At 73.3% G+C, this 56270-nt stretch carries 54 protein-coding genes and 1 riboswitch (2 of these 55 only partly in view); of the genes, 34 read left to right on the top strand and 20 right to left on the bottom strand.

Annotated elements, in window-relative coordinates; all coding sequences use genetic code 11:
• Together BLW47_RS14465 and BLW47_RS14460 are read left to right on the top strand one after the other, a co-directional pair.
• Positions 1–915: the 3' portion of an MFS transporter gene (locus BLW47_RS14465; RefSeq protein WP_245736637.1), read on the top strand. The gene continues 384 nt to the left of window position 1, outside the view; the window shows 915 of its 1299 coding nt (coding positions 385–1299); its start codon lies off the left edge, out of view; its stop codon occupies positions 913–915.
• Between the two features lie 90 nt (positions 916–1005).
• Entirely contained in the window at positions 1006–3099 is a 2094-nt protein-coding gene (locus BLW47_RS14460) for an RNB domain-containing ribonuclease (RefSeq protein ID WP_175543630.1), read from the top strand.
• A 34-nt stretch (positions 3100–3133) separates the two neighbouring features.
• On the opposite strand, the gene BLW47_RS14455 is transcribed toward BLW47_RS14460, so the two are convergent.
• Positions 3134–3874, bottom strand: coding sequence for a Clp protease N-terminal domain-containing protein (locus BLW47_RS14455; protein WP_091556537.1), 741 nt, complete (start codon positions 3872–3874; stop codon positions 3134–3136).
• Between the two features lie 140 nt (positions 3875–4014).
• Here BLW47_RS14455 and BLW47_RS14450 point away from each other — a divergent pair, with 140 nt between their 5' ends.
• Positions 4015–5055 carry an alpha/beta hydrolase gene (locus tag BLW47_RS14450; protein WP_091556535.1) on the top strand — a complete coding sequence of 347 codons (1041 nt, stop codon included), beginning with the start codon at positions 4015–4017 and terminating at the stop codon, positions 5053–5055.
• A gap of 19 nt (positions 5056–5074) precedes the next feature.
• Here BLW47_RS14450 and BLW47_RS14445 read toward each other — a convergent pair whose 3' ends face one another.
• Positions 5075–6271 carry a glycoside hydrolase family 3 protein gene (locus BLW47_RS14445; RefSeq protein WP_245736636.1) on the bottom strand — a complete coding sequence of 399 codons (1197 nt, stop codon included), beginning with the start codon at positions 6269–6271 and terminating at the stop codon, positions 5075–5077.
• Positions 6272–6402: 131 nt separating this feature from the next.
• Between BLW47_RS14445 and BLW47_RS14440 the strand changes: the two genes are divergently transcribed.
• Positions 6403–7278: an alpha/beta fold hydrolase gene (locus tag BLW47_RS14440; protein WP_091556533.1), complete on the top strand. Its 876-nt coding sequence runs from the start codon at positions 6403–6405 to the stop codon at positions 7276–7278.
• Positions 7279–7336: 58 nt separating this feature from the next.
• Here BLW47_RS14440 and BLW47_RS14435 read toward each other — a convergent pair whose 3' ends face one another.
• Positions 7337–8191, bottom strand: coding sequence for an alpha/beta fold hydrolase (locus tag BLW47_RS14435; RefSeq protein ID WP_091556531.1), 855 nt, complete (start codon positions 8189–8191; stop codon positions 7337–7339).
• Between the two features lie 471 nt (positions 8192–8662).
• Positions 8663–8804: riboswitch (cyclic di-AMP (ydaO/yuaA leader) on the top strand.
• Between the two features lie 401 nt (positions 8805–9205).
• Here BLW47_RS14435 and BLW47_RS14430 point away from each other — a divergent pair.
• Together BLW47_RS14430 and pabB are read left to right on the top strand one after the other, a co-directional pair.
• Positions 9206–10000, top strand: coding sequence for a C39 family peptidase (locus BLW47_RS14430; RefSeq protein ID WP_245736635.1), 795 nt, complete (start codon positions 9206–9208; stop codon positions 9998–10000).
• 154 nt (positions 10001–10154) lie between these two features.
• Complete coding sequence (gene pabB / locus BLW47_RS14425; protein ID WP_091556529.1) at positions 10155–12320, top strand: aminodeoxychorismate synthase component I; 2166 nt, start codon at positions 10155–10157, stop codon at positions 12318–12320.
• A 100-nt stretch (positions 12321–12420) separates the two neighbouring features.
• Here pabB and BLW47_RS14420 read toward each other — a convergent pair whose 3' ends face one another.
• Positions 12421–12849 (bottom strand): DUF6401 family natural product biosynthesis protein, encoded by a 429-nt coding sequence (locus BLW47_RS14420; RefSeq protein ID WP_091556527.1) that lies wholly within the window; start codon positions 12847–12849, stop codon positions 12421–12423.
• Between the two features lie 129 nt (positions 12850–12978).
• Between BLW47_RS14420 and BLW47_RS14415 the strand changes: the two genes are divergently transcribed.
• Positions 12979–13227, top strand: coding sequence for an SCO4848 family membrane protein (locus BLW47_RS14415; protein WP_091556525.1), 249 nt, complete (start codon positions 12979–12981; stop codon positions 13225–13227).
• Positions 13228–13275: 48 nt separating this feature from the next.
• Here BLW47_RS14415 and BLW47_RS14410 read toward each other — a convergent pair whose 3' ends face one another.
• Both BLW47_RS14410 and BLW47_RS14405 read right to left on the bottom strand, forming a co-directional pair.
• Positions 13276–14595 carry a GNAT family N-acetyltransferase gene (locus BLW47_RS14410; RefSeq protein ID WP_091556523.1) on the bottom strand — a complete coding sequence of 440 codons (1320 nt, stop codon included), beginning with the start codon at positions 14593–14595 and terminating at the stop codon, positions 13276–13278.
• A gap of 440 nt (positions 14596–15035) precedes the next feature.
• Positions 15036–15449, bottom strand: a complete 414-nt coding sequence (locus BLW47_RS14405; protein ID WP_139307296.1) for a hypothetical protein — start codon at positions 15447–15449, stop codon at positions 15036–15038.
• 103 nt (positions 15450–15552) lie between these two features.
• On the opposite strand from BLW47_RS14405, the gene BLW47_RS14400 reads away from it, so the two are divergent.
• From BLW47_RS14400 to BLW47_RS14395, 3 genes are all read left to right on the top strand, one after another.
• Positions 15553–15960: a DUF2267 domain-containing protein gene (locus tag BLW47_RS14400; protein ID WP_091556519.1), complete on the top strand. Its 408-nt coding sequence runs from the start codon at positions 15553–15555 to the stop codon at positions 15958–15960.
• Positions 15961–16045: 85 nt separating this feature from the next.
• Positions 16046–16168, top strand: coding sequence for a hypothetical protein (locus BLW47_RS25805; RefSeq protein ID WP_281247266.1), 123 nt, complete (start codon positions 16046–16048; stop codon positions 16166–16168).
• Positions 16169–16330: 162 nt separating this feature from the next.
• Positions 16331–17008 (top strand): HAD family hydrolase, encoded by a 678-nt coding sequence (locus BLW47_RS14395; RefSeq protein ID WP_091556817.1) that lies wholly within the window; start codon positions 16331–16333, stop codon positions 17006–17008.
• 65 nt (positions 17009–17073) lie between these two features.
• On the opposite strand, the gene BLW47_RS14390 is transcribed toward BLW47_RS14395, so the two are convergent.
• From BLW47_RS14390 to BLW47_RS14370, 5 genes are all read right to left on the bottom strand, one after another.
• Positions 17074–19623: an ABC transporter permease gene (locus BLW47_RS14390; protein ID WP_091556517.1), complete on the bottom strand. Its 2550-nt coding sequence runs from the start codon at positions 19621–19623 to the stop codon at positions 17074–17076.
• Entirely contained in the window at positions 19623–20390 is a 768-nt protein-coding gene (locus BLW47_RS14385) for an ABC transporter ATP-binding protein (protein WP_091556516.1), read from the bottom strand. The genes BLW47_RS14390 and BLW47_RS14385 overlap by 1 nt, the downstream gene beginning before the upstream one ends.
• A gap of 371 nt (positions 20391–20761) precedes the next feature.
• Positions 20762–21478: a response regulator gene (locus BLW47_RS14380; RefSeq protein WP_091556513.1), complete on the bottom strand. Its 717-nt coding sequence runs from the start codon at positions 21476–21478 to the stop codon at positions 20762–20764.
• On the bottom strand, positions 21475–22713 hold the full coding sequence (locus tag BLW47_RS14375; RefSeq protein ID WP_091556815.1) for a sensor histidine kinase: 1239 nt from the start codon (positions 22711–22713) through the stop codon (positions 21475–21477). The genes BLW47_RS14380 and BLW47_RS14375 overlap by 4 nt, the downstream gene beginning before the upstream one ends.
• Positions 22714–22790: 77 nt before the next feature.
• A complete protein-coding gene (locus BLW47_RS14370) occupies positions 22791–23798 on the bottom strand; it encodes a RecB family exonuclease (protein ID WP_091556511.1) in 1008 nt (335 codons plus the stop codon).
• A 101-nt stretch (positions 23799–23899) separates the two neighbouring features.
• Here BLW47_RS14370 and BLW47_RS14365 point away from each other — a divergent pair, with 101 nt between their 5' ends.
• The 3 genes from BLW47_RS14365 to BLW47_RS14355 are packed head-to-tail and all read left to right on the top strand — an operon-like array spanning position 23900 to position 26623.
• Positions 23900–25054, top strand: coding sequence for a site-2 protease family protein (locus BLW47_RS14365; RefSeq protein ID WP_091556509.1), 1155 nt, complete (start codon positions 23900–23902; stop codon positions 25052–25054).
• Positions 25051–26028: a tRNA (adenine-N1)-methyltransferase gene (locus tag BLW47_RS14360; RefSeq protein ID WP_091556507.1), complete on the top strand. Its 978-nt coding sequence runs from the start codon at positions 25051–25053 to the stop codon at positions 26026–26028. The genes BLW47_RS14365 and BLW47_RS14360 overlap by 4 nt, the downstream gene beginning before the upstream one ends.
• Positions 26029–26050: 22 nt before the next feature.
• Entirely contained in the window at positions 26051–26623 is a 573-nt protein-coding gene (locus tag BLW47_RS14355; protein ID WP_091556505.1) for a hypothetical protein, read from the top strand.
• A gap of 40 nt (positions 26624–26663) precedes the next feature.
• On the opposite strand, the gene BLW47_RS14350 is transcribed toward BLW47_RS14355, so the two are convergent.
• Entirely contained in the window at positions 26664–26957 is a 294-nt protein-coding gene (locus tag BLW47_RS14350; protein WP_245736633.1) for a ferredoxin, read from the bottom strand.
• A gap of 174 nt (positions 26958–27131) precedes the next feature.
• Between BLW47_RS14350 and arc the strand changes: the two genes are divergently transcribed.
• From arc to prcA, 5 genes are all read left to right on the top strand, one after another.
• Positions 27132–28913 (top strand): proteasome ATPase, encoded by a 1782-nt coding sequence (gene arc, locus BLW47_RS14345; protein WP_091556501.1) that lies wholly within the window; start codon positions 27132–27134, stop codon positions 28911–28913.
• Positions 28914–29106: 193 nt separating this feature from the next.
• The gene (gene dop, locus BLW47_RS14340) at positions 29107–30624 is read left to right on the top strand and encodes a depupylase/deamidase Dop (RefSeq protein ID WP_091556498.1); all 1518 of its coding nucleotides are present in this window, start codon (positions 29107–29109) and stop codon (positions 30622–30624) included.
• Between the two features lie 117 nt (positions 30625–30741).
• Entirely contained in the window at positions 30742–30957 is a 216-nt protein-coding gene (locus tag BLW47_RS14335; RefSeq protein ID WP_091556497.1) for a ubiquitin-like protein Pup, read from the top strand.
• A 164-nt stretch (positions 30958–31121) separates the two neighbouring features.
• Positions 31122–31961 (top strand): proteasome subunit beta, encoded by an 840-nt coding sequence (prcB, locus tag BLW47_RS14325; RefSeq protein WP_091556495.1) that lies wholly within the window; start codon positions 31122–31124, stop codon positions 31959–31961.
• A 56-nt stretch (positions 31962–32017) separates the two neighbouring features.
• Positions 32018–32851 carry a proteasome subunit alpha gene (gene prcA, locus BLW47_RS14320; protein WP_091556493.1) on the top strand — a complete coding sequence of 278 codons (834 nt, stop codon included), beginning with the start codon at positions 32018–32020 and terminating at the stop codon, positions 32849–32851.
• Between the two features lie 54 nt (positions 32852–32905).
• Here the strand turns inward: prcA and rfbB are convergent, their stop codons facing one another.
• Entirely contained in the window at positions 32906–33895 is a 990-nt protein-coding gene (gene rfbB, locus BLW47_RS14315; protein WP_091556491.1) for a dTDP-glucose 4,6-dehydratase, read from the bottom strand.
• Positions 33896–34007: 112 nt separating this feature from the next.
• On the opposite strand from rfbB, the gene pafA reads away from it, so the two are divergent.
• Both pafA and BLW47_RS14305 read left to right on the top strand, forming a co-directional pair.
• Positions 34008–35366: a Pup--protein ligase gene (gene pafA / locus BLW47_RS14310; protein WP_091556488.1), complete on the top strand. Its 1359-nt coding sequence runs from the start codon at positions 34008–34010 to the stop codon at positions 35364–35366.
• Between the two features lie 27 nt (positions 35367–35393).
• Positions 35394–35585: a hypothetical protein gene (locus BLW47_RS14305; RefSeq protein WP_091556487.1), complete on the top strand. Its 192-nt coding sequence runs from the start codon at positions 35394–35396 to the stop codon at positions 35583–35585.
• Positions 35586–35613: 28 nt separating this feature from the next.
• On the opposite strand, the gene BLW47_RS14300 is transcribed toward BLW47_RS14305, so the two are convergent.
• The gene (locus BLW47_RS14300) at positions 35614–36705 is read right to left on the bottom strand and encodes a DUF3866 family protein (RefSeq protein ID WP_091556812.1); all 1092 of its coding nucleotides are present in this window, start codon (positions 36703–36705) and stop codon (positions 35614–35616) included.
• A gap of 52 nt (positions 36706–36757) precedes the next feature.
• The gene (locus BLW47_RS14295; protein ID WP_091556486.1) at positions 36758–37711 is read right to left on the bottom strand and encodes a cation diffusion facilitator family transporter; all 954 of its coding nucleotides are present in this window, start codon (positions 37709–37711) and stop codon (positions 36758–36760) included.
• A 102-nt stretch (positions 37712–37813) separates the two neighbouring features.
• Here BLW47_RS14295 and BLW47_RS14290 point away from each other — a divergent pair, with 102 nt between their 5' ends.
• From BLW47_RS14290 to BLW47_RS14265, 6 genes are all read left to right on the top strand, one after another.
• Entirely contained in the window at positions 37814–38812 is a 999-nt protein-coding gene (locus BLW47_RS14290) for a helix-turn-helix transcriptional regulator (RefSeq protein ID WP_091556485.1), read from the top strand.
• Positions 38809–39834 (top strand): helix-turn-helix transcriptional regulator, encoded by a 1026-nt coding sequence (locus BLW47_RS14285; protein ID WP_091556484.1) that lies wholly within the window; start codon positions 38809–38811, stop codon positions 39832–39834. The genes BLW47_RS14290 and BLW47_RS14285 overlap by 4 nt, the downstream gene beginning before the upstream one ends.
• A 10-nt stretch (positions 39835–39844) precedes the next feature.
• Positions 39845–40087 carry a hypothetical protein gene (locus BLW47_RS14280; protein ID WP_091556483.1) on the top strand — a complete coding sequence of 81 codons (243 nt, stop codon included), beginning with the start codon at positions 39845–39847 and terminating at the stop codon, positions 40085–40087.
• A gap of 225 nt (positions 40088–40312) precedes the next feature.
• Entirely contained in the window at positions 40313–40585 is a 273-nt protein-coding gene (gene tatA / locus BLW47_RS14275; RefSeq protein ID WP_091556482.1) for a Sec-independent protein translocase subunit TatA, read from the top strand.
• A gap of 18 nt (positions 40586–40603) precedes the next feature.
• Positions 40604–41539, top strand: coding sequence for a twin-arginine translocase subunit TatC (gene tatC / locus BLW47_RS14270; RefSeq protein WP_091556481.1), 936 nt, complete (start codon positions 40604–40606; stop codon positions 41537–41539).
• Positions 41540–41652: 113 nt separating this feature from the next.
• On the top strand, positions 41653–42552 hold the full coding sequence (locus tag BLW47_RS14265) for a diacylglycerol kinase (RefSeq protein ID WP_091556809.1): 900 nt from the start codon (positions 41653–41655) through the stop codon (positions 42550–42552).
• An 89-nt stretch (positions 42553–42641) separates the two neighbouring features.
• Here BLW47_RS14265 and BLW47_RS14260 read toward each other — a convergent pair whose 3' ends face one another.
• Together BLW47_RS14260 and BLW47_RS14255 are read right to left on the bottom strand one after the other, a co-directional pair.
• Complete coding sequence (locus tag BLW47_RS14260; RefSeq protein ID WP_091556480.1) at positions 42642–43241, bottom strand: pentapeptide repeat-containing protein; 600 nt, start codon at positions 43239–43241, stop codon at positions 42642–42644.
• Positions 43238–44011, bottom strand: coding sequence for an HAD family hydrolase (locus BLW47_RS14255; RefSeq protein WP_091556807.1), 774 nt, complete (start codon positions 44009–44011; stop codon positions 43238–43240). The genes BLW47_RS14260 and BLW47_RS14255 overlap by 4 nt, the downstream gene beginning before the upstream one ends.
• An 86-nt stretch (positions 44012–44097) precedes the next feature.
• Between BLW47_RS14255 and BLW47_RS14250 the strand changes: the two genes are divergently transcribed.
• On the top strand, positions 44098–46908 hold the full coding sequence (locus tag BLW47_RS14250) for a DEAD/DEAH box helicase (RefSeq protein WP_091556478.1): 2811 nt from the start codon (positions 44098–44100) through the stop codon (positions 46906–46908).
• Between the two features lie 10 nt (positions 46909–46918).
• Here the strand turns inward: BLW47_RS14250 and BLW47_RS14245 are convergent, their stop codons facing one another.
• The gene (locus tag BLW47_RS14245) at positions 46919–47833 is read right to left on the bottom strand and encodes a 5'-3' exonuclease (RefSeq protein WP_091556476.1); all 915 of its coding nucleotides are present in this window, start codon (positions 47831–47833) and stop codon (positions 46919–46921) included.
• A gap of 99 nt (positions 47834–47932) precedes the next feature.
• On the opposite strand from BLW47_RS14245, the gene BLW47_RS14240 reads away from it, so the two are divergent.
• From BLW47_RS14240 to BLW47_RS14225, 4 genes are all read left to right on the top strand, one after another.
• Positions 47933–49012 (top strand): DUF4037 domain-containing protein, encoded by a 1080-nt coding sequence (locus tag BLW47_RS14240; RefSeq protein WP_091556474.1) that lies wholly within the window; start codon positions 47933–47935, stop codon positions 49010–49012.
• Between the two features lie 59 nt (positions 49013–49071).
• A complete protein-coding gene (locus BLW47_RS14235; protein ID WP_091556472.1) occupies positions 49072–50190 on the top strand; it encodes a M24 family metallopeptidase in 1119 nt (372 codons plus the stop codon).
• A complete protein-coding gene (locus BLW47_RS14230) occupies positions 50187–51329 on the top strand; it encodes an acyl-CoA dehydrogenase family protein (protein WP_091556469.1) in 1143 nt (380 codons plus the stop codon). The genes BLW47_RS14235 and BLW47_RS14230 overlap by 4 nt, the downstream gene beginning before the upstream one ends.
• A 133-nt stretch (positions 51330–51462) precedes the next feature.
• Positions 51463–51924, top strand: a complete 462-nt coding sequence (locus BLW47_RS14225) for an Lrp/AsnC family transcriptional regulator (RefSeq protein WP_091556467.1) — start codon at positions 51463–51465, stop codon at positions 51922–51924.
• On the opposite strand, the gene BLW47_RS14220 is transcribed toward BLW47_RS14225, so the two are convergent.
• Positions 51899–52465, bottom strand: a complete 567-nt coding sequence (locus tag BLW47_RS14220) for a histidine phosphatase family protein (RefSeq protein WP_091556465.1) — start codon at positions 52463–52465, stop codon at positions 51899–51901. The genes BLW47_RS14225 and BLW47_RS14220 overlap by 26 nt on opposite strands.
• A 284-nt stretch (positions 52466–52749) precedes the next feature.
• Here BLW47_RS14220 and BLW47_RS14215 point away from each other — a divergent pair, with 284 nt between their 5' ends.
• Positions 52750–52944 carry a CsbD family protein gene (locus BLW47_RS14215; RefSeq protein WP_091556462.1) on the top strand — a complete coding sequence of 65 codons (195 nt, stop codon included), beginning with the start codon at positions 52750–52752 and terminating at the stop codon, positions 52942–52944.
• Positions 52945–53012: 68 nt separating this feature from the next.
• Here the strand turns inward: BLW47_RS14215 and BLW47_RS14210 are convergent, their stop codons facing one another.
• Positions 53013–54437 carry a KamA family radical SAM protein gene (locus BLW47_RS14210; RefSeq protein WP_425435397.1) on the bottom strand — a complete coding sequence of 475 codons (1425 nt, stop codon included), beginning with the start codon at positions 54435–54437 and terminating at the stop codon, positions 53013–53015.
• A 146-nt stretch (positions 54438–54583) separates the two neighbouring features.
• On the opposite strand from BLW47_RS14210, the gene kdd reads away from it, so the two are divergent.
• Both kdd and BLW47_RS14200 read left to right on the top strand, forming a co-directional pair.
• A complete protein-coding gene (kdd, locus tag BLW47_RS14205; RefSeq protein WP_091556459.1) occupies positions 54584–55624 on the top strand; it encodes an L-erythro-3,5-diaminohexanoate dehydrogenase in 1041 nt (346 codons plus the stop codon).
• Positions 55625–55628: 4 nt separating this feature from the next.
• Positions 55629–56270, top strand: partial view of an amidohydrolase gene (locus BLW47_RS14200; protein WP_091556457.1) — the start only. 924 nt of this gene lie beyond the right edge of the window; only the first 642 of its 1566 coding nucleotides appear in the window; the start codon lies at positions 55629–55631; the stop codon falls past the right edge of the window.

Genomic DNA, 56270 nt, shown 5'->3' with positions numbered 1-56270 from the left:
CTGATGTCGCTCGAACACGGTGAGCCGGACAAGCGGGGGCTCAACGCGAGCTGGCCGCAGGTCGGCGTGCCGGCCGGTCTGCTGCTCGCCAACGGCGTCATGGCGCTCATGTCGGGGGTCACGTCGGAGGCGTCGTTCCTGTCGTGGGGCTGGCGCGTGCCGTTCCTGCTCAGCGGGGTCTTGATCATGGTCGGGCTCTGGATCCGGCTGTCCATCGCGGAGAGCCCGTTGTTCGAGGCGATCCACCACGGCCGTACGAAGGCGCGCACGCCCGTCCTCGACGTGCTCCGGCTCTACCCCCGGTCGATCCTGATCGCGATGGGTTCGCGGATCGGCACCGACGTGGCGTTCTACACGTTCGTGCTGTTCATCGTCACCTACGTCACGCAGGTGCTGGAGCTGCCGCGGACCACGGCGCTCAACGCCGTGCTCGTCGCGGCGGGGCTCCAGCTGTTCTTCGTCCCGTACTTCGGGCGGTTGTCCGACCGGCTGGGGCGCCGCCCGGTCTACCTGTTCGGCGCCATCGGCGCGCTGATCTGGATCTTCGCCTTCTTCCCGCTGCTGAACACGCGCCACACGCTGTTGATCGTGCTCGCCGCCGTGGTCTCGCTCTTCTTCCACGCCGCGATGTACGGGCCCCAGGCCGCGTTCATCTCCGAGTTGTTCAGCACGCGGTTGCGCTACAGCGGCGCCTCGCTGGGATATCAGATCGCCGGCGTGCTGGGCGGCGCCCTCGCGCCGATCATCTCGATCGCGTTGCTCGATCGGTTCTCGACGTGGGTGGCGGTGGCGCTCTACGTCGGCGCCATGCTTCTGATCACTGTGGGGGCGGTGTTCGCCGCGGAGGAGACCTCCACGGTCGACCTGCATGCGGAGAAGCCGGAGGAGCGGGCGACCCCGGACGCGGCGGTGTGATCTGCCGGCGTCCGTGCGGGCGCACGGAGATAAGCGCCCGCGCGGTTTCGGCCCCCGGCGCGGCCCGCTCGGGGGACGATGGCGGCTGGGATGACAGCTACCACGACGCGCCGCCGACGGCGCCCCGCCGCGATTACAGAAACGGCCGCCCGCACCCGAGCGGCCGCGACGCCACAACCACCGACCGAACCGGCCGCGCCGGACGACGCGGCCGCGGCCGCGTCATCGGACGGCCGGGCCGCGGAGCCGACCGACGAGACGCCGGTCTACGCCGCGTCCGGCGCCTTCCGGCCGCACGTCCGCGGCTTCGGCTTCGTCGACCTGTCCGACGCGGCCGACATCGATTCGTGTTTCGTCCCGCCGCCGCTGGCCGAGGGGCTGCTGGAGGGCGACACCGTCGCGGTGAGCTTCACGATCGACGACGAGGGGCGGGCGACCGCGTCCGAGGCCTCCGTGCTCGCGCGTTCCCGGACGACCCTGTTCGGTGTCGTCGAGCGGGGCGAGAGCGGCCTGGTGCTGCGCGTCGACCCGCACCTCGGGCACGGCCGTTGGGCGGTGAAGGGACGCCCGCGGGAGGGCCAGGCCGTGCGCGTCACCGTGACCGGTGACCGGCAGGCGACGATCGAGCAGCGGTGGGCGGACCCGACGAGCGCCGACGCGCTGCTGGAGCGGATTCGGGTCCGGCACCTCATCCCGACCGACTTCCCGACGGAGGTGCTCGCCGAGGTGGGTCAGCGGGGCGCGCGGCGCGGCCGGCGCGGCAGGCCCCCGCAGCCGTCGCGCCGCGACCTGCGCGATCTGATCACGGTGACGATCGACGCGCCCGGCAGCCGGGACCTCGACGACGCGCTCAGCGTCTGGCCGGCCGATCCGGACGGCGGGCTGCGGGTCGCCGTGCACATCGCCGACGTGGCCACGCAGGTGTGGCCGGGCACCGCCCTCGATGCCGAGGCGCGGCGCGCCGCGACCAGCGTCTACCTGCCCGGTTGGTCACGACCGATGGTCCCCCCGGCGCTCAGTGAGGACGCCCTGTCGCTGCTGCCGGGCGTCGACCGCGACGCGATCACCGTGGAGCTGCGGATCGCGCCGGGCGGCGAGGTGACCGCCGCCGACGTGTACGCCACCCGCATCCGGTCCGACGCGCGCCTGTCGTACGAGACGGCCGCGGACGTGCTGTGCGGACGCGGCGCCGCCGACGTGCCGGAGGAGGTGCTCACGGCGCTGCGGTGGCTGCGGACCGCGGCGGCGCGGCTCGGGGTGCAGCGGATGCGCCGCGGCGGCATCGAGGCGCGCCGGGTGGAGCCGGAGCTGACCGTGCGGGTGGTGGACGGCCGGGCGCAGCAGGTCGAGGCGGAGCCGTCCAACCCCGCCCACCTGCTGGTCGAGCGGTTCATGGTGGCCGCGAACGAGGCGGTCGCGGCGTGGCTGATCGCCCGCGGCCTGCCCGGGGTGTTCCGGGTGCACCCGCCGCCCGACCCCGAGGCCGCCCCGGCGCTGGAGACGTTCTGCGCCGCGGCCGGCTTCCACCCCGGCTTCGGCGCCACGCTGTCCCCACTGGGGTTGGCCGCGCTCGCCAGCCAGCTCGAACTCGCCGCCGACGAGACCGCCGCGGCCGTCTGGGACGTGCTGCTCGGTTACCTGGGCCGCTCCCAGTACACCCCCGACGCCGGCCCGCACTTCGGCCTCGCCTCCGAGGGCTACCTGCACTTCACCAGCCCGATCCGCCGCTACGCCGACCTGACCGTGCACCGGATCATCCACGCGTTCCTCGCCGGGGAACGCGACGCCGCCGCCTATCCCGACCCCGACGAGCTGGCCCGGCTGTGTGCGCACATCAACACCGCCACCGGGGTGGCCGGTCGCGCCGAGGGGCAGATGCGCAAGGCGCTGTGGTTGGTGACGCTCGCGCGGCAGGCCGCGCAGGACGGGCCGGCGACGGTGACCGGCCGGGTCAGCGGGCTGAACGCGAAGGGCCTGTTCGTCACGCTGGACGCCTCCCGGGTCACCGGGTTCCTGCCCGCGCGCGCCCTGCCCGGTCGCGGCTGGGCCCCCACCCCGGACGCCCTCGCGCTCGCCGATCGCGCCGGTCACCGCATCGGATTCGGGGAGGCCGTCGAGGCGTTCATCGACAGCGCGGACCCGGAGTCGGGCCAGTTGCAACTGCGGCCCGTACGTCGCGACTGACCGGCGGATCGGCGGGGAGCACAGCGGTCGGCGGTCACCCCTGCTGCGCGTCGCCGGCGACCGCGGCCAGCGCCGCCGTGACGGTGGCCTCGGTGGCCGCCTTGTCGAGGCCGAGGTCGGCGAGCACGCCGGCGCCGTTTTCGAGCTCCAGCAGGGCGAGCAGGATGTGCTCGGTCCCGATGTGGGGGTGGCCCAGCCGCAGCGCCTCCCGGAACGTCAGCTCCAGCGCCTTCTTGGCCTGCGCGTCGAACGGGACGAGTTCGGGCACCCGGTCGAGCGCCGGCGGCAGGGTCGCGGCGACGGTCCGACGTACGGTCTCGAACGTCACGCCCTGCGCGGTGATCGCCCGTGCGGCCAGTCCCTCCGGTTCGGCCAGCAGTCCCAGGACGAGGTGAGGGGGCAGGATCTGATCGTTGCCGGCGGCCCGGGCCTCGTTCTGTGCCGAGACGACCACGTTCCGGGCGCGCAGGGTGAAGCGGCTGAAGCCCTGGCTGGGGTCCAGGTCGGCCGGCTCGCCCGGGTCCCTCGGCACGAACCGCTTCTGCGCGGCCTGCTTGGTGACGCCCATGCTCTTGCCGATCTCCGTCCAGGAGGCGCCGGAGCGGCGGGCCTGGTCCACGAAGTGTCCGATCAGGTGGTCGGCCACGTCGCCGAGGTGCTCGGCCGCGATGACCGCGTCGGACAGTTGATCGAGCGGGTTGGCGTGCACCGTGGTGATGGCCGCGATGAGGTCGTCGAGTCGGATCGGGTTCGTCGTCTGGATGGGATTCGTCATGCGTCAACCGTAAGTTGACGGCCGGCACGAGTCAACCACTAGTTGACGATCCGGCGATGCGGCCCGCCGGCGTTACCCCCAGGCAAATCGGGGCACCCTGCGCTGTCGGCGCTACCGCGACGCGGGAAGGAGGAGCCGCCATGGCTCAGGCCATCACCGGCGTGGTGTTGGAACCGGCCGCGCAGCGGGTCGTCGAGGCGACCGCGAACCCGCCGTACCTGTTCCAACTCCCCGTCGAGCAGGGCCGGGCGAAGTTCGACGAGCTGCAGTCCGGCGGCGCCGCGCGGCCGGACGCGGACGTCCAGGACATCATCGTGGGCACGCCGACGGGGCCGGTGCCGGTGCGGATCGTCCGGCCGTGCGTGGAGCCGGACGGCGCTCGCGGCGGGACGCTGCGGCAACGGGTCCGGGCGATGGCGCAGGACGTGAGCGCACGCCCGGCGCGGATGCACGGCACGTCGCCGGTGACCCTCTACCTGCACGGCGCCGGCTGGGTCTTCGGCGGGACGACGACCCACGACCGGCTCATCCGGGAACTCGCGGTCCGGTCCGGCACCGCGGTGGTGTTCCCCGTCTACAGCCGTGCGCCCGAGGCGCGTTATCCGGCCGCGCTGCACGAGTGCTACGCGGTCGCCGAGTGGATCGTCGAGCACGGGCCCGAGTTCGGACTCGACCCGGACCGGATGGCGGTGGCGGGCGACTCGGTCGGCGGTGCCCTCGCCACCGCGGTCGCGATGATGGCCCGCGAGCGGGGCGGCCCGCGGTTCCGGCAGCAGGTGCTGTTCTACCCGGTCACGGACGCCGGCTTCGACACCGGCTCCTACCGGGAGTTCGCCGAGGGCTACTACCTCGGCCGCGACCTCATGGCCTGGTTCTGGGAGCAGTACCTGCCGGACAAGGCGCAGCGCGCCGACCCGATGGTGTCGCCGCTGCGGGCCGGCCCGGACCAGCTCCGTGGGCTGCCGCCGGCGCTGATCACCACGAACGAGGCCGACGTGCTGCGTGACGAGGGGGAGGCGTACGCGGCGAAGCTCCGGCGCGCCGGCGTGCCCGTCACCCAGGTCCGCTACCAGGGGGCGATCCACGACCTCGTGATGCTCGACGCGTTGGCGGACACCTGCGCCGCCCGCGCCGCCACCGCGCAGGCGGCCCTGACGCTGCACACGGCGCTGCACGCCTGAGCGACCGATCGCGGTCGGCTCAGCGTGGCGGACGCAGCGCGTCGACGCGCGCGACGGACTCGTCGATGCGTGCCTCGGTGAGGCGGCCGGTCCGCACCAGGTCGACGACGGTGTCGAGCGTCTGGTCCACGACCCTCGTGTCGTACACCTGCTGGTTGGCGAAGACGAGCAGATCCATGCCGGCCTCGAGGCCCAACGCGACCGCCTGGTCGCGGCCGTACCGGCTGGTGATCGCCACCGCCTGCATGTCGTCGCTGACCACGGGCCCCTTCCAGCCGAGCTGCCCGCGCAGCAGGTCCGTCACGACCGCCGGTGACAGCGACGCCGGGCGGTGGGGATCGAGTTGCTTGTTGAGCAGGTGGGCGGCCATGACCGAGTCGGTCGCCCCGTCGGCGATCAGCCTGCGGAACGGTTCGAGCTCGCGCGGGTTCCAGGTGCGGGTGACGTCGACGACCGCGAAGTCGGTGTTGCCGGTGGCGCTGCCGGAGCCGGGGAAGTGCTTGAGCACCGTCTTCACGCCGGAGGACGGGTGCATCTGGATCTCCTCGGTGGCGTTCTTCACGACGACGTCGGGGTCGGCGGAGAACGCGCGTTCGAGCCTGCCGATCGCCGGGCTGTCCGGGTTCACGTTCATGTCGACCACCGGCGCGTAGTTGAGGTTCACCCCGATGGACGTCAGGCCCTGCACGATGGTCTGCGCCCAGGCCCGCGTGCGGGGAGTCGAGTTCGTGGCCCCGATCTGGGCCTGCGACTGCGTCGCCGGAAAACCGTTCTCCGGGTTGAGCCGCGCGACCCGGCCGCCCTCCTGATCGATCGAGACGATGAGCCGACCGGGCGAGGCGTCCCGCAGCGACGTCACCAGCGCGCGGGCCTGGTCCGGCGAGATGATGTTGCGTCGCTCGCGGGTCTGCAGGTCGCGGTCGAACAGGATCACCCCGCCGAGGCCCTCGCGGACCGCCTTCATGATCCAGTCGTCGGCGGCGAGCCGCTCGCCGCGGAAGCCGACCACCAGCAGGCTCGCGATCTTGCGTCGCAACGCGACCTCGTCGCGCGGCCCCGGCGACCCCGTCGGGCGCGCCGTGGCGGGTCGCGATTCCCCCGCCAGCTGCGGCGTGCGCTTCGGCCCGTCCGCGCCACACCCGCCCAGGCCGGCCGCGACCGCGGCCGCGCCGGCCCCGGTGAGCAGCAACCGGCGGGTCAGCTGAGGATCGGTCACCCGATCCACGCTACGGACGCGCGGGGCGGCGGGGACCCGATATCGACGCCGTCGCGTGCGGCGCTCGCCAGGTGTACGGGTACCGGCGTCGGGTAGCCGACGAACCACGTGTCGACACCGGGGGAGCGGCGATGGGCGGCGAGCGGGTTCCGAGCGGGTTCACCGAGCAGACGGCGCGGGTCGGCGACGTCACGCTCCACTACGTCCACGGCGGTCGGGGTAGGACGGTGGTGCTGCTGCACGGCTATCCGCAGACCTGGTACATGTGGCGCAAGGTGCTGCCGGAGCTCGCCGCGCACTACACGATCATCGCGCCCGACCTGCGCGGCTCGGGTGGCAGCGACGCGCCCGCCGAGGGCTACGACAAGAAGACGCTCGCCGGCGACGTCCACGGCCTGCTGACCCAGCTCGGGCTCGACCGCGACGTCAGCCTCGTCGGCCACGACATCGGCGCGATGGTCGCGTACGCCTATGCCGCCGCGCACGCCGGCGACGTGCGTCATCTCGTGCTCACCGAGGCGCCGATCCCGGACCAGAGCCTGTATCAGGCGCCGTCGCTGACTCCGAACGGGCCCGGCTGGTGGAACCTCGGCTTCTTCAGCGTGCCGAACGGCCTCCCCGAGTTCATCGTGGAGGGCCGGGAGGCGCTCTGGGTGGACCGGTTCACCGACTCGATGCTGGTGCAGAAGACCGGCATCCGGGCCGCCGACGTCGCCGAGTACGCCCGGCACCTCCGCGATTCCGCCCACCTGCGGGCGAGCTTCGCCTACTTCCGGGCGATGCCGCGGGACGTGGCCGACAACGCCGAGTACGGCGCGACGAAGTTGCCGATGCCGGTGCTCGCGCTCGGCGGACGCGCCAGCCTCGGGGACCGGGTCGCCGGGCAGGCCGCGCAGTACGCCACGACGGTCACCGGTGGGGTGATCGAGGAGTGTGGCCACTGGCTCTTCGAGGAACAGCCGGCCCAGCTCACCGAGCAGCTCCGGCAGTTCCTGCCGGCGGGCTGAGGCCGACGGGGCGGACGCCGCCCGCCGCGGCCCGGCCGGCGGGGGCGTCCCGGTCCCGCTAGCGGGCGCCCGCCATTGCCGGCGCCCCGATGAAGCTCAGCATCGCCTTGTTGACGTCGTCCGCGTGCGTCCACGGGATCGCGTGCGGCGCGCCCTGCAACGTGACCAGCTCGCTGTTGGGCAGCATCCCCTGCAGCCGCGGCGAGGTCGACGGGTACGGGATGACGCGGTCCGCGTCACCGTGGATGATCAACACGGGGACGTCCATCCGCGACACGTCGGCCCGGAAGTCCTCCATCCAGGCGTCGATGCAGGCGGCCGTGCCGATCGGCGAGGCGCCCCGGGCGATGTCCCGGTTGGCGCGGAACGCGTCGTCGCTGACCTGCTTGTCCTTGGTCTGCTCGTAGTTGAAGAAGTCATTGAAGAAGCTGGTCAGGAACGCGAACCGATCCATCTTGGCCTTCTGCTTGAAGCCTTCCAGCAGGTTCTTGTCGACGCCGTCGGGGTTGTCGTTGGTCTTCACCAACAGCGGCAGGAGTGGGCTGATCACGACGGCCTTGCTCACCCGGCCCGATCCGTACCGGCCGAGGTAGCGGGCGATCTCGCCGGTGCCCATCGAGTGGCCGACGAGCACCACGTCCCGCAGGTCGAGCTCGGTCATGATCGTGTTGAGGTCGGCGGCGAAGGTGTCGTAGTCGTACCCGGTGGCGGGTTGGCTGGATTTGCCGAAGCCCCGCCGGTCGTAGGTGATGGTCCGGAACCCCGCGGACAGCAGCGCCGGCACCTGCTTCTCCCACGCCGCGCCGCTGAGTGGATAACCGTGGATGAGCACCACGGGACGGCCCTGTCCGTGATCCTCGTAGTAGAGGTTGACCAGTGCGGAGTTCTCGGCCCCAACGGTCATGAAGTGCATCGCGTTCTCCCCTCCCAACGCGCACCGGACGTGCGCGGTCGCGGTCGGCTGAGATGGGAGGGTTCCCCCGACGCGCCGCACTATGCCGGCGCCGGCGCGGACCTCGACGCGGACGCGCCCGCCCGGCGGTCCGTGCCGCTGCGCGAGCGAATCGATGGCCGGAGTCATCGCCCGGTTCCGCGGAGGAACGCGCAATCGCCGTCCCGCCATGCATTCACCGACGACGATAAGATTTCTCGCCTGTGGCGGAATCCCGTATGCCACCTCTCCCGCTGTCGATCGCCGTTTCCGTCGCACCCGCACGCGCTGCGACGTTGGGTCCCCATCGGGTGGTTCCGGCAATTTTCGACAGCGCTGCGCCGGCCGTCCCGAGCGGGAATCGCCGCAGCTAGGGGGGCTTGGCAGGCGAATGGGCCCACCAGTAATGTCACCTCGTCCGACCCGGTCGTTGGTCATCGTCCGATGACGCTGGGCGCGGACCCGCTTAGTCGTGCTCGCACGAGCCGGGGACCCATTGCAATTGGGGTGAATCCGCGGGCCATTGGTCCGCGGTAGGGCGATCTTTCCCGCCCGAATCCGTCAGCTAACCCGGTCGGCGGTATCGGAAGGAGACGCAGAGCAGTGCAGCGCCGTCATGTGCCCCGGCACATTCCCCCCGTCCCCCCGCAGTGCGCTTCCCTCGGGCCACGCCTCCCGGTGCTAAGCCTCCCGGTGGTACGCCTCCCGCACAGCGGGTTCGTGACGCTGGATCACTAGCCACGCCACCGGTCCGACGCTCGTCCGGTCGCCCCGACGACCTTCCCCGGCCCGGCGCCGGCCAAACCCCGGCCCCGTTCCTCCCGGGAGCACCGACCGCTTCGCCGCCCTGAGCAGCCCGACCCGCGGGCCGCTCCGGTGACGCATACCCGTCGGCGCCCGACCAGACGACCGCGTCGCCCGTTGACCGCTGGCCCCCATCTCGCCGTTACCGATTGGGACGCCGACTGACAAGTCGGTGCAGCTTTGGAGCCCCGAGTGACCTCGCACCGTATCCGTAAGCCGTTCCGGCACGCCGCCCGCCGCCGTGCCCTCCCGGTCGCCGCGCTGTCGGCCGCCGTCCTCGCCGTCGCCGCGGCGGGCAGCATCGCCCTCAACCAGAATGCCGGCCCCGCCGCCGCCCACGACACCACGCAGGCCGCCACCATCGACATGGCGCTCGGTGTCGACCGTGCCGACCGCGCCGAGCGCGCGGACCGCGCCGACCGTCCGGATGCCACGCCCGCGCCCGACGCCACGCCCGCGAAGGAGGCGCCGAAGCCGCCGTCGCAGCGGGTGCTCGGCTACGACTTCCAGGAGCAGCCGAACTCCTACTGGTGCGGCCCGGCCGCGACCCGGATCGCCCTGACCGCGCGCGGGGTGACGCTCAGCCAGGACGAGCTCGCGACCCGGCTGCACACCGACTTCGGTGGAACGGACTCCGCGAACGACGTCACCCGGGTGCTGAACGAGGCGACCGGCACGACCTTCTACAAGACCCGTGAGATCCGCGGCGCGGCCACCCCCGCCGACATGGACCGGCTGCAGGCCGACGTGGTCAACGCGGTCAGCCAGGACCACGCGGTGGTGGCCAACATCGTCGGCGGCGTCACCACGATCGACGGCGTGTGGCGCGGCTACCCCGGCGGCCACTACGTGGCGATCGTCGGTTACAGCGATGACGGCCGGAGGGTGAAGGTCGCGGACCCGGCCGGTATCGGCGGCGACGGCACCTACTGGGTCACCACGATCAACATGGCGACTTGGATGTCCAGCCGCGGCTACTCCGCCTGATCCCCACCCCGTACCGCGAAAGGCCAGCTCGCCGAGCTGGCCTTTCGCGCATCCCGCGCCGGGGGCGTCCCCACCCCCGGTCGCGACCGGCGGGACGAGGGTCGGTCAGGATGAGCGCGGGTACGCCGACGGGGGAGGGCACACGGTTTTCCAGATGCGGACGCTGCTGATCGACAACTACGACTCGTTCACCTACAACCTCTACCAACTTCTCGGCGAGGTGAACGGGTCGCCCCCGATGGTGCTGCGCAACGACGCGGACTGGTCCGTCGTGCGCGCCGCCGACGTCGACGCCGTGGTGATCTCGCCGGGCCCCGGCCGCCCCGACCGACCGCGCGACTTCGGGATCAGCGCCCGGGCGATCGCCGAGCTCGGGCTGCCCGTGCTCGGCGTCTGCCTCGGGCACCAGGGCATCTGCCATCTGCTCGGCGGGGCCGTCGGACCGGCCCCCGAGCCGGTGCACGGGCGGCGCTCCGCCGTGCGCCACACCGGGCGGGACCTGTTCGCGGGGCTGCCCTCACCGCTGCCCGTGGTGCGCTACCACTCGTTGGCGGTGACCGCGTTGCCCCCGACGCTGGAGGCGATCGCCTGGACCGGGGACGGGACGGTGATGGCGGTGCGGCACCGCACGGAGCCGGTCTGGGGCGTCCAGTTCCACCCCGAGTCGATCGGCACCGCGTACGGCCGGGAGCTGCTGGCCAACTTCCGCGACCTCGCGCTGGCCCGGCGCCGGCCGGGGACCGCCCCGCCCTCCGCGGCCCCGATCTCCGCGCCCTGCGCCGCGCCGATCCCCGCCCCCTGCGCCGCGCGGCCGGGTGGCGCGGCGCCGCCGCGAGACCGCGCGGCGGCGTACCGTATCCACGTCCGGCGGCTGCCGCTGCTGCCCGACGCCGAGGCCGCGTACCGCGAGCTCTTCGCGTCCGGCGCCCCCCGCTTCTGGCTCGACAGCAGCGCGGTGCGCGACGGGTCCTCCCGGTTCTCGTTCCTCGGGGACGGCCAGGGGCCGCTCGCCGAATACGTCCACTACCGCGTCGCCGACGGCACCGTGACCGTGCGCGACCGCCGCGGCGAAACGACGCTGACGCGCCCGTTCTTCGAATACCTGTCGGAGCAGCTGGGCTGCCGGGCTGTTCCGACCCCACCGGGCCTGCCGTTCGATTTCAACCTCGGCTACGTCGGTTTCCTCGGGTACGAGCTGAAGGCCGAGACCGGGGGAGCGGCGGCGCACCCGGCACCGACGCCGGACGCGGCGCTGCTCTTCGCCGACCGGATGCTCGCGCTGGACCACCGGGAGGGCGTCTGCTACCTGCTCGCCCTGAGCGCCGGCGCGGACGACGGCGACGCGACGGCGTGGCTGGACGAGACCGAGCGGCGGGTGCGGCGCCTACCCGCACCGCCCTCCACAGTGGCGGCGCCGCCGATCGCGCACACCGCGACCGACCCGGACCGACTCGGACTGCACCCACGGCACGACCGCGACGCGTACCTGGCCCGCGTCGAGCAGTGCCTGGCCGAGATCCGGGACGGCGAGTCGTACGAGGTGTGCCTCACCACCATGTTCACCTCGCCGGCCACCGTGGACCCGCTGCGCACCTACGCCGCGCTGCGCCGGATCAGCCCGATGCCGTACGCGGCGCTGCTCGACTTCCCCGGCGTCGCCGTGCTGAGCGCCTCGCCGGAGCGGTTTCTCGCCGTCGGCGCGAACGGGGTGGCGGAGTCCCGCCCGATCAAGGGCACCCGCCCGCGCGGCGGCACGCCCGCGCAGGACGAGGCGCTGCGCCGGGACCTCGGGGAGCACCGCAAGGACCGGGCGGAGAACCTGATGATCGTGGATCTGGTCCGCAACGACCTGAACCGGGTCTGCGAGATCGGCTCGGTGGGGGTGCCGCGCCTGTTCGACGTCGAGACGTACGCCTCGGTGCACCAACTGGTCTCCACGGTCCGTGGGGTGCTGCGCCCGGATGTGTCCGCGGTGGACTGTGTGCGGGCGGCGTTCCCGCCCGGCTCGATGACCGGCGCGCCGAAGGTCCGCACCATGGAGATCATCGATCGGTTGGAGGGCGCGGCGCGCGGCGTCTACTCGGGGGCGCTCGGCTGGTTCTCGCTCAGCGGCGCCACGGATCTGAGTGTGGTGATCCGCACGCTGGTCGTGACCGAGGGGCGGGCCGGCTTCGGCGTCGGCGGGGCGGTGGTGGCACTGTCGGACCCGGCGGCCGAATACGAGGAGACGCGGGTGAAGTCGGCGGCGATGACCGCGGCGCTCGCCGCGGGCGGCGCATCGCGGGCAGACGTCGCGGTGGGCCCTGCGGCTCCCCGTTGATGATCACCCCCCGCGCCGCGACACGGTTCGGCTGAGGGTCACGCGCGCCCGACGGCGGCGTTCGGCCGAAAGTGGGGCCCGTGCCGCGACGGTGTCCCGTTCAGGCTGACGCCCGCCCGACGGCGGCCGCGGCCGCCGCCGGCAGCGTGGTCTCCTCGATCAGCGCGCAGACGCCCAGCAGCCGCAGCAGCGGCCAGGGCGCGCCCAGCCAGTCCGAACAGGAGAGGTCGGCCTCGCCCGGCGCCGGAAGCGGGCAGCCGCTGCGCTCCGCCGCGGCGACGACCGACCGCGCGTACGTGACGAGTCCGATGAGGTCGACCGGGCGGCCGGCGGAGTCGACCCCATCGGGGTCGACCGGGTGGCCGGCGGAGTCGACCGATTCGCGGACGGCGGCGGTGTGCTGCGTGACCACGGTCATGAGCACGGGATGGGCCAGCGCGGCGGTCAGTCCGTCGACGCCGACGCGGGCCATGAGGTCGTCGAGCGCGTCGACCGCGTCGGCGACGGGGGAGTGGAAGTCGGAAGTCATGCGCCCGACGCTAGGGGCGGCGCGGCGGCGCGGGAAGGTCAGCGACCGGATGGCAACCGAAGTCTATTCGTGTCACTACCGGCGGCGACCCGACGCCGGTGGATCGGCCGGCTGGCATACTCGCCTGCCATGGTGTTGTCACGAGGATGGGCAGTGTTCCTGACCGCCGTCGGGGTCTGGACCTGGATCATCTGGCCCCGGTTCGCGCTCGCGATCTGGAACGACCCGCGCGCGTGGTCGGCGGGCCGGGCCGGCGAGGGGACGCCGACCTCGTTCCTGTGGGTGCACGCGTTGCTCATCATCGCGTCGCTCGCGATCGGCACCGCCGTCGGCCTTCTCGGCGTGCGCGCGTGGCGTGCGGCGCGTTCCCGCCCCTGATCGCGGCGTTCGCGCCGCTGGTCGCGGCGGTCGTGCGGGCGGGGCGGGTCAGAGGATCGGCCACACCATCGGGGGAGTACGCGGGAACGCCGCCGCCAGGAAGAGCTCTGTCGTCCGATCCCGGATGACGGCGTCCGGCCAGGCGTGCAGCACCTCGGCCAGCGTGCGGTGGCCGAGGACGAGCTGCAGCAGCGCGTCCACCGGCAGCACGGCGTGCACCGCCGGGTCATCGGCGGGGGCGACGGTGCGCGGCGCCGCGGCCACGGCGCTCAGTTCGCCGTCGCGGAACTCGAGCTGCATCCCGTGGCCGTACGTGTCGACGCGCAACGTCCGGTCCGGCCAGCGCAGCGCCGCCGTCCGCCATCGACGCGCCAGCGCCGGCGCCCACCGCCGCAGCAGCGCGACCGGGTCGCCGGTGCGTACGTACCAGGCGCCGGGCCGGTGCGGCACGCCGGCCGGGGCGAACCGGCTCAGCGGGTGCGCGGCGTCGAGCAGCGGGCGGACGCCGCTGAACGGCCGGCCGGCCACCTCGGCGGTCTGCCGGCCGACGACGCCGAGCTGCGCCAGCAGCACCGGCGCCGCGACGGCCCAGTCCGCCGGTCGTGCGCAGCCGGCGGCGAAGACGGCCAGCTCACCGGCGGCGCTCGGACGCACCGCGTGCACGGTGTAGCCGACGACGGTGTCGTCCGGGTCGACCAGCGCGATCACGCCACGGCGCACGAAGTTCTCCGGGTCCCGGTCGCCCAGCTCGTACCGCCACATCGCGGCGTCGCGCGGGCAGTGCAGCCCGTCCTGATCCGCCAGCGCGGCGTCGACCGCGGCCAGCGCGTCGGCGTCGGCGGGCGTGCCGGGGCGGGCCCGCAGCGCCGCCGCGGTCGGCGCGCCCGGCAGCGCCGCCGCGGGGACGAACGGAGCACCGCCGCTGGCCAGCGCGTACTCGTAGCCGAAGCGGCGGTAGAAGTAGGGGATTCCCTCGATCAGCTGCAGCGCGACGCTCTCTCGGTCGCAGCGCTCGTGCAGCGCCTCGAACAGCCGGTCGGTGAGTCGCTGACCGCGGTGCGCCGGGTCGGTGCCGACGAGTTCGACCTGGACGACCGGGAGCTGGACCGGTCCGTGCCGCCACTGCTGCGTGACCGCGACCAGGCTCGCCACCGGCCGCCCCGTGACGACGTCCTCGGCGACCAGGAAATCCGCCGGCGTGACGGTGGGGTGGCCGGCGAACAGGTCGCGCGTCCACGCCGCGATGCCGGGATGCGGCTTTCCGCCCGTCTGGGCCTGCAGGTGCACGGCCGCGTTGATGGCGGCCAGCTCCGCGACGTCCCCGGGTTGCCCGGCGCGGATCCGGTAACGACTGCCGTCCGTATTCACAACTTACCTATCTAGCAGATGATCCATCGTCGTGCGGCGGGACGCGCCGTGTCCGGCGCACCCGGACAGTCCGGGGCGGCCGTGCAGATTCCGGCTTATCCGTCTCATGCCGCTATCGACGGAAAATCACTGATTGGACGTGACACGGAGCACCTCCACTCCCGCGGGATTGCCCCCGCGAACGCCGTTCGGCAGGGTCTTGAGCTGGTGCGTTCCCCCACGTATCACCGCCGCCACCCCAGGGAGCCCCTCGTGCCCGCCGCCCACCGTGCGCCCGTCCCCATCGCCCGCCGTGTCAAGACCACCGCCGTCATCGGCGCGGTCGTCGTCTCCGCCGCCGGCCTGGGCCTCGCCCTGACCCGGGGCGACGAGCCCGTCGCCGGGACCGCGGCGCCGGCGTCGGCCCGCGTCGGGGACCGGGCTTCCCGGGGCGTCGACCGTCAGCCGGTGCCGTCGTCCGCGCCGACCACCCCGGCCGCGCTCACCGCCACCGCGACCCCGTCGCCGGCCGCTTCCGCCGCCGTCGGCGCGATCGTCACCCCGGACAACGGCGCGCCGCTTCGGACGACCGCGCCGGTCACCGCCGCTGCGCCCGTCGCCCCCCGACCCGCCCCGGTGCCCTCGTCGGCCCGGTCCGCCCCCACGCCGGCCCCGACGAAGCCCGCGCCGGCCTCCGCAAAGCCGTCCGGCTCCGTGCGGCCCGCGTCCACCGTGTCCGCGTCCACCGTGCCCGCGCCGACCATGCCGGCGCCCAGCACGCCCGCGCCGTCGACCCCCGCGCCGGGCGTGCCCCCGGTCTCCGTCCCCGCGCCGACCGTCCCGGCCGCGCCCACCCCGCCTACCGCGACGGACACTCCTGACCCGTCGATCCCGTAGCGCCGCCGGGCCGCCCCGGCGCCGTTTGATCGACCAACCGCCGGGTAGTCGGCGGCGGGCGGCGTCGAGAGGGGGTCCGAGGTGAACTGTGCGGAGTTCGTTGCCGCGGCCGGGCGCCGTGCCGGGGTGCCGCCGGAACAGGCGCACGCGTTGACCCGGGCCACGCTCGAGACGCTCGCGGATCGGATCAGCGGCGGACAGGCACGCGAGGTGGCCGCCCAGCTCCCGCCGGAGCTGCGGGACTACCTGCGCAAGGAGCAGGAGTTCCCGGAGCCGTTCGGGCTGGGACAGTTCATCCGGCGGGTGAGCGATCGCGCGGGCGTCAACACGGCGCAGGGCAGCGCCGCCGTCCGCGCCGTGCTCGCCACCGTGCGCCAGGCCATCACTGGCACCGAGTTCGAGGACGTGGTGTCCCAGCTGCCGAAGGAGTACTGGGAGGTCATCACCCCGGTGGGTGTGGAGGTCGGCGTACGACGCGGTCGTCGCTGACCGCCCTCACCCCGGCCGGGCGAGGCCCGATCACCCCCACGCGGTGCACCGTGGCAGTCGGACACTCTCGCGGAGGTGAGTGAGCATGCCGATCAACAGCGACACGCGCCTGGCGAACTACCGCAAACAGACCGGCCGCCCCGAACTCACGCCGCGCCAGCGGAGGCGGGCGGAGAAGAAGGAGGGGACGCGCCGGGCGCAGGGATAGCCTCCTGCGCGGCGGGCCGCCCGCGTGGGCCCCCGTCGGCCCGGTGATGCCCGCCACGAGCGGGGCGCGGCCCGGGCGGGCGCGGCGGCGGGTGGGCGACACTGGTCGGCGGTAGATCCACCGGCCGAGGGAGAACCCGTGACCACGCATCCGGTCGCCGCCGTGCTGTTCGACATGGACGGCACGCTGGTCGACAGCGAGCGGCTCTGGGACATCGCGATGGACGAGCTCGCGGCCAGCTACGGCGGGACGCTGTCGCCGTCGGCGCGGCGGTCGATGGTGGGGTCGAGCATGGCCACATCGATGCGGATCCTGCACGACGATCTCGGCCAGCCGTGGCGCGACCCCGCCGCCGGCATCGCCTTCCTGGAGCGGCGCGTCGCGGAGCTCTTCGTGACCGGCCTGCAGTGGCGGCCGGGCGCGATGGCGCTGCTGCACGCGGTGCGCGCCGCCGCCATCCCCACCGCGCTGGTCACCTCCACCGCCCGGGCGCTGGTCGAGGTGGCCCTCGACACGCTCGGCCGGGACAGCTTCGACGTCGTGGTCTGCGGCGACGAGGTGACGGCGACGAAGCCCGACCCCGCCCCGTACCTGACGGCCGCGCGCCTGCTGTCGGTGCCGATCGAGCGGTGTGTCGCGATCGAGGACTCCCCGACGGGGGTGGCGAGCGCGCTCGCGGCCGGCGCCGCGGTGCTCGCCGTGCCGTGCGAGGTGTCGCTGACCGAGACCGACGGCGTACACCTGATGACGACGCTGGCCACCGCGGACCTGGAGCTGCTCGCGTCCCTGCTGGCGTCCCGCGACGCGCCCGCCGCGATCGGTGTGATCACCGAGTCCTGACCGCGCGGTCCGCGGGGTGCTGCGGGGCGGGGTGGCATCCCCGCCCCGCCCCGCGGGTGCGCCGGCTACTCGTGCGCGATGGCGCCCAGCACGTTGAGCCGCGCCGCGCGGATCGCCGGCAGGACGGCGGCGATGCCCCCGACCAGCGCCGCCAGCACGAGGAAGACCGCCGCCTGCGACCAGGGCAGCACCAGGTTCGTGATGCCCTGGTCGCGCAGCGCCCGGACCACGGCCGCGCCGAGCCCGGTGCCGACGGCCACCCCGAGCAGCGCGCCGAAGACCGAGATCACGACGGCCTCGACGGTGACCATCCACATCGTCGCCCCGCGGCCGAGCCCGATCGCCCGCAGCAGCCCCAGCTCGCGGGTGCGCTCCAGCACCGACAGCGCCAGGGTGTTGACGATGCCGAGCACGGCGATCAGGATCGCCAGCGCCAGCAGCACCTGGATCATCAACAGCAGCTGGTCGAACTGGCCGGTCTGCTGCTCGATGAACGAGGCGCGGTCGGCGACCGACACCTCCGGGCTGTCGGCGAGCAGCGCCTCCACCTGCGGCAGAACCCGGTCGACGGGGGTGCCCGGATCGAGCTGCAGGTAGCCGAGGTTCGGCTGCGGGACCGCGAAATCGCGGGCCGCCTCCACCGGCACCACGAACCCGCCGAACAGGTCCGACTCGGCGTAGATCCCGGTGACCGTGTACGTCTGCTGCTCGCCGCGGGTCAGCTGCACCAGCAGCGTGGATCCGACCGCGACCCCGCGTTCACGCGCCGTCTTCGCGTCCACCAGCAACTGCCGCGGCCCGATCCGGTCGATGCTGCCGCTGGTCGGGGTCGCCTTGTAGATGCCGCGTAGCGCCGACACGTCGCTGGTCGCGGTGACGTAGGTGCGCTCCCCGCCCACCATCGCCATGTCGCCGTAGAGGCCGGCGACGACCCGGACGCCGGGCAGCGCCGCGGCCCTGTCCAGCACGGCCGGGTCGAAGCTCGGCAGCCGCGGCCCGGTCTGGGCCCCGGAGATCACCAGTTCGGCCTGGATCGTCTCCTCGGCCAGCGCGGTCAGGCTGCTCTTGGCCGAGTTGAGGATGACGGTCACGCCGGTGACCAGCGCGATGCCGACCATCAGTGCGGCGGCCGTGATCGCGGTGCGGCGCGGGTTGCGGCCGGAGTTGAGCCGGCCCAGCTTTCCCGGAACCGACCAGGAGAAGATCCGGCCGAGCAGCGCGACGACCGGCTTGCTGATCAGCGGGGTCAGGAGCGCCACCCCGACGAACGACACCAGCACGCCGCCGAGGATCGTCCAGAGGGTGTTGTCGCCGGCGTTGCCGGACAGGCCGAGCGCGAGCAGCGCCCCGCCCACCGCCGCCACCGCGGCGCCCGCGACCGTGAGCCGGGTCAACGGCCGGTCCGGGGTTGCCACGTCCTGCATCGCCGCGATCGGCGGGATCCGGGACGCCCGCAACGCCGGCAGCGTCGCGGCGACGACCGTGACGAGCACGCCGACCACGAACGCGCTGACCACCGCGGCGACCGGCACGCCGATCGGCGCGAGCTCCAGCCCGCCACCGAACTGCCCGAAGACGTACGCCAGCAGCGCCCCGACGCCGACGCCGGCGCCGAGCCCGAGCAGCGCCGCGATCAGGCCGATGACGACCGCCTCGACCAGCACCGCGCCGATGATCTGCCGGCGGCTGCCGCCGACGGCCCGCATCAGGGCGAGCTCGCGGGTCCGCTGCGCCACGATGATCGAGAACGTGTTGAGGATCAGGAAGATGCCGACGAACAGCGCCACGCCGGCGAAGCCGAGCAGGATGTTGTTGAAGAACGCGAGCCCTTCCTTCAACCCCGCGGAGGCCTCGTCGGAGAGCTGCTCGCCGGTCTTGACCACGTACTGGTCGCCGAGGGCGCGGGCGATGTCGTCGCGCAGCGCGGTGGCCGCCACGCCGTCGGCGGAGCGCACGACGACGCTGTTGTAGACGCCCTTCTCGCCGAGCATCAGCTGCTGGGCGACGGGCTCGGTGAACATCACCTCCTGCACGCCGCCGAGGCTGTCCCGACCGCCGCTGTAGCCGAACACGCCGACCAGGGTGAATTCCCGCTTGGGCGCCAGCGTCAGCACGCCGACCCGGTCCCCGACCTTGATCTTCGCGGCCTCCGCGACCGTGGCGTTCACCGCGATCTCGTCGTCGCGGGTCGGCCCGCGCCCGGAGCGCAGCTCGACCAGCTCGTCGTCGCCGGTCCAGTTGCCGCCGAGCTGCGGCGGGCCGAACGACGTCACCACCTTGCCGTTCGTACCGATCACCCGCGCGCCGTCGGCGGAGATCACCCCGGTGGCCGTGGCCACCCCCGGCACCGAACGGATCTTGTCCACCGTGGACGCCGGGAAGTTCGCCGCGACCTGCTCTCCCTCGAACTCGCTCACCGCGACCTTCGGCTTGGCGCTCACCGCGACGTCGACCTCTGAGTACGCGGTGCTGAACACCGCGTCGAAGGAGCGGCCAAGCGTGTCGGTGAGCACGAACGCGCCGGACACGAACATCACGCCCAGCACGACGGCCAGCCCGGACAGGACCAGCCGCAGCTTCCGGGCGAGCAGACTCTTGAGTGTGGCGCGCAGCATCAGACGTCCGCCTCGGCCAGCACGTCGAGCCGCTTCATCGTGTCCAGCACGGTCTCCGGTGTCGGCCCGGTCAACTCGGTCACGACCTGGCCGTCGGCGAGGAACACGACGCGGTCGGCGTAGGAGGCGGCGGCGGGATCGTGGGTGACCATGACGATGGTCTGGTCGTGCTCCTTGACGGAGTTGCGCAGGAAGTTGAGGACCTCGGCGCCGGCGCGGGAGTCCAGGTTGCCGGTCGGTTCGTCGGCGAAGATCACCTCGGGGCGCGCGACGAGCGCGCGGGCGCACGCCACCCGCTGCTGCTGGCCGCCCGAGAGCTGCGCCGGACGGTGGCCGAGCCGGTCGCGCAGCCCGACGGTGTCGATCACCGTGTCGAACCAGGCCGGGTCGGGTTTGCGGCCGGCGATCGCCAGCGGCAGCAGGATGTTCTCCCGGGCCGACAGCGTCGGCAGCAGGTTGAACTGCTGGAAGATGAAGCCCACCTTGTCGCGGCGCAGCCGGGTGAGTCCCGCGTCGCCCAACCCGGTCACCGTCGTGTCGCCGATCGAGATCTGGCCCCGGGTCACCGAGTCGAGGCCGGCGAGGCAGTGCATGAGCGTCGACTTGCCGGAGCCGGAGGGGCCCATGATCGCGGTGAAGCGGCTCCGCTCGAACTCCACGCTCACCCCGCGCAGCGCCATCACCTGGGCCTCGCCGCTGCCGTACACCTTCCACACGTCGTTCGCGCGGGCGGCCACCTGATTATCGCGGGCTACCGTCGCCGTCACTGGTCCTCCTGAAGAAAGCTCTTGTGGACCGGCCACGCTCTCGGCGTGGCCGGCGGATTAATCCTCGGCGACCGGAGGTCGCGGCTCCTCCGCCCGAGGGGTGAGCCGTACGCGGATTTCCTGCTGCGGGTGCGCCCTTATGCCGGGTCAGGGTTCCCCCTGAATCCTCCGGCATGGTCGCGTCGTTTTCGCCCGAAACACCGATTTCAGCGCTGTTTGCCCGTCGCCCGGCCGCCGTACCTCACGGTAGGGCCCGCGCGCACGGCCGCCGTTGTGCGCGCGGACCGTCCCCGGGTACGCCGCCAGCCGGTCCGCGATCCGACCCGAGGAGGAGACGCCGGTCGTCGGCGGCCGTCCGGTGTGGAGCGCCGCTACCCGCGGGGCCGCACCAACCCCGACTCGTACGCCAGCACGACCGCCTGCACCCGGTCGCGCAGCCCGAGCTTCGTCAACACGTGCCCGACGTGCGTCTTGACCGTCGTCTCGCTGACCGACAGCGCCCGCGCGATCTCCGCATTCGACAGCCCGCGTGCCACCTGCAGCAGCACCTCGCGCTCGCGCTCGGTCAGCACGTCGAGCGCCCTGGGTGGCGCCGCAGCGGGGTCGGGCAGCGCGTCGGCGAACCGATCGAGCAGGCGCTTGAGGATGCGGGGCGCCACGACCGCCTCGCCGGCGGCCACCGTCCGGATCGCGGCGACCAGGTCGTCGGCGGGCACGTCCTTGGCGAGGAAGCCGCTGGCCCCGGCGCGCAGCGCGCCGACGACGTACTCGTCGAGGTCGAATGTGGTGAGAATGAGGACGCGGACCGGCAGCCGGGCGTCGACGATCGCGCGGGTCGCGGCCACCCCGTCGAGGCGCGGCATCCGGATGTCCATCAGCACCACGTCGGGCAGCAGCCGACGGGCGAGATCCACCGCCTCGGCCCCGTCGCCGGCCTCGCCGACGATGTCGAGGTCCTCCTCGGCGCCGAGCACCATCCGGAACCCGGTGCGCAGCAGTGGTTGGTCGTCGGCGAGCAGGATCCGTACCGGCCGGCTCGCCCGCCCGCCCGCGGCGGTGCTCTCTCCGGCCGTGCTGCCCGCGGTCATGCCGCCCCCTCGCCGATCGGTCCGCCCAGCTGTTCCATCGGGATCTTGGCGTGGATCCGGAAGCCCCCGCCCGGGCGGGAGCCGGTGCGCAGCGTGCCGCCGTAGAGCGCGACGCGCTCGCGCATGCCGACCAGGCCGTGCCCGACCCGGCCGGGGCGCGGGGCGGGCCCGCGACCGGTGTCGAAGATCTCCAGGATCAGCCAGTAGACCCCGAAGCTCAGCCGCACCTGCGCGGTGGCCGCCCCGGCGTGCTTCAGCGTGTTGGTCAACGCCTCCTGGACGATCCGGTAGATGGTGAGCGCGACCCCGGGATCCAGCGGCGCGGGGGCGCCGTCGACGCGCAGCGTGACCGGCAACCCCGCCTCCCGCACCTGCTCGATGAGGGCCTCGATGCCCGCGAGCCCCGGTTGCGGCGCCAGCTCCGCGGCCGGCTCGGCGTCGGTGCGCAGCACGTCGAGGAGCCGGCGCATCTCCCGCAGCGTCGTGCGGCTGGTCTCCTCGATCGTGCGCAGCGCCTCGTCCGCGACCTGCGGATCCCGCCCGAGCACCCGGCGCGCCCCCGTGGCGAGCACCCCCATCACGCTGACGTGGTGCGCGACCACGTCGTGCAGCTCGCGCGCGATGCGCCGCCGCTCGTCGGCGACCGCCTGCTCGGCCAGGGCGCGCTGGTTCTCCTCGGCGGCCCGCGCGCGCTCCTCCAACGCCAGCGTCGACGCGCGCCGGGCGTGCGCGGCGCGCCCGATGAAGAAGCAGACCAGCGCGAGGAGCACGTTGGTGAACATCATGTAGGCGGGCGAGATGCCGCCCAGGTCGGCCCGGTTCGACGGGGCCACCGCGGTGACCAGCAGAGGGCTCCAGATCAGCGTGCCGGCCAGGGCGGCCCACCACAGCGCGAGACGGGCCGCCACGGAGTAGGTCAGGAAGCCCACCGACACGACCATGGTGATCGCGTCGTGGTGGGCGAAGAGCGGCACCGCGGCGGCGAGCCCGACCGCGACCCACGGGGCGATCCGCCGCAGTGCGAGCGGCAGGGCGCCGGCCGCACTCCACGCCACGATGGTCGGCCAGTCCGCGGTCTTGAGCTCGGGCGGCCCGGTGGCGATCAGCGCGACCTCGACGGCGACGGCGGCCGCCGCGAACAGGCCGTCCCTGCGCAGCAGCCGGTACGCCGGCCGGCCGGCCCGGTCGCCCGGCGCGGCGTCGCCGCCCACGCTCCGCGAGGGGACACCTGACATGACCGCGACGGTAGTCGCCGGACCGGAAACCGGATCCTCGCCGGACATGAGCCGCGCCTCCTCCCCGGGGAGGAGCGTCACTCGTCCGCGCCGGGCACGGCGGGCGTCTGGGCGGCGAGCGGGCCCGCCAGCACCGGCAGCTCCGGGAACGGCGGTGGCGTGCCGCCGAAGCTCGGGCAGAGCGCCTGGTGGCTGCACCAGTCGCAGAGCCGGCTCGGCTTGGGGCGGAAATCCCGTCGCTCGGTCGCCTGCTCGATCGCCCGCCACAACGCGAGCAGCGTGCGCTCGAAGCGCACCAGCTCGTCCGGGTCGGGCGCGTAATCGCAGATCTCGGCGTCCTTGAGGTAGATCAGCCGCAGGGCGCGCGGCACCACGCCGCGGGTGCGCCACAACACCAGCGCGTAGAACTTCAGCTGGAACAGCGCCCGCCCCTCGAACGCCTCGCGCGGCGCGCCGCCGGTCTTGTAGTCGACCACCCGCAGGTCGCCGCCGGGCGACACGTCGAGCCGGTCGATGTAGCCGCGGATCAGCAGCTGGTCGTCGACCACGGCCGACACCAGGCTCTCCCGCTCGGCCGGCTCCAGCCGGCGCGGGTCCTCCACGGCGAAGTAGCCGTCGAGCAGCTTCCGGGCGGCGGTCAGAAAGTCCGTCGTGGCCGCGTCGTCGGCGAAGATCGTGGCGAGCTCGGGCTCGTCGGCGAGGAGCTGCTCCCATTGCGGCGCGACCAGGTCACCGGCGGCGGCCGGGGTGCGCTCGGTCGGCGGCAGGTCGAACAACCGTTCCAACACGGCGTGGACCAGTGTCCCGCGGGCCTGGTCGGCGGTCGGCGTCTCGGGCAGCCGGTCGATGGTGCGGAACCGGTAGAGCAGGGGGCAGGTCTTGAAGTCGGCCGCGCGCGACGGCGACAGCGACGGGTGCGCCGGGCGCTCCAGCGGCCCCGGCCGCCGCGCCGGCCCCGGCTGCCGCTGGCCGGCCGGGTCCGTCGCCGACCCGGCGCCTTGTGCGGTCACGGCCTGCGCGGTCACGGCCTGCGCGGTCACCGCCTGCGCAGCCAGGGTTTGTGCCGCCACCGTCTCCGCCGTCATGGCACGAAGGTTATGCGACGGGTACGACGAGACCGCGCGCGCGGGGTGTGCCGGCATGCCGACCGTCCGGCGCGCCGCGGGCATTCCGTAGCATCAACCCGATGGAGGAGAAGAGCCCGCGGCAGGGCCCGCCGGAGCGGCGTCCCGGCCTGGCGGTCGGTCGGGTGTTCGGGGTGCCGGTCTACCTCAACGCCTCCATGCTGCTGCTGGCCGTGCTGGTGACCGGGCTCTACGGATCGTTCGTCCGCCGCCAGCTCGAGCTCTCCGCCGTCGCCGGCTACCTGGTGGGCTTCGGCTTCGTGGTCTGCCTGCTCGGCTCGGTGCTGCTGCACGAGCTCGGACACGCGCTGACCGCCCGGCGCTACGGCATCGGCGTCCGCGGCATCACGCTGGAGCTGCTGGGCGGCTACACCGAGATGGACCGGGATGCCCCCACCCCCAAGGTCGACCTGTTCGTCTCGCTCGCCGGCCCCGCCGTCTCCCTGGTGCTCGGTCTCGGCGCCGTCGTCGCCACCGTCGCGCTGCCCGACCGCACCCTGCTCAACCAGCTCGCGTTCCAGCTGGCGGTGAGCAACGTCGTGGTCGCCGTCTTCAACTCGCTGCCCGGCCTGCCGCTCGACGGGGGTCGGGCGTTGCGGGCGGCGGTGTGGGCGTACAGCCGGGACCGGCACCTCGGCACCGAGGTCGCCGGCTGGATGGGGCGCGCGGTCGCGGTCGGCACCGCCGCGCTCGTCGCGCTCCTGACCGCGCTCGGGCAGCTCTCCGCGGTCGGCCTGGCCTTCATGCTGCTGGTCGCGTTCACCCTCTGGCAGGGGGCGGGCCAGTCGATCCGGGTGGCGCGGATCAGCCGCCGCTTCCCGCTGATCGATCTCGCCGCGCTGGCGCGGCCGGTCTACTCGGTGCCGACCGGCACACCGCTGGCCGAGGCGCAGCGACGCGGTGCCGAGGCCGGGCGGGGCGAGGACGTGCTCGGGGTGGCGGACTCGGCGGGCCGACTCGTGGCGCTGGTGGACCGGGTCGCCGCCGAGGCCGTCCCGGCGGAGCGGCGGCCGTGGATCACCGTGGACACGGTGGCCCGCGGGGTCGAGGGCGTGCACACCATTCCGGTCGGCCTCACCGGCGAACAGGTGATCCGTGTCGTGCAGACCCACCCGGGCGCGCAGTACCTCGTCACCGCGGGCGAAGATGTGGTCGGCGTCCTGCACGTCGCCGATCTCGCGCAGCTCCTCGAGCCGAACCGAAAGTTGAATCCGTGACCGCACCGTCCGCCCCCGTCCCCGACGTCACCGCCGAGCCGCCCGCGCACCGCGGCCCGTTCCGCGCCGGCGACCGGGTGCAGCTCACCGACCCCAAGGGTCGGATGCACACGATCGTCCTCGAGCCGGGGAAGTCGTTCCACACCCACCGGGGGGCGCTCGAACACGACGCGCTGATCGGGCTGCCCGACGGCAGCGTCGTCACGTCCACCGGCGGCACTGTGTACCTGGCGCTGCGGCCGCTGCTGTCGGACTACGTGCTGTCGATGCCGCGCGGCGCGCAGGTCATCTACCCGAAGGACGCCGCGCAGATCGTGGCCATGGGCGACATCTTCCCGGGCGCGAAGGTGCTGGAGGCGGGGGCCGGCTCCGGGGCGCTGACCTGCTCGCTGCTGCGGGCCGTCGGCGCCGGCGGCGAGGTTCACTCGTTCGAGCTGCGGGAGGACTTCGCGGCGATCGCGCGCAAGAACGTGGAGGCGTTCTTCGGCGGGCCGCACCCGGCGTGGCGGCTGCACGTCGGCGACGTCGCGACGTGCGCGGAGACCGGCTTCGATCGGATCATCCTCGACATGCTGACGCCCTGGGAGGTGCTCGACCTGGTGGAGCGGGCGCTCGTGCCGGGCGGGGTCTTCATCGGCTACGTCGCCACCACTCCACAGCTGTCGGAGCTGGTGGAGGCGCTGCGCGAGCGGGGCGGGTTCACCGAGCCGCGCGCCTGGGAGTCGCTCGTGCGCGACTGGCACGCCGAGGGCCTGGCCGTCCGTCCCGACCACCGGATGATCGCGCACACGGCGTTCCTGGTGTCGTCGCGCAAGCTCGCGCCGGGGGTGACCGCGCCGGCACGCCGCCGCAAGCCGAGCAAGGGCCAAGAGGCATACGCCCTGCGCAAGCAGGGCCTGCAGGAGGCCGAGACGCTGCGGCGCTCGGCGGTGAGCGCCGCGGACGCGGTCGCGGGGGAGGAGGACATCCAGTGACCGAGCGCGTCGGGCGGGACGGATGAGCACGCCGGGGTTCGGTGCTGGCGGCGAGGTCCCCGCGGTCTTCCCGGACTGGTCGCCGTACCAGGATCTGGATTCCGCGGCCCGCGCCTACCTGCGCGACCCGGACGTGGCGCTGGAGGCGCTCGGTGGGGTGTTGCGCGGCGCGGCCGTACTCGGGTTCACCCTGGAGCGGTTCGTCAACGAGGTGAACGGGGTCTGGCAGGAGGTCGTCGTCTGCGACGGCAGCCGGCTGGTGCTCTGGCACGGCGAGGACGTGCCGCCGGGGGACGGCCCGGCCGGCTCGATGACGTCCTCGCTGCGGGTGGTGCCGCTCTCCACGATCACCGAGGTCGGCTGCCGGCGGCGGCTGACCCGTACCCCCACCGGCCCGGCCCGGGTCGACAGCATTGACGTCTACCTGCTGCTGAGCTCGCTCGACGAGGCGGCGCAGGGCGACGACACGCCGGGGCCGCGACACGACGCGCTGCGTTTCGGCAAGACGCTGGACGACGGCGGGGCGGGGCAGATCGCGCGGCTGGAGGAGTTCGCCCGGCTGGTCGCGTCGATGGTGGGGCGTCCGACGCTGTGAGCGTCCGCGCGCCCGGTCCGATCGGGCGGACCGGGCGGCGCTACTCCGCGTCCGGTCCGGCGACCGCGACCCCGTCGGTGCTGCGCAGCACGTGGATGCACTCGCCCGGGCACTCCTTGGCCGCGTCGATCACGTCGAGGCGCAGGTGCGCGGGAACGTCGACCCGGCTGCCCGGCGCGAGCTGCAGCTCGCCGTCGCCGTCCTTGACGTAGGCCAGGCCGTCGACGTCGAACTCGAAGACCTCGGGCGCGTACTGCACGCAGAGTCCGTCGCCGGTGCACAGGTCCTGGTCCACCCAGACCCGCAGCTCGTCGGTCTCTATCTGCGTCGTCACGGCGTACCTCCCCATGTCGTGGTGCCGGCCTCGACGCTACCGGACGCCCGGATCCGACCCGATCGCGGAGGGCCGGCGATCAAGGTTGAAGCGCAGCGCGTCGCGTGGGTTCGGATCGCCGCCGAAACGGTTAGTGTTATGGCAGAACGTTTTAGCCCCCCGGGGAGGTGGGACGTGGCACGCAGCGACGACGCGGATTCGCGCGCCGTACGGTGGGAGAAGGAGGCCCACGATCTCTCCACCCAGGTCGCGTTCCTTCAGGAGGAACTCGCTCTGGTGCGGCGCAAGTTGACCGAAAGCCCCCGACACGTCCGGCAGCTCGAGGAGCGGCTAGCCGCAACGCAGGCACAGCTCGCGCGACTGACCGAAAACAACGATCGGCTCGTGGCCACCCTCAAGGAGGCGCGCGCCCAGATCGTGACCCTGAAGGAAGAGATCGACCGGCTGGCGCAGCCGCCGAGTGGATACGGCGTCTTCCTGTCCCGGCACGACGACGGCACGGTGGACGTGTTCACCGGCGGCCGTAAGCTGCGCGTCGCGGTCTCGCCGTCGATCGAGGTGGCGGAGCTGCGGCGCGGCCAGGAGGTGCTGCTCAACGACGCGCTCAACATCGTCGACGCGTTCGGCTATGAACGGGCCGGCGAGGTCGTGATGCTCAAGGAGGTGCTGGAGAACCCGACCGGGGGCTCCGGGGACCGGGCGCTGGTGGTCTCCCACGCCGACGAGGAGCGGGTGGTCCATCTCGCCGAGACGCTGATCGGCGCCCCGTTACGGGCCGGCGACTCGCTGATGATCGAGCCGCGATCGGCGTACGCCTACGAGCGCATCCCGAAGAGCGAGGTCGAGGAGCTGGTCCTCGAAGAGGTGCCGGACGTCGACTACACCGACATCGGTGGTCTGCAGGCGCAGATCGAGCAGATTCGCGACGCGGTGGAGTTGCCGTTCCTGCACGCCGAGCTCTTCCGGGAGCATCAGCTGCGCCCGCCGAAGGGCATCCTGCTGTACGGGCCGCCCGGCTGCGGCAAGACGTTGATCGCCAAGGCCGTGGCGAACTCGCTGGCGAAGAAGATCGCCGAGCGGCGCGGCGAGGAGAAGCACACCAGCTACTTCCTCAACATCAAGGGTCCGGAGCTGCTCAACAAGTACGTCGGCGAGACCGAGCGGCACATCCGGCTGATCTTCCAGCGCGCCCGCGAGAAGGCGGGCGAGGGCACGCCGGTCATCGTGTTCTTCGACGAGATGGACTCGGTGTTCCGCACCCGCGGCTCCGGTGTCTCGTCCGATGTGGAGAACACGATCGTCCCGCAGCTGCTCAGCGAGATCGACGGCGTGGAGGGGCTGGAGAACGTCATCGTCATCGGCGCCTCCAACCGGGAAGACATGATCGACCCGGCGATCCTGCGGCCGGGCCGGCTCGACGTCAAGATCAAGATCGAGCGTCCGGACGCCGAGGCGGCCAAGGACATCTTCTCCAAGTACATCCTCACGGACCTGCCGCTGCACCCCGACGACCTCGCGGAGCACGGCGGCGACCCGCGGGCGACGGTGGCCGCGATGATCGAGGCCGTCGTGCTGCGCATGTACTCGGAGAGCGAGGAGAACCGGTTCCTCGAGGTCACCTACGCCAACGGTGACAAGGAGGTCCTGTACTTCAAGGACTTCAACTCCGGCGCGATGATCCAGAACATCGTCGACCGGGGCAAGAAGATGGCCATCAAGGAGTTCCTCAACTCCGGACGCAAGGGGCTGCGGTTGCAGCACCTGCTCGACGCGTGCGTCGACGAGTTCCGGGAGAACGAGGACCTGCCCAACACCACCAACCCCGACGATTGGGCGCGCATCTCCGGCAAGAAGGGCGAGCGGATCGTCTACATCCGTACGCTCGTCTCCGGGGGCAAGGGCGCCGAGGCCGGCCGGTCCATCGAGACGGCCAGCAACACGGGCCAGTACCTGTAGCCGCTGACGGCGGTGGGTGCGGCGCGGTGCGTCGCGCCCGCCGCCGTTCGCGTTCCCGCCGCCGCGCGTTCCCACGGCCGGGCGTCGTCGTCGCCACCGCGCTCGGTGGCGATGTGGACACGCCAGCGCGGTGGGGCGCGGCGGAGCGGACTACGCTCGACGCCATGGGCGAGGGAAGCGACGAGGTGGCAGCATGAGCGTACGGCGGATCATGGGCACCGAGGTCGAGTACGGCATCTCCGTGCCCGGCCAGGCGGGAGCCAATCCGATGGTGACCTCCTCCCAGGTCGTCAACGCCTACGGGGCGCGTCCCGAGCTGACCCGGGGCGGCCGGGCGCGGTGGGACTACGAGGAGGAGTCGCCGCTGCGCGACGCGCGCGGTTTCACGTACTCGGGCGCGGCCTACGACCCGGCGGAGGCCCTGGCGGACGAGGACCTCGGGCTCGCCAACGTGATACTGACCAACGGCGCGCGCCTCTACGTCGACCACGCCCACCCGGAGTACTCGACGCCCGAGGTCACCAACCCGATGGACCTGGTCCGCTGGGACAAGGCGGGGGAGCGGGTGATGGCCGAGGCGGCCCGCCGCGCCGCGACCATCCCGGGCACGCAGCCGATCCACCTCTACAAGAACAACACCGACAACAAGGGCGCCAGCTACGGAGCGCACGAGAACTACCTGATGCGCCGGCAGACCCCGTTCGCCGACATCGTCGCGTACCTGACCCCCTTCTTCGTCACCCGGCAGATCGTCTGCGGGGCGGGCCGGGTCGGCATCGGACAGGACGGCTCGCAGCCGGGCTTCCAGATCTCGCAGCGCGCCGACTTCTTCGAGGTCGAGGTGGGGCTGGAGACCACGCTGAAGCGCCCGATCATCAACACGCGCGACGAGCCGCACGCCGACGCCGACAAGTACCGCCGGCTGCACGTCATCATCGGCGACGCCAATCTCGCCGAAACCTCCACCTACCTCAAGGTCGGCACCACGGCGCTGGTGCTCACGATGATCGAGGAGAAGGCGCTCACCGGCGACCTGGGCATCGCGGACCCGGTCGCCGAACTCAAAGCCGTCAGCCACGACCCGTCGCTGACCCACCTCATGCGGCTGCGCGACGGGCGCCGGCTGACCGCGCTCGACCTGCAGTGGGCGTACCTCGAGCGGGTGCGCTCCTTTGTGGAGGACCGGTACGGCGACGACCTCGACGAGGCCACCGCCGACGTGCTGCAACGGTGGGAGAGCGTGCTGCACCGGTTGGGACGCGATCCCATGCTCTGCGCGGGTGAGCTGGACTGGGTGGCGAAGCTGCGGCTGCTGGAGGGCTACCGCGAACGCGAGAGCCTCAGCTGGGCGTCGCACAAACTGCAGCTCGTCGACCTGCAGTACTCGGATGTGCGCCCGGAGAAGGGGCTCTACCACCGGCTGGTGTCGCGGGGGTCCATGAAGACGCTGCTGCCGGAGGAGCAGACCCGGGCCGCGATGGTGGAGCCGCCCGAGGACACCCGGGCGTACTTCCGGGGCCGGTGCCTGGCGCAGTACGCCTCGGAGGTGGTGGCGGCCAGTTGGGACTCCGTCATCTTCGACGTGGGGCGCGAGTCCCTCGTCCGGGTGCCCATGATGGAGCCCGAGCGGGGCACGAAGAAGCACGTGGGCGCGCTCTTCGATCGGTGCGCGAGCGCGAAGGACCTGCTGGAGGCGATCACGGGCGGCTGACGCCGCGCCGGGCGCGCCGGCGATTGCCTCCGCCGTGGGCGAAACGTCGCGTGCGGCGGGCCTTTTCGGTGCGGTGGCGAGGTAGGTTTCTCCCAAGCGATGTTGAGGAGGGACGCAATGGCTACCCGTGACACCGGCGGTCAGTCGCAGTCCGGCAGGGCGCGCCGCGACGAGGAGATCGACGAGACGACGGCCGAGGCCAACCCGGAGGTCGCCGAGCGGCACGCCGAGATCACCGAGGACGTCGACGACCTGCTCGACGAGATCGACTCGGTGCTGGAGGAGAACGCAGAGGAATTCGTCAGGGGCTACGTACAGAAAGGCGGCCAATGACCGGCCTGTCCGATTCCGTGCGCGCGGAAACCGGACGACCGACCACGATGATCGCGGCCTGAGGGCGCGCGGGATACTCTGCTTCATCTGCGACCGCGGGCGCGGTCAGTCCCGACAGGCGCGGGACGACCGGGCGGAGTCGATCACGTACCGAAGGGAACCACGTGGCAGCGGGTTTTGATCCATCCGGGCGTCTACCAGATGTGTTCACCAACGCGGGGACGTCCTCCTTCACCCAGTTCCTGAGCAAGGTGGCGCCGGAGCTGCTGCCCGGCCGCCGGCCGCTGCCGCCGGGGCTCGCCGCCGACATCGCGCCGCACGCCACCACGATCGTCGCCATCGTCAGCGAGGCCGGCGTGGTGATGGCCGGCGACCGGCGCGCCACCATGGGCAACCTGATCGCCAGCCGCGACATCGAGAAGGTCCATCCCGCGGACGCGTACTCGCTGATCGGCATCGCCGGCACGGCGGGGATCGGCATGGAGCTGATGCGCCTGTTCCAGGTCGAGCTGGAGCACTACGAGAAGATCGAGGGGGCCGTCCTCTCCCTCGACGGCAAGGCCAACCGGCTCGCCTCGATGATCCGCGGCAACCTCGGCGCCGCGATGCAGGGGCTGGCCGTGATCCCGCTCTTCGCCGGCTTCGACCTCGCCGCCACCGATCCGGCCCGCGCCGGGCGCATCTTCAGCTTCGACGTCACCGGCGGCCCGTACGAGGAGACCGGCTACGACGCGATCGGCTCGGGGTCGCTGTTCGCCAGGGCCGCGCTGAAGAAGCGCTTCCGCCCCGGCCTGAGCACCCCCGACGCCGTGCGGTTGGCGGTCGAGGCGCTCTACGACGCGGCCGACGACGACACCGCCACCGGCGGGCCCGACCTCTCCCGCAAGATCTACCCGGTCGTCATGACCGCCACGGCCGAGGGCACCCATCGGCTGACCGAGAGCGAGACGGCCGCGGTCGCCGAGGCCGTGGTCGCCGGTCGCATGGAGAACCCGGGCGGCTGAGGCCGCCGCACCCCCCACCGCACCCCGTTCCGTCAGGTCGAAGGAGAGCCGCCGCCGTGGCAATGCAGTTCTACGCCTCGCCCGAGCAGATCATGCGCGACCGCTCCGAGCTCGCGCGCAAGGGCATCGCCCGCGGGCGCAGCGCGGTGGTGCTCAGCTACGAGGGCGGGGTCCTGTTCGTGGCGGAGAACCTGTCCAGCGCCCTGCACAAGGTCAGCGAGATCTACGACCGGATCGGCTTCGCCGCGGTCGGGCGCTACAACGAGTTCGAGAACCTGCGCCGGGCCGGCGTGCGGATGGCGGACCTCAACGGGCTCAGCTACGACCGGCGCGACGTGACCGGCCGCGCGCTGGCCAACGCGTACGCGCAGACGCTCGGCGCGATCTTCACGGAGCAGTCCAAGCCGTTCGAGGTGGAGATCTGTGTTGCCGAGGTCGGGGCGACCCCGGAGGCCGACGAGATCTACCGGCTCACCTACGACGGGTCCGTCAACGACGAGCCGGGCTGCATGGCGATGGGCGGTCAGGCCGACGCGATCGCCGGGGCGCTGCGGGCCAACCACCGCGGCGACATGTCGCTGGCCGACGCGGTGAAGCTGGCGCTGTCTGCGTTGAGCAGCGTCGGCGGCGAGGGCGGCGCGGCCCGGACCATCGCCGCCAACCAGCTGGAGGTCGCGATCCTGGACCGGCGGCGCAAGGGCCGCACCTTCCGGCGCATCACCGGGGCGGCGCTGACCGCGCTGCTCGACGGCGAGGCCGCCGCGAAGGCCGAGGAGGCAACGGCGCGCGACGAGACGCCGAAGACGCCCGAGCCCGGCCCGCGGAAGCCGACCGCGTCCGCCGCGTCGGCGGACCTGGAGGACAAGGACCCCGGACCCGCGGGGGCCTGACCCCCACGCCGGTCCCCGCCGCCCGCTCGCACCGCGCGCCAGCGGCGCGCGGGTTCAGGAGGGCGGCAGAGGCGCGCGCTCCCGTGCCGCCTTCCACCAGCCGGGGTTGTCGCGGTACCACGCGACCGTCTCGGCCAGGCCGGCGTCGAATCCGACGCGCGGGGTGTAGCCGAGCTCCGCGAGCTTCGTGCCGTCCAGGCAGTAGCGGCGGTCGTGGCCCTTGCGGTCGGGCACCTGCCGGACCACCTCCCAGCCCACGCCGAACGCGGCGAGCAGCCGCCCGGTCAGTTCCCGGTTGCTCAGCGGCGTACCGCCACCGACGTGGTAGACCTCGCCCGGCGCGCCGTCGGTCAACGCCCGCTGCACGCCGCGGCAGTGGTCGTCGACGTGCAGCCAGCTCCGCGTGTGCGCGCCGTCGCCGTACAGCGGCAGCGGCCGGCCGCTCAGCAGATTCGTCACGAAGAGCGGGACGACCTTCTCCGGGAACTGGTACGGGCCGTACGTGTTGGGTCCGCGGGTCACGATGGCGGGCAGCCCGTGGGTGTGGTGGTAGGCCAGCGCCATCAGATCGGCTGCCGCCTTGCTGGCGGCGTACGGGTTGCTCGGCGCCAGCGCCCGCTCCTCGGTGGCGGCGCCGGCGGAGACCGACCCGTACACCTCGTCCGTGGAGACCTGCACGAAGCGCGCCACCCGGTGCCGCGTCGCGGCGTCCAGCAGCACCTGGGTGCCGAGCACGTTGGTCGTGGTGAACGGGGTGGCGCGGGCGATCGCACGGTCGACGTGGCTTTCGGCGGCGAAATGCACGACGGCGTCGACGCCGGGCAGCAGCGTGTCGACCAGAGGCGCGTCGGCGACGTCGCCGACGACGAGCCGCAGCCGCGGGTCGCCCGCCACCGGCGCCAGGTTCGCCCGGTCGCCGGCATAGCTGAGCATGTCCAGCACGGTCACCTCGGCGTCGGGCAACTCCGGGTAACCCCCGCTGAGCAGGGTCCGCACGTAGTGCGAGCCGATGAATCCGGCGCCGCCGGTGACGAGCAGTCTCATGATGGCGGCAGTCTAGATGCGCCCGTCGTGCCGTCCCGCGCTCGCCCGGCGAGTCGGTGGGCAGTCTTGCGCGCCCCTGCCCAATGTCGGTTGGGGCGGCTAGTGTCTGGTCATGGAACGGCGAATCTTCGGGCTCGAGACCGAGTACGGCGTCACCTGCACCTACCGGGGACAGCGGCGGCTCTCCCCGGACGAGGTCGCCCGTTACCTGTTCCGCCGGGTGGTGTCCTGGGGACGTTCCAGCAACGTCTTCCTGCGCAACGGCGCCCGGCTCTACCTGGACGTCGGCTCCCACCCCGAATACGCGACCCCCGAGTGCGATTCGGTCGCCGACCTCGTCGCCCACGACCGCGCCGGCGAGCGGATCCTGGAGGGGCTGCTCGTCGACGCCGAGAAGCGGCTGCACGACGAGGGGATCGCGGGCGAAATCTACCTGTTCAAGAACAACACCGACTCGGCCGGCAACTCCTACGGCTGCCACGAGAACTACCTCGTCTCGCGGCACGGCGAGTTCGGGCGGCTGGCCGACGTGCTGATCCCGTTCCTGGTCACCCGGCAGCTGATCTGTGGCGCCGGCAAGGTGCTGCAGACACCGCGGGGCGCGGTCTACTGCCTGTCGCAGCGCGCCGAGCACATCTGGGAGGGGGTCTCCTCGGCGACCACCCGCTCCCGGCCGATCATCAACACCCGCGACGAGCCGCACGCCGACGCCGAACGGTACCGTCGACTGCACGTGATCGTCGGTGACTCCAACATGAATGAGGTCACCACCCTGCTCAAGGTCGGCACCGCGGACATCGTGCTGCGGATGATCGAGGCCGGTGTGGTGATGCGGGACCTGTCGCTGGAGAACCCGATCCGCGCCATCCGCGAGGTGTCGCACGACATCACCGGCCGCCGCAAGATCCGGCTCGCCTCCAACAAGGAGGTCAGCGCCCTGGAGATCCAGCAGGAATACCTGGCGAAGGCGACCGAGTTCGTCGAGCGGCGCGGCGACGACCAGACCGCCAAGCGCGTGGTCGAGCTGTGGGGGCGGGTGTTGCGTGCGGTGGAGACCGGCGACCTGGAGCCGGTGGCGCGCGAGATCGACTGGGTGACCAAGCTGCGGCTGATCGAGCGCTACCAGCGCAAGCACGACCTGCCGCTGTCGCATCCGCGGGTCGCGCAGATGGACCTCGCGTACCACGACGTGCGGCGCGGCCGCGGACTCTACGGGCTGCTGGAAAAGCGCGGCCAGGTGGACCGGATCGCCACCGACCCGGAGATCTTCGAGGCGAAGGAGACGCCGCCGCAGACCACGCGGGCGCGGCTGCGCGGGGAGTTCATCCGGCACGCGCAGGAGAAGCGGCGCGACTTCACCGTCGACTGGGTGCACCTCAAGCTGAACGACCAGGCGCAGCGCACCGTGCTCTGCAAGGACCCCTTCCGGGCGTACGACGAGCGGGTGGAGCGGCTGATCGCCAGCATGTGACCCGGGCCGGGTAGGCTCGACCGCGCTATGACCCACCCCGAGCCCTCCCGCGACGACGCCGACGAGCCCCGCCCCAACTGGCTGGACAAGCGGCGTCAGAAGATCGCCGACGAGATCGCGCGCAACCGGCGCGGTGAATACACGGTGCCGACCTGGGTGCTGGCGCTCGCGCTGGTGGTGATGGTGGGCGCCTGGGTCGCGCTGATCGTGCTCAGCTGACGGGCCCGCCGCGCCGGGCCGCGCTCACTCAACCCGACGTCAGCAGCGCCGCGCCGTGCCGTCCGGCCGCGGCCGCCGCCAGGAAGTAGGCGTAGTCGGCGTCGAGCCCGCGCCCCATCGTGGAGAGCGGCGCCGGGGCGGCCCGCAGCGCGGCGTCGAGCCCGTCGGTGGCCACCCGGACGACGCGGTGCCGGGGCGGCAGCGTCGCCAGCGCCGTCTCGACGAGCGCGGCGAGCCCCGGGTCCAGACCCTCCGGCACGACCAGGTCCGCGCCCGCCAGCGCGACCCGCCCGTACGCGGTGACGCTGTGGTGGGACAGCCCCCGGTGGCGGGGGCGGGGGTCCGCCGCCGAGATCCGCAATGACCCGACGGGGCGGCCGCCCAGCGCGACGGCGGCGTTGACCGCCTCGCCGACGCTCACCCCGGAGAAGCCCCAGCGGGTGCCGGTGCCGAGGTTTCCCGGGCCCTGCGCGACGACGGTGAGCTCCGCGTCGAGCGCGTGCCGGGCGGCGAGCAGCCCGCTGTGCAGGTTCGTCGCCTCCAGGTCGCCGCCGAAGGCCTGCCCGACGGTGACGGTCCCGACGAGCACGTCCCGCAGGCCGGCGAGGGTGCGGGAGAACCAGGCCGGCAGCGCCCCGCCGTCGGTCATCAGATAGGCGATCCGGGTGCCGGGGCGCCCGGCGAGGGCGCCGGCGACGATCGCCGGTAGGGCCGAGTGCAGGTCGGCGGTGATCACCGGCATGCCGGCCAGGTCGTCGGCGTCCGCGAGCGTCGCCCGGTGCGGCGACGCCTCCTCGTCGGCACCGAGCAGGATCGCCTGCAGCGGCGTGTAGCGCGCCTTGACCAGGTGTCCGGCCTCACGCGTCGTCCCGTCGTCCGGCGGGTCGGCCGGCAACCGGTCGGGCAGCGCGACGACCAGCGCGTAGCCGCCGGTGCCCAACCCCATCACCAGGGCCCCCACGTTCAGCAGCACGCGGTCGCCGGGCGCCGGTTCGCCGACCAGGAACGGGTACGCCAGCGCCCGCAGCGTCGCGCCGTCGCCGAGCGTGACGTCCAACTCGACCGCGCCGTGCCACCGCCGCCGTACCCCGGCCACCGTTCCGGACCGCCATCGCACCATGCCCGGCACGTTATCGGCTCCCACGCGGGCGGCGGCCACCGCGGGTACATGATCACTGCGCGTCCCCGCTCCGCGGCGGCGCCGCGGAGCGGGTGGGATCGAGGAAGACGTGCCGGATGCCGGGGTGGCGTGCGCAGAGCCGCCGCTCCGCCTCGGCGGCCGCCGCCTCGATCTCCGCCGCGCTCGCCTCGTCGCGGAAGTCCAGCTTCGCCGCGACCAGGATGTCGTCCGGGCCGAGCTGCATGGTCAGCAGGGTGTCGACGCGGTGCACGGTGGGCAGCGCCGCCAGCTCGTCGTGGATCGCCGTGTGCACCCGATCCGGGACGGCCCGCCCGACCAGCAGCGACATGTTGTTGCGGGCCAGCACGGTGGCGATCACGAGCAGCAGCAGACCGATCGCGACCGACGCCAGCCCGTCCCAGAGCACCCGCCCGGTCAGCTGGGACAGGCCGAGCCCCAGGGCGGCGATCACCAGGCCGACCAGCGCGGCGGAGTCCTCCATCACGACCGCCCGCACCGTGGTGTCGGCGGTGAGCCGCAGGAAGCGGCGGGGTGGCGTCCGCGACCGGCGCGCCTCGCCGCGGACCTGCCGGAGGGAGCGGACCAACGCCCCGCCCTCCAGCCCGAACGCGACCACCAGCACGATGTACGACGCGAGGTAGTCGCCGGTGTACGCGCCGCCGCTGATGGTGACCACCCCGTGCGCGATCGAGAAGCCGGCGCCGACCACGAACGTGAAGGCCGCCGCGAGCAGCGACCACACGTACCGTTCCTTGCCGTGCCCGAACGGGTGCCGGCCGTGCGGCGGCCGGTCGCTGCGCCGCAGCGCGGTGAAGAGCAGCAGCTGGCTGGCGGTGTCGGCGACCGAGTGCGCCGCCTCGGCGAGCATCGCCGCCGAGCCGGAGATCAGCCCGGCGACGGCCTTGGCGATCCCGACCCCCACGTTCGCCGCGCCGGCCACCAGGACCGTGCGCGCGCTCGCCGACACGCCGTTGTTGTCCGGCACGGGTAGATTCTCCCGGATAGTTGCCCCCGGTCGGGCGTGATGGCCTGCACGACCCTGTGCCGCGGGCGTTGTCGCGCCGCCGACACTGCTAGCGTCGGGGCCGTGTCGCGCACCCGCACCGAGCGCCTGGTCAATCTGGTGATCTGCCTGCTGTCGACGCGACGGTTCCTGACCGCCGCGCAGATCGCCGCGACCGTGCCCGGCTACGACCACGACCCGGACGACCCGCGCGACCACGAGGCCTTCCAGCGCAAGTTCGAGCGCGACAAGGCGGAACTGCGCGAGCTCGGCGTGCCCCTGGAGACCGGCACGGCCAGCGTCTTCGACACCGAGCCCGGCTACCGCATCGCCCGCCGCGAGTACGCGCTGCCCGACATTCCGTTGGAGCCCGACGAGGCGGCCGCGGTCGGGATAGCCGCCCGGCTGTGGCGGCACGCCGGGCTGGCCGCGGCGGCCTCCTCGGGCCTGGCCAAGCTGCGCGCCGCCGGCGTCGACGTGGATCCGCACGCCACCCTCGGGGTCGAGCCGGTCGTGACCGTCGACCCGGCGTTCGCGCCGCTGACCGGCGCCGCCCGGGAGCGCCGGACCGTCTCCTTCGACTACCGCGTCCCGGAGCGGGATGCGCCGGGCACTCGGCGGCTGCAGCCGTGGGGCGTGGTCTGCTGGCGTGGCCGGTGGTACGTGGTCGGCCACGACCTCGACCGCGACGCCGTGCGCTGCTTCCGGCTCTCGCGCATCGTCGGCGCGGTCCGGGTCACCGGCCGGCCCGGCTCCTTCCCGCCGCCGCCGGCCGGCGTCGACCTGATCAGTCACGTCGCCCGCTGGTCGGGGCCGGTCGAGCGGACCGGCCGCGCCACCGTGCTGGTGCGCTCCGGCCGCGCCGCCGGGCTGCGCCGGTGGGCCGACGAGTGCACGGCGGGGCCGGACGGCGACCGGCTGATCCTGCGCTACGCCGACCCGGAATCGTTGGCGGCCTCGCTGGTCGGCTACGGCGCCGACGTGCGGGTGCTCGCCCCGCCAGAGCTGCGCGAGGCGGTCATCCAGCGGCTCAAGGAGATCGCCGCCGGACACGAGGCCCCGGCCGCCGGGGCGCTGCGATGACCGCGACCCGCGGCGCCGGGAAGGCGGCCGCGGCCCGCCCCGCCGGCTCGCGCGCCTCCGCGGACCGGCTCGCCCGGCTGCTCAACCTCGTGCCGTACCTGCTGGCCCGCCCCGGCATCGAGATCGCGCAGGCCGCCGCCGACCTCGGCGTCACCGAACGGCAGCTGCGCGAGGACCTGGAGCTGCTCTGGGTCTGCGGCCTGCCCGGATACGGGCCGGGCGACCTGATCGACATGGCGTTCGACGGGGATCGCGTCACGATTACGTACGACGCCGGCATCGACCGCCCGCTGCGGCTCACCCCGGACGAGGCGCTCGCGCTCGTGGTGGCGCTGCGGATGCTCGCCGAGACCCCCGGGATGGCGAACCGAGACGCGATCGAGCGCGCCCTCGCCAAGATCGAGAATGCCGCCGGGGACCTCGTGGGCTCGGCGGTCGCGGTCCGGCTGCCCGGCGACGCGGAGCGGCTCGACCTGCTGCGCGGCGCGGTGCAGCGGCGCCGCGCGCTCCGCATCACCTACTACACCGCCGCCCGGGACGAGACCACCGAGCGCACCGTCGACCCGTTGCGGGTGTTGATGGTCGCCGGGCGGGCCTACCTGGAGGCGTGGTGCCGGCGCGCCGAGGCGGTGCGGCTGTTCCGGGCCGACCGGATCGACGCGCTGACCGAGCTCGACGAACCCGCCATGGCCCCGCCCGAGGCGCAGCTGCACGACGTGACGGCCGGGGTGTTCCGGCCCACGCCCGAGTTGCCGCTGGTGACGCTGCGGGTCGGCCGGGGCGGGCGCTGGATCACCGAGTACTACCCGTGCGAGGAGGTCCGGCCAGGACCGGGCGACGAGTGGACCGTGGCGATGCGGGTCACGGACCTGACGTGGGCGCGCCGGTTCGTGCTCGGCCTCGGCCCCGACGTCACCGTGATCTCGCCGCCGGAGCTCGTCGAGGCGGTCCGGGCCGAGGCGGCCGCGGCCCTCGACGCGTACGCCGTGCCGCAACCGGCGACCCCGGAGCCCACCGGTTAGGCTGGCGGCCGTGGTGATGTGGATCGTGGTGGCGCTGGTGCTGCTCGCGCTGATCATTCTGGCCCTGGCGGTCCGGCCGGTGCTCGCCCGGCTGCCCCGACTGCACCGGGCGGCGCTCGGGCTGCAGCAGCGGCAGACGCAGGCCGAGGCGCTGCAGGAGCGGGCGGCCGAGCTCCAGGAGCGGCTGGTGACGCTGCAGCGCCAGGCCGAGACCACCCAAGAGCGGCTGGCGGCCATCAAGGAACGTCGCTAGCGTCGGCGCCACCGCGATTGAGCAGGGTCGACGCCGCGCGGCGCGGGGCGGCCGTCCGGCTCGAAGATCAGGACTTGTACCCGTTGACTCGTCACCTCTTGGTGACCGAGACTTCACCGGCCGGGGCGAAAGACCGTTGCCCTGGCAGGTGGCATGGTCCGTCGGCGCACGTACGATGGGCTCGTCACCACCCCCCCGCAAACGACAGACCAACTGGAGCATCCCATGGGCGCCCTGAAGCCGTGGCACATCGCCGTACTCGTGGTCGTGCTGATCCTGCTCTTCGGCGCGAAGCGGCTCCCCGACGCGGCCCGCTCGCTCGGCCGGTCGCTGCGGATCATCAAGGCCGAGACGAAGAGCCTCGCCGACGACGACAAGGATCTGGCGGAGAAGGCCGACGCGCAGCACGCCCGTCAGCCGCTGCCGCCGCACACCGTCCAGCAGCAGCCGCCCGCCGCTCCGGTCGTCGACCCGGTGCAGCGCGCTCGCGACAACTGACCGGCAGGCCCGATCATCGTGGGCTTCGCACTGCGCCGGCGCGCTCCGAGCAAATTCGAGCGTGCCGCTGACGGCTCGATGACGCTCGTCGAGCACATCCGCGAGCTGCGCACCCGGCTCTTCCGCGCCTCGCTGGCCATCCTGGTCGGCTTCGGCGTGGGGATCTGGTTGTCCGAACGCGTCCGCATCCTGCTGTCCAAGCCGTACTGCGACCTGCCCGGCTCGATCAGCGCCGCCACGGGCAAGTGTGAGTTCGTGCAGCTCGGTGTCACCGACGTCTTCCTGCTGAACCTGAAGATCGCGCTGTGGGTCGGTCTGATCGTCGCCGCGCCGGTCTGGCTCTACCAGCTGTGGGCGTTCATCGCCCCCGGCCTGCACCGCCACGAGCGCCGCTACGCCTACTTCTTCACGGCGGTCGCCGCGCCTTTGTTCGCCGCCGGCGCCTTCCTGGCGTTCTTCGTGGTCCAGAAGGGCCTCGAGTTCCTGATCAACCTGTCCGGCGAGGACATCAACACCACGCTCGAGGTCACCCGCTACATCTCGTTCGTCACCAATCTCATCCTGCTCTTCGGGGTGGCGTTTGAGTTCCCGCTGGTCGTGCTGATGCTCAACTTCGTCGGCATCGCCAGCGCGAAAAAGCTGCTGGGCTGGTGGCGGATCGCGGTCTTCATCTTCTTCGCCTTCTCCGCGATCGTCACGCCGACCCCCGACCCGTTCGGGATGACCGCGTTGGCGATCTGCCTCTCCGCGCTCTACTTCGCCGCCGTCGGGGTCGCGTTCCTCAACGACAAGCGGCGCGGACGCGGCAAGGAGATCTACGCGGACGTGGACGACGACGAGGCCTCGGCGCTGGAGTACACGCCGGACCCCGTGGAGGCGGGGGAGCGGCTCGAGACGGTCACCCCGGTGGCGCCGCCGAAGCCGATCGAGCGCACCTACGACGACATGACGTGACGCCCGGGGCGCGCCCGGGGCGATGAGGCGGTACGGTGCTCGCCGTGACCGTGCACGATCATCTTCCCGGCGCCGCCCCCGAGGCGTCCGCGCAGGTCGCCCCCGCCGCGGCGCTGCCCGATGGCCCGGTGGCGGTGCTCGCCAACCCGACCGCCGGCCGGGGCCGGCACCGCGGTCTGCTGCCGACCGTGCTGGAGCGGCTCGGCGCGGCCGGACGGCCGGTGCGGCTGCTCGAGGCGCCGACCGCCGCGCAGGCCGAGGCCGCCTGCCACGCGGCCGTCGCCGAGGGCGCCGCCGCACTCGTGACCGTCGGCGGCGACGGCACGGTCCACCTGGGGTTGCAGGCCGTCGCCGGCACCGGTGTGGCCTTCGGTCCGGTGCCGGCCGGCACCGGCAACGACTTCGCCGTCGAGACCGGCTTTCCGGCCAGCCCGCTCGCGGCGGTCGACACGATCGTCGCGGCGCTCGCCGCCGGCCGCACCCGCCCCGCCGATCTGGCCCGGATGACCGGCCCGGACGGCGCGCAGCGGTGGTTCGGCGCGGTGCTCGCCGCCGGCTTCGACGCCATCGTCAACGAGCGCGCCAACCGGATGCGCTGGCCGCGGGGGCCGCGCCGCTACGACCTCGCGATCCTGATCGAGCTGGCCCGGCTGCGGCCCCGCCGCTACACGCTGCGTCTCGACGGGCGGGAGGAGCAGCTCGACGCGGTGCTGGTGGCGGTCGGCAACGGCGCCAGCTACGGCGGCGGCATGCGGATCTGCCCCGACGCGGACCCCACCGACGGCCTGCTCGACGTGGTGGTCGCCGGCCCGGTCGGCAGGACCACCCTCGCCCGGATCAAGCCCCGCGTCTACCAGGGCACCCACGTGACGCACCCGATGGTGCGCAGCTTCCGGGCCCGGACCGTGGAGCTGGACGCCGAGGAGATCACCGTCTACGTCGACGGGGAGCGGGCGATGCCCCTGCCGGTGACGGTCACGGCGGTCCCCCACGCGGTCCGCCTGCTCGCCTGACCCGCCCCTGATCGCCGTGATCAGGGATGTGGTGCGTGGACACGCCGCGACACGCGGGAGCTGTTCCCTGATCACGGCGAGCGGAGGGGTCAGCGGATGTGGAGGCCGAGGGTCTGGGCGATGACGATGGCCTGGGTGGAGTCGATGATCGCGCCGGCCAGCGTTGCCGTGGTGGGGTCGAGCGCGGTGAGGTCGCTGCCGCGCAGGTCGCAGCCGCGCAGCGTCGCCCGGTGCAGCTGCGCCCCGGACAGGTCCACGTCCCGGAAGACGCCGTCGGCGCAGTCCGCGCCGGTCAGGTCCACCTCGCGCATCCGGACGCCGGAGAAGGCGACGCCGCGCAGGTCGGCGCGGGGCAGCGCCGCGAACGACCAGTCGCCGCCGGTCACCCGCAGCGGCCGCAGGTCGCACTCCGCGAACGTGCTGCCGGTCAGCTTGCAGTCGGTGAACTCCGCGTCGAAGAGGTTGCAGCGGGTGAAGGTGCAGCGCAGGAACGCCGAATCGGTGTGCCGCGAGGCGTTGAGGCGGACGTTGCCGAAGGTGCACTCGGTGAAGACCACGCCGCGGCTGACCGCCTCGGTCAGGTCCACGTCGTGGAACGCGCACCGCGTGTAGGCGACGTTTCGCAGCTGTTCGCCGTACCGGTCCTCGTCGCGGAACGACTCGCCCTCGATCACCCGCCGCTCGGTCACGCCCGGGTCACCTCGGCCAGGTCCAGCACGGCGGCGAGCCCGTTGGCCCGGCCCGGCTCGGCGGCGGGGAGCACCAGCGTGGCGCAGCCGGCGTGCACCGCCCCCGCGTCGGCCGGGGTGTCGCCGACCATCAGCGTCCGCTCCGGGTCGACGCCGAGCATCCCGCACGCCCGCAGGAAGATCGCCGGATCGGGCTTGCAGCGCCCCACCTCGTAGGAGAGCGCGTACGCGTCGATCAGCTCCGCGATGCCCCACGCCGCGAAGAGCGGCCGGATGTCGAAGCCGATGTTGCTGACCAGCGCGACCGGAACGCCGGCGGCCCGCAGCGCGCGCAGCGTGTCGGCGGTGTCGGCGTACGGCACCCATCCCTCCGGCCGCAGCAGCCGGTCGTAGAGCGCGTCCGCCAGCCCGGCGACACCGGCGTCGACGGTCGCCGCCAGGCCCGTGTAGGCGGCCCGGTGCGCGTCCGGGTAGAGGTCCCGGTCGCCCCAGACCTCGGCCAGCCGGGGCGGCACCCGGGCCGGCAGCGGCCCGCCGGCGCGTCCGGCGGTGACGAGCCGGTCGGCCAGCACGGTCGCGCGGGGCCGCTCCAGCGTCACCCCGCACGCGGCGGCCGCGGCGAGCACCCAGCTCACCGGGTCCTCGACCTGGGCGAGGGTGCCGTGGAAGTCGAAGAGCACGGCGTCGACGCGCCGGCGGGGCGCCGGGTGGGCGGTGGCGGCGGGTCCGAGCGGCGTACGGGGACTGGGCGGTTCGGTCTGCTCCGGCACGCCGTGCACCCTATCGAGACACTCGCGACGGTCTGCTCGACGGCCTCGGGGGGTACGTGCCGCCCGTACGCACTAATCTTGATGACATGTCGAGCCCCGCCGAGCGGTACGCCGCGGCGCGCCGCCGGGCCACGCAGGCCACCGCGTTCCCCGCGCTTGAAGATTTCGCGCTCGACCTCGGGTTCGAGCTCGACGACTTCCAACGTGAGGCATGCCAGGCCCTGGAGCGGGGCAGCGGCGTGCTCGTCTGCGCGCCGACCGGCGCGGGCAAGACGGTGGTCGGTGAGTTCGCGGTGCACCTGGCGCTGCGGTCGCGCGACGGCGACGGGGGTCGCCCCCGCAAGTGCTTCTACACCACGCCCATCAAGGCGTTGTCGAACCAGAAGTACCACGACCTGGTCGACCGGTACGGCGCCGAGCAGGTGGGGCTGCTGACCGGCGACAACGCGATCAACGGCGACGCGCCGGTGGTGGTGATGACCACCGAGGTGCTGCGCAACATGCTCTACGCCGGCTCGGCGACGCTGCGCGGCCTGGCGTACGTGGTGATGGACGAGGTGCACTACCTCGCCGACCGGTTCCGGGGCGCGGTCTGGGAAGAGGTGATCATCCACCTGCCCGCCTCGGTCACGCTCGTCTCGCTGTCGGCGACCGTCTCGAACGCCGAGGAGTTCGCGGACTGGCTGGTGACCGTGCGCGGCGAGACCGAGGTGGTGGTCAGCGAGCACCGACCCGTTCCGCTGTGGCAGCACATGCTCGTCGGCCGCCGCACGTTCGATTTGTTCCACGACGCGGACGCCGCGCGCAAGCACGACGTGCACCCGGAGCTGCTGCGCTACACGCGGGAGATGCTGCGCCGGCTGGAGATGACCGACGGCCGCGCGGCCGGCCCCGGCGCGGGGCGCGGCGGCGGGCGCGGGCCACGGTGGCGGCCGCCGCTGCGCGCGGACATCGTCGAGCGCCTCGACCGCGAGGGGCTGCTGCCGGCGATCCTGTTCATCTTCAGCCGGGCCGGCTGCGCCGCCGCGGTGCAGCAGTGTCTGGCCGCCGGACTGCGGTTGACCGCACCGGACGAGCGCGCCGAGATCCGGCGGGTGGTCGAGGAGCGGATGCGCGCCATCCCCGGCGAGGACCTGTCGGTGCTGGGCTACTGGGAGTGGCTCGACGGGCTCGAACGCGGCGTGGCGGCGCACCACGCCGGGATGCTGCCGGCGTTCAAGGAAGTGGTCGAGGAGCTGTTCGTGCGCGGCCTGGTGAAGGCCGTGTTCGCCACCGAGACCCTCGCGCTGGGCATCAACATGCCGGCGCGCTGCGTCGTGCTGGAGCGGCTGGTCAAGTACAACGGCGAGGCGCACGTCGACCTGACCCCCGGCGAGTACACCCAGCTGACCGGCCGGGCGGGCCGCCGCGGCATCGACGTCGAGGGGCACGCGGTCGTGGTCTGGTCGCCCGAGGTCGACCCGCGGCACGTCGCCGGGCTGGCGTCCACCCGCACCTACCCGCTGCGCTCGAGCTTCCGGCCGTCATACAACATGGCGGTCAACCTCGCCGGCTCGGTCGGGGTGGCGGCCGCCCGCAGCCTGCTCGAGTCGTCGTTCGCGCAGTTCCAGGCCGACCGGTCGGTGGTGGGCCTGGCGCGGCAGGTGCAGCGCAACGAGGAGACCATCGAGGCGTACGGCGCGGAGATCCAGTGCCACCTTGGTGACTTCGACGAGTACTTCTCGCTGCGGGTGGCGATCGCGGAGCGCGAGCGGGCCCTGGCCCGGCAGGGACAGAGCCAGCGCCGTGCGGCCGCGGTCGCCTCGCTGGAGCGGCTGCGCGTCGGCGACGTGATCCGGGTGCCGTCGGGCCGGCGCGCCGGGCTCGCGGTGGTGCTCGACCCCGGCACGGGCGGCTTCGGGGAGCCGCGCCCGCTGGTGCTCACCCAGGACCGCTGGGCCGGCCGGGTCACCGCGGGGGACTTCACCGCGCCGGCCGAGGTGCTGGAGCGGTTGCGCGTACCCAAGCACTTCAACCACCGCTCGCCGGCGGCGCGCCGCGATCTGGCCGCGGCGATCAGCGCGACCGGCCTGGACCGGCACGCGCGCCGGCGGGGCGGGCGCGCGCGGGGCACCGGCGACGACGAGCGGCTGCTGGAGTTGCGGGCGGAGCTTCGCCGGCATCCCTGCCACGCCTGCCCGGACCGTGAGGAGCACGCGCGCTGGGCGGAGCGGCGCTGGCGGCTGCGGCGCGACACCGACGAGTTGCGCGACCGGGTGGCCGGTCGGACCGGCTCGCTGGCGCGCACCTTCGACCGGGTCTGCGAGCTGCTCGTCAGCCGCGGCTACCTGACGCCGGACGGCGGTGAGGTGACCGACGCGGGGCGGATGCTGTCGCGGATCTGGTCGGAGGCCGACCTGCTGGTCGCCGAATGCCTGCGCCGCGGGGTGTGGGACGGGCTGTCGCCGGCCGAACTCGCCGCGGCGGTGTCGGTGGTGGTCTACGAGGCGCGCCGTGAGCTCGACGACCGGGCGGCGCTGCCGCGCGGCCCGGTCTCCGACGCCGTCGACGCGACGCTGAAGACCTGGGCGGAGCTGGAGGCCGACGAGGCGGCGCGCGGGCTGGAGGCCACCCGCGAGCCCGATCTCGGCTTCGCCTGGCCCATTTTCCGGTGGGCGCGCGGCGAGCCGCTGGCGAAGGTGCTCGGCAGCGGCGACAGCCTCGAGGGCGACATGCCGGCCGGGGACTTCGTGCGTTGGGCGCGCCAGGTCGTGGACCTGCTCGGCCAGCTCGCCGACGCCGCGGGCGCGTCGGCGGAGCTGCGCGGAACCGCGCGGCAGGCGATGGGGATCGTCAACCGCGGGGTGCTCTCCTACAACGCGGTCAGCGGGCCGGGCGAGCCGGTGCGGCCGGGCTGAGCGCCAGCGTTCAGCCGGAGACGGCGTCCACGAGCCGTCGCGTCGCGCCCGCGAGGTTCCACTTCTCGGCCAGGGTCAGCAGACGGTCCGGGTCGGCCGGCGCCGTCGGCAGCGTCGGGTCGAGCGGGCTGAGCGGCGCGTCGCGGGCGACCCGCACCACCGTGGGCGCCACGGCCAGATAGTCGCGGGCGGCGAGCAGCTTGGCGCGCAGTCCGGGGGCGAAGCCGGAGCCGGGCTGGTCGAGCGCCGTGAGGATCCCGTCCAGCGAGCCGTACCGCCCGATCAGCCGGGCCGCGGTCTTCTCGCCGACCCCGGCGACGCCCGGCAGCCCGTCGCTCGGGTCGCCGCGCAGCGCCGCGAAGTCCGCGTACGCCGCCGCGGGCACCCCGTAGAGCCCCTGCACCGCCTGGTCGTCGCAGTCCTGCAGCTTGGCCACGCCCCGCCCGCAGTACAGCAACCGCACCGGCTTGGCGTCGTCGATCAGTTGGAACAGGTCGCGGTCGCCGGAGGCCACCTCCACCGGGCCGGGCTGGGTCGTGGCGAGGGTTCCGATCACGTCGTCGGCCTCGTATCCGGTGGCGCCGGTCGCCGCGATGCCCATCGCGTCGAGCACCTCCAGGATCAGCGGGACCTGCGGGGTGAGCTCATCGGGCACCACCTCGCCGCCGGTCGGGGAGAGCCGGTGCGCCTTGTACGACGGCAGCAGCGCCACCCGCCAGTGCGGGCGCCAGTCGTAGTCCAGCGCGCACACCAGCCGGTCGGGTCGGCGGGTGCGGATCAGCGTGGCGAGCATGTCCAGGAAGCCGCGCACAGCGTTCACCGGGCTGCCGTCCGGCGCTTTCGCCGCCGACGTCGGGATGCCGAAGAAGGCGCGGAAGTAGAGGCTCGGCGCGTCGACCAGCAGCAGGGGGCGGGGTTCGGTCACGCGGACAGCGTCGCACGCGCCCGCCGGGCCCGGCCATCCGCCGCTCCGTCCCGGACCGTTCCGCGGCGATCATCGCCGTGTCTGCGGGAGGCTGCCGGCATGGGTTTCGTGCCGGGGCTGGAGTTGAATCGGCGTTTCTACACCGAGCTGATCGCGCCGCTGCTGGCGGCCCGTTTCCCGGGGCTGCGCTACGCCGCCGGCCGCCTGGACTTCGGCTCGGAGCTGCTCGGTTTCGACACGCCGCGCTCGACCGACCACGACTGGGGTCCGCGCGTGCAGCTCTTCCTCGACGGGGCCGATCCGGCGCTCGCCCAGCAGATCGTCGCGGCGTTCTCGGCGGAGCTGCCGGCGACCTTCCTCGACCATCCGACCCGGTTCGCCCACGACGGCGACACCGGGTTCGGGGTGCTCTCCGCCGCGGGGGACCGGCACGGGGTGACCGTCAGCGAGCTCGGCGCCTGGTTCGAGGCGACCCTCGGCTTCGATCCGCGACGCCGGGTCAGCGACCTGGACTGGCTGTCGGCCCCGACCCAGCGGCTGGCGGAGGTGACCGGCGGCGCGGTCTTCCACGACGGCCTGGACGGCACGCTCACGGCCGCGCGGGACCAGCTGGCCTGGTACCCCGACGACGTGTGGCGCTACGTGCTCGCCTGCCAGTGGTCGCGGATCGGCAGGGAGGAGCACGTCGTCGGGCGGTGCGGCGAGGTCGGCGACGAGCTGGGCAGCGCGATGGTCGCCGCGCGGCTGGCCCGCGACCTGATGCGGCTGTGCCTGCTGCTGGCGCGCCGGTATCCGCCGTACAACAAGTGGCTCGGCAGCGCGTTTGCCCGGCTGCCGGGGGCGGAGGAGCTGGTCGGGGCGCTGCGTAACGCGCTGGCGGCCAGCGACTGGCGCACCCGGGAGCGGTGGCTGTCGCACGCGTACGAGGAGGTGGCGACGCGGATGAACGACACCGGCCTCGCCGAGCCGGTCGACCCGCGCGTGCGGTGCTTCCACAATCGGCCCTTCCTGGTGCTCGACGCGGGACGGTTCACCGGCGCGCTGCGGGCCGCGATCACCAACCCGTGGCTGCGGCGGCTCCCGCCGGTCGGCGCGGTCGACCAGTACCTCGACAGCACCGACCTGGTCACCGCCACCCCCCGCACCCGCGCCGTCGTCTCCGCCGCTCTGGCGCACTGACCCCTGTCCGGCAGGAGGGTGGCGACCGACGGTGGCCAAACGAACGTTAAGCTTGGCGTGTGTCCGATCTCACCGAGCTGTACCCGCCGCAGCGGCTCGCGGCCGCCCAGCGCGCCGCGGCCCGGGCGGGCCTCGACGCGCTGCTCGTCACCCCCGGGTCGGACCTGCGCTACCTGACCGGCTACCACGCGCACGAGACCGAACGGCTCACCTGCCTGGTCCTGCCCACGCACGGCACCCCGACGTTGATCGTGCCGACGCTGGAGCGGCCCGCCGCCGAGGCGTCCCCGGCGTCCGGAACCGGCCTGCGCATCGTCGACCACCCCGACGGCACCGATCCGTACCCGCTGGTCCGCGCGGCGTTGCCCGGCCCGGTCGTCGCCGTCGGGCTCGGCAACCGGATGTGGGCCGAGCAGGTCCTCGCGCTGCGCGCCGCGGTGCCCGGGGCCACCCAGCGTCTCGCCGGCGACGTGCTGCGCGAGTTGCGGATGCGCAAGACCCCGGCGGAGGTGGCGGCGCTGCGCGACGCCGGCGCCGCGATCGACGCGGTGCACGCCCGGATGGCGGAGTGGCTGCGCCCGGGCCGCACCGAGGTCGAGGTCGGCGCGGACATCGCGGCCGCGATCCGGGACGCCGGACACGCCACCGTCGACTTCGTCATCGTGGCCGCCGGCCCGAACGCGGCCAGCCCGCACCACGAGACCTCGGACCGGGTGATCGAGCCCGGCGACCCGGTGGTGGTCGACATCGGCGGCACCACCCCCGCCGGCTACTGCTCCGACTCCACCCGCACCTACGTCGCCGGTGGCGTCCCCGACCCGGAGTTCCTCGCCTACTACGAGGTGCTCCGCGCCGCCCAGCGGGCCGCGGTCGCCGCGGTGCGCCCCGGCGTCACCGCCGAGTCCGTCGACGCCGTCGCCCGCGACATGATCACCGAGGCCGGGTACGGCGCCGCCTTCCTGCACCGCACCGGCCACGGCATCGGCCTCGACGGCCACGAGGAGCCGTACCTGGTGTCCGGCAACACCCTGCCGCTGGAACCGGGGATGGCCTTCTCCATCGAGCCGGGGATCTACCTGGCCGGGCGACACGGAGCCCGGATCGAGGACATCGTCGTCTGCACCCCGGACGGCGTGGAGCGTCTCAACACCACACCCACGGAGTTGACCCTGCTATGACCGTCGCACGGATCCTGCCCACCCCCGAGGCGTACGAGCTGCTCGACCTCGCCACCGAACTCGCCGACCGGGAGCTCGCGCCGCAGGTCGAGTCCTTCGAGGCGCGCGCCGAGTTCCCGCGGGACGTGCTGCGCACCCTCGGCCGCGCCGGCCTGCTCGGCCTGCCCTATCCCGAGGAGGTCGGCGGCGGCGCCCAGCCCTACGAGGTCTACCTGCAGGTCCTCGAGGTGCTCGCGTCCCGCTGGCTGGCCGTGGCGGAGGCGGTGAGCGTGCACACCCTCGCCTGCTACCCGGTCGCCGCGTACGGCGGCGAACAGCTGCGCAAGCTGCTGCCCGACATGCTCGGCGGCGAGCTGCTCGGCGCCTACTGCCTGTCCGAGCCGCAGGGCGGCTCCGACGCCGCCGCCCTGACCACGAAGGCCGTCCGCGACGACGACGCGTACGTGGTGACCGGCACCAAGGCCTGGATCACCCACGCCCACCACGCCGACTTCTACAACATCTTCTGCCGGACCGGCGGCCCCGGCCCGGCCGGGATCTCCTGCCTGCTGGCCGACGCCGGCACGGCCGGGATCGTTCCGCAGGCGCCGGAGAAGACGATGGGCCTGCGTTCCTCGCCGATCGCGCAGATCGCCTTCGACGGCGCACGGGTGCCGGCGGACCGGCTCGTGGGGGAGGAGGGGACCGGTTTCAAGATCGCCATGTCGGCGCTGGACTCCGGCCGGCTCGGCATCGCCGCCTGCGCGGTGGGGCTCGCCCAGGGCGCGCTCGACTACGCCGTGGCGTACGCCCGCGAGCGCGAGCAGTTCGGCCGGCCGATCGCGGAGTTCCAGGGGCTCGGCTTCCTACTGGCCGACATGGCCACCGCGGTCTCGGCCGCCCGGGCGCTGACGCTCGCCGCCGCCCGGCTGCGCGACGCCGGCCGCCCGTACTCGATCGAGGCGGCCAAGGCGAAGCTCTTCGCCACCGACACGGCGATGCGGGTCACCACCGACGCGGTGCAGGTGCTCGGTGGGTACGGCTATGTCGCCGACCACCCCGTCGAGCGCTACATGCGGGAGGCGAAGGTGCTGCAGATCGTGGAGGGGACCAACCAGATCCAGCGCCTGGTGATCTCCCGCTCGCTCGGTCGCCCCTGACGCCGCCGCCCGTCGGACGCGGCCGTGGTGATCGGCCCGTCCGGCGCGCCGGTACGGCCGGTCACCGACGTCACGCGCCACCCGCGGCGTATCGACGTCGCCCGGCGCGGCGCGGGGCGGTAGTTTTCTCGCCGTGGAAGAGATCGACCGCGCCATCGTCGCCGCCCTCACCGTCGACGGGCGGCTGTCCTACACCGACCTGGCCGATAAGGTCGGGCTCTCCGTCTCCGCGGTGCACCAGCGGGTGCGCCGGCTGGAGCAGCGCGGGGTGATCAAGGGGTACGCCGCCCGCGTCGCGTACGAGGCGCTGGACCTGCCGCTGAGCGCCTTCGTGGCGATCCGGCCGCTGGACCCGTCCCAGCCCGACGACGCGCCCGAGCGGCTGGCGCACCTGCCCGAAATCGATTCCTGCTACTCGGTGGCGGGGGAGGACTTCTACCTGCTGCTGGTGCGGGTGGCGAGCCCGGCGGATCTGGAGCGGCTGCTGCAGGAGATCCGGACCGCCGCGAACGTGACGACCCGGACGACCGTGGTGCTCTCCACCCCGTACGAGGGGCGACCGCCGAAGGTCAGCAGCAGTTCCACCGGAGAATGACGGGGCGCGCGTGCTCGTAGCCGAGCACCGACAGGGTCGCGGTGTCGAGGCGGAGCCGGCCGCCGGTGCGGGCCGGCTCGCCGATCCACCGGGCGCCGGCGACCCGCAGGCAGTGGCCGTGCGCGACGAGCGCGACGTCGCCGCGGGCGAGCAGGGCGACGGCCCGGGCCAGCACCCGGTCCAGGCGCGCCGCGACCTGCTCGGGTGACTCCCCGCCGGGGCAGCCGTCGCGCCACAGCTCCCAGTCGGGCCGACGCGCGCGGATCTGGGGCGTGGTGATCCCCTCGTACTCGCCGTAGTGCCACTCGGCGAGGTCGTCGTCGATGTCGGTGACGGCCACGCCGGCCAGTTCCGCGGTGCGCCGCGCGCGCCGCCGGGGGCTGGACAGCACGGCGGCGAAGGCCCGGCCGGTCAGTCGCGCGCCGAGCTCGCGGGCCTGCTGCTCGCCGACCGGTGTCAGGTCGAGGTCGGTGTACGAGGTGTGGCGCCCGGCGGCGCTCCATTCCGTCTGCCCGTGGCGGACGAGGACGATCTCCGGCATCCGTCCAGTCAACACCGCCTGGGCCGCGGGAGCAGGGCTAGCCTCCTAGGACGCTGTAGGGAGTGTGGCACCGAGCCGGCACCCGGACATGAGTCCGACAATATTGTCCTAGGACGCTTTAGAGGATGTGCGCTACCGCGCACACACGAGTAAACCGCTCAGCGGGAAAAGCAAGGCCCGGCTGGCGCAGGCCGGCATGTTTGGGAGCCGGGGGAGTGGGAAGTCCTTATCGCGAGACGGAATCCCAGCGGGGATGACGAGATCCCGATCAGGAGGATTGGCTCATGAGCTTCACCGACAAGCTGACGAACAAGGCCGAGGAACTCAAGGGCGAGGCGAAGGAGAAGCTCGGCGACGCCACCAACAACGAGCGGCTACAGGCCGAGGGCTCCGTCGAGGCCGCCGAGGCGCGGGCCAAGCAGGCCGGGGAGCACGTCAAGGACGCCGGTCGCGACGTGAAGGACGCGTTCACCGGCTGAGGTCGCCACGCGCGAACGACTGCGGGCCCGCACCGAACTCGGTGCGGGCCCGCAGTCGTTGTCCGTGCTCAGTCCAGCCCGGCGGCCTGCTGCTTGGCCCACCACTGCTGACCGGACTCCGGCAGCGTGTCGATCGGGTCGTAGTACGCGTACCGCTTGTCGAGCGCCTCGGCGTCGTCGGCCTCGATGGAGGTGCGGTAGTTCTTGGTCCAGTACGAGATGCCGTGCTCCCGGTCGTACTCGGTGAGCATGTGCACCCAGCGCTTGCCGACGAACGGCACGTCGCAGACGATCCGCGGTGTCGCGTAGCCCGGCAGGTAGCCCATCAGGTCGTGCTGCAGCTGCTGGGCGTGCCAGACCGGCACCCGCCAGTGCTCCGCGTTGGGGATCATGTCGCACATGTAGAAGTAGTACGGCAGGATGCCGGCCTCGCCCTGCAGCGCGAAGCACAGGTCGAGCAGGTCGCCGGCGGTGGCGTTGACGCCCCGCATGAGCACGCCCTGGTTGCGGACGTCGCGTACGCCGACCTCCAGGGCGGTCTGGGCGGCGCGGGCGACCAGCGGGGTCAGCGACTGCGCGTGGTTGACGTGGGTGTGGATGGCGAGGTTGACCCCGCGCCGGGCGGCGGTACGCGCGACACGTTCGAGCCCCTCGACGACGTCATCCTGCAGCCAGTGCTGCGGCAGCCCCATGAGCGCCTTGGTGGCGAGCCGGATGTCGCGGATGGTCTCGATGTCGAGCAGCCGCATCAGGTACGACTCGAGGTTGCGCCACGGCACGTTGGCCACGTCGCCGCCGGAGACGACCACGTCGCGGACCCCGGGGTGCGCCCGCAGGTAGGTGACGTGCGCGTCGTAGCGGTCGACGGGCTTGAGGGTGAGCTTGAGCTTCTCGACCGCGGGGGTGGAGTTGCCGACGAGGTCCATCCGGGTGCAGTGCCCGCAGTACTGGGGGCAGGTCGACAGCAGTTCGGCGAGGACCTTCGTCGGGTAGCGGTGGGTGAGCCCTTCGGCGACCCACATGTCGTGCTCGTGCAGGGAGTCGCGGGTGGCGTACGGGTGGGACGGCCAGTCGGTGCGCCGGTCGGAGGCGACCGGGATCATGTAGCGCCGCACCGGGTCGGCGTAGAACGCCTCGGTGGTGACCGGCGCGACCGGCACCATCGTGTTGATCATCTGCGGCGGCACCAGCATCGACATGGTGGCGAGCGCGGCCTGGTCGGCGGCGAGGTCGGCGTAGAAGGTCTCGTCGACGAGGTCACCGAGGACGGTGCGGAGCTGCTTGATGTTCTTGACGCAGTTGACCCGTTGCCATTGGGCGGACTCCCACTGCTCGCGGGTGACGTGGCGCCAGCCGGGGAAGCGGGTCCAGTCGGGCTCGACGAGTTCGCGGCGGCGGTATTCGTAGGGCTGGCCGGCGGGGTGGGCGGTCACGGCCGACGCGGGGGTGGCGTGCGGCGCGGCGGTGGCCGGCGGCGGCGCGGTCTGCGTCACGGGGTCTCCTGCGTCTGTCCGGTGCGGTGCATGTGGGCGGTCCTGCCCGCAGGCTACTGGAAATCCTTTCGTCAAAAAACTATTCTGCCGTAAGTTTTCCCGTGCAACGAGATGCAGTGCCGGGCCGGTCACGGAGAGGAACGCAGATGGTGGGAACGTCGCCGGTGGGGCTGCACCGCGTGATCGAGCCGGTCGGGGTGCTGCCACAGGCGGCGCAGCGGCTGGACAGCCGGCCGGAGATCGGCCCGGACGAGGTGCGGGTGCGCGTCGAGCGCCTGAACCTCGACGCGGCCAGCTTCCGGCAGCTCGCCGACAAGCACGGCGGGGACGGCGCCGCGGTGCGCACCGAGGTGCTGGAGATCATCCGTACCCGCGGCAAGATGCACAACCCGGTGACCGGCTCGGGCGGGATGCTGATCGGCACTGTCGAGGAGGTCGGGCCGGACTCGCCCCTGGGGCTGAAACCGGGCGACCGGGTCGCGACGCTGGTGTCGCTGACCCTGACGCCGCTTGCGGTCGCGGACGGGTTGGCGGACTGGGACGGGCGCAGCGAGCAGGTGCCGTGCGCGGGGCACGCGATCCTGTTCGGCCGGTCGATCGCCGCGGTGCTCCCCGACGACCTGGACCCGCAGCTGTCGCTGGCGGTGCTCGACGTGTGCGGGGCGCCGGCGCTGACCGGGCGGGTGGTGCGTCGGTACGACCGGCCCGTGACGGTGGCGGTAATCGGCGGGGCCGGTAAGAGCGGTTCGCTGTCGTTGGCGGCGGCGCGCCGGGCCGGCGCCGTCCGTACGGTCGGGGTGGTGCCGACGGACGCCGAGCGTGAGCGGCTGGCGGCGGCCGGGCTGGCCGACGAGGTGGCCCTGGCCGACGCGCGCGATCCGGTGGCGTTGGCGGCGGCGGTCGGCGCGGCGCTGGGTGGGCCGGCCGACGTGACGGTGGTCTGCGTCGACGTGCCGGGCTGTGAGCACGGGGCGGTCCTGTCGACCGCCGAGGGCGGCACGGTGATCTTCTTTTCGATGGCGACGAGCTTCGCGGCGGCGGCGTTGGGCGCGGAGGGGCTGGCGGCGGACGTGACGATGCTGATCGGCAACGGGTACGTGCCGGGGCACGCGGCGTACGCGCTGGAGCTGCTGCGGGGCGAGCCGGCGGTGCGGCGGTTGTTCGAGGCCCGGCTGGCGGCAGACTGAGCCCATGACGAACCCCTCTGTTCTCTATCGCGGCGGCCGGCTGTTCTGTCCGGGGGATCCGCAGGCCACGGCGTTGCTGGTGCGTGACGGGCGGATCGCGTGGCTGGGCCCGGACGCGGACGCGCCGCGCGCCGACGAGGTGGTGGAGCTGGCGGGCGCGTTGGTGACGCCGGCGTTCGTCGACGCGCACGTGCACCTGACGGATACCGGGCAGGCCTTGTCCGGTTTGGACCTGTCGGACACCAGATCGGCGGCGGAGGTGCTGGAGGCGGTGGCGCGGGTCGCCGCGGGACTGCCGGCCGACGCGGTGGTGCTCGGGCACGGCTGGGACGAGTCGGCGTGGGCGCGGCAGACGCCGCCGGACGCGGCGGCGTTGGACCGGGCGGCCGGCGGGCGCCGGGTGTACCTGTCGCAGGCGTCGATCCACTCGGCGCTGTGTTCGACGGCGTTGCTCGCGGCGGTGCCGCACGTGGTGTCGGTGCCGGGCTACGACGGGTCGGGCTGGCTGCGTCGCGATGCGCACCACGTGGTGCGGGCGGCGGCGCTGGGTTCGATCAGCCGCGAGCAGCGGGTGGGTTTCCAGCGGGCGGCGCTGCGCCGGGCGGCGGCGTTGGGGATCGCGGCGGTGCACGAGTGCGGCGGCCCG

Source organism: Micromonospora pattaloongensis, from assembly GCF_900107255.1.
In the GTDB taxonomy this organism is placed as follows: Bacteria; Actinomycetota; Actinomycetes; order Mycobacteriales; family Micromonosporaceae; genus Micromonospora_I; species Micromonospora_I pattaloongensis.
Note: the sequence above shows the minus strand (reverse complement) of the source record. Positions and strands in the feature narration are given on the sequence as shown.

Coding starts and splice junctions, on each gene's coding strand:
- BLW47_RS14435 (WP_091556531.1), bottom strand. CDS start 8,191: ATGCACTTCATGACCGTTGGGGCCGAGAACTCCGCACTGGTCAACCTC.
- kdd (WP_091556459.1), top strand. CDS start 54,584: ATGGTGGGAACGTCGCCGGTGGGGCTGCACCGCGTGATCGAGCCGGTC.
- BLW47_RS14335 (WP_091556497.1), top strand. CDS start 30,742: ATGGCTACCCGTGACACCGGCGGTCAGTCGCAGTCCGGCAGGGCGCGC.
- BLW47_RS14455 (WP_091556537.1), bottom strand. CDS start 3,874: ATGACGAATCCCATCCAGACGACGAACCCGATCCGACTCGACGACCTC.
- pabB (WP_091556529.1), top strand. CDS start 10,155: ATGCGGACGCTGCTGATCGACAACTACGACTCGTTCACCTACAACCTC.
- BLW47_RS14375 (WP_091556815.1), bottom strand. CDS start 22,713: ATGTCAGGTGTCCCCTCGCGGAGCGTGGGCGGCGACGCCGCGCCGGGC.
- BLW47_RS14240 (WP_091556474.1), top strand. CDS start 47,933: ATGGGTTTCGTGCCGGGGCTGGAGTTGAATCGGCGTTTCTACACCGAG.
- BLW47_RS14355 (WP_091556505.1), top strand. CDS start 26,051: ATGAGCACGCCGGGGTTCGGTGCTGGCGGCGAGGTCCCCGCGGTCTTC.
- BLW47_RS14370 (WP_091556511.1), bottom strand. CDS start 23,798: ATGACGGCGGAGACGGTGGCGGCACAAACCCTGGCTGCGCAGGCGGTG.
- BLW47_RS14285 (WP_091556484.1), top strand. CDS start 38,809: ATGACCGCGACCCGCGGCGCCGGGAAGGCGGCCGCGGCCCGCCCCGCC.
- pafA (WP_091556488.1), top strand. CDS start 34,008: ATGGAACGGCGAATCTTCGGGCTCGAGACCGAGTACGGCGTCACCTGC.
- BLW47_RS14220 (WP_091556465.1), bottom strand. CDS start 52,465: ATGCCGGAGATCGTCCTCGTCCGCCACGGGCAGACGGAATGGAGCGCC.
- BLW47_RS14250 (WP_091556478.1), top strand. CDS start 44,098: ATGTCGAGCCCCGCCGAGCGGTACGCCGCGGCGCGCCGCCGGGCCACG.
- BLW47_RS14420 (WP_091556527.1), bottom strand. CDS start 12,849: ATGACTTCCGACTTCCACTCCCCCGTCGCCGACGCGGTCGACGCGCTC.
- BLW47_RS14440 (WP_091556533.1), top strand. CDS start 6,403: ATGGGCGGCGAGCGGGTTCCGAGCGGGTTCACCGAGCAGACGGCGCGG.
- BLW47_RS14215 (WP_091556462.1), top strand. CDS start 52,750: ATGAGCTTCACCGACAAGCTGACGAACAAGGCCGAGGAACTCAAGGGC.
- BLW47_RS14390 (WP_091556517.1), bottom strand. CDS start 19,623: ATGCTGCGCGCCACACTCAAGAGTCTGCTCGCCCGGAAGCTGCGGCTG.
- rfbB (WP_091556491.1), bottom strand. CDS start 33,895: ATGAGACTGCTCGTCACCGGCGGCGCCGGATTCATCGGCTCGCACTAC.
- BLW47_RS14300 (WP_091556812.1), bottom strand. CDS start 36,705: ATGGTGCGATGGCGGTCCGGAACGGTGGCCGGGGTACGGCGGCGGTGG.
- BLW47_RS14415 (WP_091556525.1), top strand. CDS start 12,979: ATGGTGTTGTCACGAGGATGGGCAGTGTTCCTGACCGCCGTCGGGGTC.
- BLW47_RS14230 (WP_091556469.1), top strand. CDS start 50,187: ATGACCGTCGCACGGATCCTGCCCACCCCCGAGGCGTACGAGCTGCTC.
- BLW47_RS14460 (WP_175543630.1), top strand. CDS start 1,006: ATGACAGCTACCACGACGCGCCGCCGACGGCGCCCCGCCGCGATTACA.
- BLW47_RS14380 (WP_091556513.1), bottom strand. CDS start 21,478: ATGACCGCGGGCAGCACGGCCGGAGAGAGCACCGCCGCGGGCGGGCGG.
- tatA (WP_091556482.1), top strand. CDS start 40,313: ATGGGCGCCCTGAAGCCGTGGCACATCGCCGTACTCGTGGTCGTGCTG.
- BLW47_RS25805 (WP_281247266.1), top strand. CDS start 16,046: ATGCCGATCAACAGCGACACGCGCCTGGCGAACTACCGCAAACAGACC.
- BLW47_RS14305 (WP_091556487.1), top strand. CDS start 35,394: ATGACCCACCCCGAGCCCTCCCGCGACGACGCCGACGAGCCCCGCCCC.
- BLW47_RS14365 (WP_091556509.1), top strand. CDS start 23,900: ATGGAGGAGAAGAGCCCGCGGCAGGGCCCGCCGGAGCGGCGTCCCGGC.
- dop (WP_091556498.1), top strand. CDS start 29,107: ATGAGCGTACGGCGGATCATGGGCACCGAGGTCGAGTACGGCATCTCC.
- BLW47_RS14450 (WP_091556535.1), top strand. CDS start 4,015: ATGGCTCAGGCCATCACCGGCGTGGTGTTGGAACCGGCCGCGCAGCGG.